The organism is Janthinobacterium sp. SUN026 (genome assembly GCF_030397625.1).
In the GTDB taxonomy this organism is placed as follows: Bacteria; Pseudomonadota; Gammaproteobacteria; order Burkholderiales; family Burkholderiaceae_D; genus Janthinobacterium; species Janthinobacterium kumbetense.
The window spans coordinates 1,472,047-1,527,561 of sequence record NZ_JAPQNU010000001.1; the positions used below are offsets into that span (position 1 = coordinate 1,472,047).

General features: G+C 63.8%; 55 protein-coding genes and 1 riboswitch (1 of these 56 only partly in view). Of the genes, 34 read left to right on the forward strand and 21 right to left on the reverse strand.

The window, feature by feature from the left end; translation table 11 throughout:
• Positions 1-120 precede the first annotated feature (120 nt).
• Together OX459_RS06705 and fliD are read left to right on the forward strand one after the other, a co-directional pair.
• Complete coding sequence (locus OX459_RS06705) at positions 121-441, forward strand: PilZ domain-containing protein (RefSeq protein WP_289897244.1); 321 nt, start codon at positions 121-123, stop codon at positions 439-441.
• Positions 442-670: 229 nt separating this feature from the next.
• Positions 671-2,056 (forward strand): flagellar filament capping protein FliD, encoded by a 1,386-nt coding sequence (fliD, locus tag OX459_RS06710; protein WP_289904280.1) that lies wholly within the window; start codon positions 671-673, stop codon positions 2,054-2,056.
• A gap of 112 nt (positions 2,057-2,168) precedes the next feature.
• On the opposite strand, the gene OX459_RS06715 is transcribed toward fliD, so the two are convergent.
• Positions 2,169-2,969, reverse strand: a complete 801-nt coding sequence (locus tag OX459_RS06715) for a helix-turn-helix transcriptional regulator (RefSeq protein ID WP_180278731.1) — start codon at positions 2,967-2,969, stop codon at positions 2,169-2,171.
• Between the two features lie 100 nt (positions 2,970-3,069).
• Between OX459_RS06715 and OX459_RS06720 the strand changes: the two genes are divergently transcribed.
• The 3 genes from OX459_RS06720 to OX459_RS06730 all read left to right on the forward strand — a co-directional run bounded on the left by OX459_RS06720 (position 3,070) and on the right by OX459_RS06730 (position 5,630).
• A complete protein-coding gene (locus OX459_RS06720) occupies positions 3,070-4,305 on the forward strand; it encodes an MFS transporter (RefSeq protein ID WP_289904281.1) in 1,236 nt (411 codons plus the stop codon).
• Positions 4,306-4,337: 32 nt separating this feature from the next.
• Positions 4,338-4,832 (forward strand): ribonuclease E activity regulator RraA, encoded by a 495-nt coding sequence (gene rraA / locus OX459_RS06725; RefSeq protein WP_035820358.1) that lies wholly within the window; start codon positions 4,338-4,340, stop codon positions 4,830-4,832.
• A 156-nt stretch (positions 4,833-4,988) separates the two neighbouring features.
• Complete coding sequence (locus OX459_RS06730; protein WP_251351617.1) at positions 4,989-5,630, forward strand: choice-of-anchor C family protein; 642 nt, start codon at positions 4,989-4,991, stop codon at positions 5,628-5,630.
• A 58-nt stretch (positions 5,631-5,688) separates the two neighbouring features.
• On the opposite strand, the gene OX459_RS06735 is transcribed toward OX459_RS06730, so the two are convergent.
• Positions 5,689-6,078 carry a MerR family transcriptional regulator gene (locus OX459_RS06735; RefSeq protein WP_099667219.1) on the reverse strand — a complete coding sequence of 130 codons (390 nt, stop codon included), beginning with the start codon at positions 6,076-6,078 and terminating at the stop codon, positions 5,689-5,691.
• Positions 6,079-6,160: 82 nt separating this feature from the next.
• On the opposite strand from OX459_RS06735, the gene OX459_RS06740 reads away from it, so the two are divergent.
• The 7 genes from OX459_RS06740 to OX459_RS06770 all read left to right on the forward strand — a co-directional run bounded on the left by OX459_RS06740 (position 6,161) and on the right by OX459_RS06770 (position 13,440).
• Positions 6,161-6,598, forward strand: coding sequence for a hypothetical protein (locus OX459_RS06740; RefSeq protein ID WP_289904282.1), 438 nt, complete (start codon positions 6,161-6,163; stop codon positions 6,596-6,598).
• A 102-nt stretch (positions 6,599-6,700) separates the two neighbouring features.
• Positions 6,701-8,518, forward strand: a complete 1,818-nt coding sequence (locus OX459_RS06745; RefSeq protein ID WP_289904284.1) for a DUF4153 domain-containing protein — start codon at positions 6,701-6,703, stop codon at positions 8,516-8,518.
• Between the two features lie 327 nt (positions 8,519-8,845).
• Positions 8,846-10,177, forward strand: a complete 1,332-nt coding sequence (locus OX459_RS06750) for a S41 family peptidase (RefSeq protein ID WP_289904285.1) — start codon at positions 8,846-8,848, stop codon at positions 10,175-10,177.
• Positions 10,170-10,655 (forward strand): MarR family winged helix-turn-helix transcriptional regulator, encoded by a 486-nt coding sequence (locus tag OX459_RS06755; RefSeq protein WP_251351612.1) that lies wholly within the window; start codon positions 10,170-10,172, stop codon positions 10,653-10,655. Before OX459_RS06750 ends, OX459_RS06755 begins: the two co-directional genes overlap by 8 nt.
• Positions 10,656-10,832: 177 nt before the next feature.
• Positions 10,833-11,417 (forward strand): LysE family translocator, encoded by a 585-nt coding sequence (locus OX459_RS06760; RefSeq protein WP_289904286.1) that lies wholly within the window; start codon positions 10,833-10,835, stop codon positions 11,415-11,417.
• A 10-nt stretch (positions 11,418-11,427) separates the two neighbouring features.
• Positions 11,428-12,894, forward strand: a complete 1,467-nt coding sequence (locus tag OX459_RS06765; protein ID WP_289904287.1) for a PLP-dependent aminotransferase family protein — start codon at positions 11,428-11,430, stop codon at positions 12,892-12,894.
• 147 nt (positions 12,895-13,041) lie between these two features.
• Positions 13,042-13,440, forward strand: a complete 399-nt coding sequence (locus OX459_RS06770; protein WP_289904288.1) for a VOC family protein — start codon at positions 13,042-13,044, stop codon at positions 13,438-13,440.
• Positions 13,441-13,467: 27 nt separating this feature from the next.
• On the opposite strand, the gene motA is transcribed toward OX459_RS06770, so the two are convergent.
• Together motA and OX459_RS06780 are read right to left on the reverse strand one after the other, a co-directional pair.
• Positions 13,468-14,331, reverse strand: a complete 864-nt coding sequence (gene motA / locus OX459_RS06775; RefSeq protein ID WP_077406831.1) for a flagellar motor stator protein MotA — start codon at positions 14,329-14,331, stop codon at positions 13,468-13,470.
• Positions 14,332-14,334: 3 nt separating this feature from the next.
• Complete coding sequence (locus OX459_RS06780) at positions 14,335-15,294, reverse strand: LysR family transcriptional regulator (protein ID WP_289904290.1); 960 nt, start codon at positions 15,292-15,294, stop codon at positions 14,335-14,337.
• A gap of 97 nt (positions 15,295-15,391) precedes the next feature.
• Here OX459_RS06780 and OX459_RS06785 point away from each other — a divergent pair, with 97 nt between their 5' ends.
• Complete coding sequence (locus OX459_RS06785) at positions 15,392-16,561, forward strand: mandelate racemase/muconate lactonizing enzyme family protein (RefSeq protein WP_289904291.1); 1,170 nt, start codon at positions 15,392-15,394, stop codon at positions 16,559-16,561.
• A gap of 2 nt (positions 16,562-16,563) precedes the next feature.
• Here the strand turns inward: OX459_RS06785 and OX459_RS06790 are convergent, their stop codons facing one another.
• Entirely contained in the window at positions 16,564-17,268 is a 705-nt protein-coding gene (locus tag OX459_RS06790) for a hypothetical protein (protein WP_289904292.1), read from the reverse strand.
• 183 nt (positions 17,269-17,451) lie between these two features.
• Between OX459_RS06790 and OX459_RS06795 the strand changes: the two genes are divergently transcribed.
• The 8 genes from OX459_RS06795 to OX459_RS06830 all read left to right on the forward strand — a co-directional run bounded on the left by OX459_RS06795 (position 17,452) and on the right by OX459_RS06830 (position 25,373).
• On the forward strand, positions 17,452-18,510 hold the full coding sequence (locus OX459_RS06795; protein WP_289904294.1) for a DUF4105 domain-containing protein: 1,059 nt from the start codon (positions 17,452-17,454) through the stop codon (positions 18,508-18,510).
• Positions 18,511-18,595: 85 nt separating this feature from the next.
• Entirely contained in the window at positions 18,596-19,858 is a 1,263-nt protein-coding gene (locus OX459_RS06800) for a DEAD/DEAH box helicase (RefSeq protein ID WP_289904295.1), read from the forward strand.
• An 81-nt stretch (positions 19,859-19,939) separates the two neighbouring features.
• Positions 19,940-20,404 (forward strand): hypothetical protein, encoded by a 465-nt coding sequence (locus OX459_RS06805; RefSeq protein WP_289904298.1) that lies wholly within the window; start codon positions 19,940-19,942, stop codon positions 20,402-20,404.
• A gap of 173 nt (positions 20,405-20,577) precedes the next feature.
• Positions 20,578-21,402, forward strand: a complete 825-nt coding sequence (locus OX459_RS06810) for a response regulator (protein WP_289904299.1) — start codon at positions 20,578-20,580, stop codon at positions 21,400-21,402.
• On the forward strand, positions 21,399-21,731 hold the full coding sequence (locus tag OX459_RS06815; protein WP_289904301.1) for a hypothetical protein: 333 nt from the start codon (positions 21,399-21,401) through the stop codon (positions 21,729-21,731). Before OX459_RS06810 ends, OX459_RS06815 begins: the two co-directional genes overlap by 4 nt.
• Complete coding sequence (locus OX459_RS06820) at positions 21,728-22,567, forward strand: HDOD domain-containing protein (RefSeq protein WP_289904303.1); 840 nt, start codon at positions 21,728-21,730, stop codon at positions 22,565-22,567. The genes OX459_RS06815 and OX459_RS06820 overlap by 4 nt, the downstream gene beginning before the upstream one ends.
• A gap of 14 nt (positions 22,568-22,581) precedes the next feature.
• Positions 22,582-24,045 carry an ATP-binding protein gene (locus OX459_RS06825; protein ID WP_289904306.1) on the forward strand — a complete coding sequence of 488 codons (1,464 nt, stop codon included), beginning with the start codon at positions 22,582-22,584 and terminating at the stop codon, positions 24,043-24,045.
• Positions 24,046-24,059: 14 nt separating this feature from the next.
• Positions 24,060-25,373, forward strand: coding sequence for an HD domain-containing phosphohydrolase (locus OX459_RS06830; protein WP_289904308.1), 1,314 nt, complete (start codon positions 24,060-24,062; stop codon positions 25,371-25,373).
• Here OX459_RS06830 and OX459_RS06835 read toward each other — a convergent pair.
• The 6 genes from OX459_RS06835 to OX459_RS06860 all read right to left on the reverse strand — a co-directional run bounded on the left by OX459_RS06835 (position 25,370) and on the right by OX459_RS06860 (position 30,723).
• Complete coding sequence (locus OX459_RS06835; protein ID WP_289904827.1) at positions 25,370-26,695, reverse strand: ATP-binding protein; 1,326 nt, start codon at positions 26,693-26,695, stop codon at positions 25,370-25,372. The genes OX459_RS06830 and OX459_RS06835 overlap by 4 nt on opposite strands.
• An 87-nt stretch (positions 26,696-26,782) precedes the next feature.
• On the reverse strand, positions 26,783-27,454 hold the full coding sequence (locus OX459_RS06840) for a hypothetical protein (protein ID WP_289904310.1): 672 nt from the start codon (positions 27,452-27,454) through the stop codon (positions 26,783-26,785).
• Positions 27,451-28,476: an MlaD family protein gene (locus OX459_RS06845; protein ID WP_289904312.1), complete on the reverse strand. Its 1,026-nt coding sequence runs from the start codon at positions 28,474-28,476 to the stop codon at positions 27,451-27,453. Before OX459_RS06845 ends, OX459_RS06840 begins: the two co-directional genes overlap by 4 nt.
• A 56-nt stretch (positions 28,477-28,532) precedes the next feature.
• On the reverse strand, positions 28,533-29,348 hold the full coding sequence (locus tag OX459_RS06850; protein WP_251351640.1) for an ABC transporter permease: 816 nt from the start codon (positions 29,346-29,348) through the stop codon (positions 28,533-28,535).
• Between the two features lie 51 nt (positions 29,349-29,399).
• Positions 29,400-29,723, reverse strand: coding sequence for a hypothetical protein (locus tag OX459_RS06855; RefSeq protein WP_289904313.1), 324 nt, complete (start codon positions 29,721-29,723; stop codon positions 29,400-29,402).
• Between the two features lie 124 nt (positions 29,724-29,847).
• Positions 29,848-30,723: a LysR family transcriptional regulator gene (locus tag OX459_RS06860; protein ID WP_289904314.1), complete on the reverse strand. Its 876-nt coding sequence runs from the start codon at positions 30,721-30,723 to the stop codon at positions 29,848-29,850.
• Positions 30,724-30,857: 134 nt separating this feature from the next.
• Here OX459_RS06860 and OX459_RS06865 point away from each other — a divergent pair, with 134 nt between their 5' ends.
• A complete protein-coding gene (locus tag OX459_RS06865; protein WP_289904315.1) occupies positions 30,858-32,228 on the forward strand; it encodes an MFS transporter in 1,371 nt (456 codons plus the stop codon).
• Between the two features lie 16 nt (positions 32,229-32,244).
• Here the strand turns inward: OX459_RS06865 and ribB are convergent, their stop codons facing one another.
• Complete coding sequence (gene ribB, locus OX459_RS06870) at positions 32,245-32,892, reverse strand: 3,4-dihydroxy-2-butanone-4-phosphate synthase (protein WP_099667243.1); 648 nt, start codon at positions 32,890-32,892, stop codon at positions 32,245-32,247.
• Between the two features lie 94 nt (positions 32,893-32,986).
• A riboswitch (FMN riboswitch) is annotated at positions 32,987-33,137 on the reverse strand.
• Positions 33,138-33,320: 183 nt separating this feature from the next.
• Here ribB and OX459_RS06875 point away from each other — a divergent pair.
• The 5 genes from OX459_RS06875 (at position 33,321) to OX459_RS06895 (ending at position 40,241) form a co-directional block, all read left to right on the forward strand.
• Positions 33,321-36,164, forward strand: coding sequence for an insulinase family protein (locus OX459_RS06875; protein WP_289904317.1), 2,844 nt, complete (start codon positions 33,321-33,323; stop codon positions 36,162-36,164).
• A 94-nt stretch (positions 36,165-36,258) separates the two neighbouring features.
• Positions 36,259-36,456, forward strand: a complete 198-nt coding sequence (locus tag OX459_RS06880; RefSeq protein ID WP_010399555.1) for a hypothetical protein — start codon at positions 36,259-36,261, stop codon at positions 36,454-36,456.
• Between the two features lie 144 nt (positions 36,457-36,600).
• Positions 36,601-38,184, forward strand: coding sequence for a methyl-accepting chemotaxis protein (locus tag OX459_RS06885; protein ID WP_289904318.1), 1,584 nt, complete (start codon positions 36,601-36,603; stop codon positions 38,182-38,184).
• A gap of 86 nt (positions 38,185-38,270) precedes the next feature.
• Positions 38,271-39,140 carry a ThiF family adenylyltransferase gene (locus OX459_RS06890; RefSeq protein WP_099667246.1) on the forward strand — a complete coding sequence of 290 codons (870 nt, stop codon included), beginning with the start codon at positions 38,271-38,273 and terminating at the stop codon, positions 39,138-39,140.
• On the forward strand, positions 39,141-40,241 hold the full coding sequence (locus OX459_RS06895) for a nitroreductase family protein (RefSeq protein ID WP_289904321.1): 1,101 nt from the start codon (positions 39,141-39,143) through the stop codon (positions 40,239-40,241). It begins immediately after the preceding gene.
• Between the two features lie 18 nt (positions 40,242-40,259).
• Here the strand turns inward: OX459_RS06895 and OX459_RS06900 are convergent, their stop codons facing one another.
• The 3 genes from OX459_RS06900 to OX459_RS06910 all read right to left on the reverse strand — a co-directional run bounded on the left by OX459_RS06900 (position 40,260) and on the right by OX459_RS06910 (position 43,758).
• Positions 40,260-41,252: an EDSAP-1 family PEP-CTERM protein gene (locus OX459_RS06900; protein ID WP_289904322.1), complete on the reverse strand. Its 993-nt coding sequence runs from the start codon at positions 41,250-41,252 to the stop codon at positions 40,260-40,262.
• Positions 41,253-41,359: 107 nt separating this feature from the next.
• Entirely contained in the window at positions 41,360-42,337 is a 978-nt protein-coding gene (locus OX459_RS06905) for an EDSAP-1 family PEP-CTERM protein (protein WP_289904323.1), read from the reverse strand.
• A gap of 188 nt (positions 42,338-42,525) precedes the next feature.
• The gene (locus OX459_RS06910) at positions 42,526-43,758 is read right to left on the reverse strand and encodes a glycosyltransferase (RefSeq protein WP_289904324.1); all 1,233 of its coding nucleotides are present in this window, start codon (positions 43,756-43,758) and stop codon (positions 42,526-42,528) included.
• A 135-nt stretch (positions 43,759-43,893) separates the two neighbouring features.
• Here OX459_RS06910 and OX459_RS06915 point away from each other — a divergent pair, with 135 nt between their 5' ends.
• The 4 genes from OX459_RS06915 to OX459_RS06930 all read left to right on the forward strand — a co-directional run bounded on the left by OX459_RS06915 (position 43,894) and on the right by OX459_RS06930 (position 45,479).
• Positions 43,894-44,067, forward strand: coding sequence for a hypothetical protein (locus tag OX459_RS06915; RefSeq protein ID WP_289904325.1), 174 nt, complete (start codon positions 43,894-43,896; stop codon positions 44,065-44,067).
• Positions 44,068-44,299: 232 nt separating this feature from the next.
• Positions 44,300-44,437, forward strand: coding sequence for a hypothetical protein (locus OX459_RS06920; protein WP_180979422.1), 138 nt, complete (start codon positions 44,300-44,302; stop codon positions 44,435-44,437).
• A 129-nt stretch (positions 44,438-44,566) separates the two neighbouring features.
• Complete coding sequence (locus tag OX459_RS06925) at positions 44,567-44,935, forward strand: hypothetical protein (protein WP_289904326.1); 369 nt, start codon at positions 44,567-44,569, stop codon at positions 44,933-44,935.
• 85 nt (positions 44,936-45,020) lie between these two features.
• Positions 45,021-45,479 carry an acyl-CoA thioesterase gene (locus OX459_RS06930; protein ID WP_071326331.1) on the forward strand — a complete coding sequence of 153 codons (459 nt, stop codon included), beginning with the start codon at positions 45,021-45,023 and terminating at the stop codon, positions 45,477-45,479.
• An 85-nt stretch (positions 45,480-45,564) separates the two neighbouring features.
• Here the strand turns inward: OX459_RS06930 and OX459_RS06935 are convergent, their stop codons facing one another.
• The 5 genes from OX459_RS06935 to OX459_RS06955 form a co-directional block, all read right to left on the reverse strand.
• On the reverse strand, positions 45,565-46,971 hold the full coding sequence (locus tag OX459_RS06935; RefSeq protein WP_071322891.1) for a DEAD/DEAH box helicase: 1,407 nt from the start codon (positions 46,969-46,971) through the stop codon (positions 45,565-45,567).
• Positions 46,972-47,354: 383 nt separating this feature from the next.
• Entirely contained in the window at positions 47,355-47,876 is a 522-nt protein-coding gene (locus OX459_RS06940) for an AlpA family phage regulatory protein (protein WP_289904327.1), read from the reverse strand.
• A 5-nt stretch (positions 47,877-47,881) separates the two neighbouring features.
• On the reverse strand, positions 47,882-48,160 hold the full coding sequence (locus OX459_RS06945; protein ID WP_289904328.1) for a hypothetical protein: 279 nt from the start codon (positions 48,158-48,160) through the stop codon (positions 47,882-47,884).
• A gap of 72 nt (positions 48,161-48,232) precedes the next feature.
• Complete coding sequence (fabI, locus tag OX459_RS06950) at positions 48,233-49,021, reverse strand: enoyl-ACP reductase FabI (protein ID WP_099667252.1); 789 nt, start codon at positions 49,019-49,021, stop codon at positions 48,233-48,235.
• 103 nt (positions 49,022-49,124) lie between these two features.
• Entirely contained in the window at positions 49,125-50,534 is a 1,410-nt protein-coding gene (locus OX459_RS06955) for a transglycosylase SLT domain-containing protein (protein ID WP_289904334.1), read from the reverse strand.
• Positions 50,535-50,872: 338 nt separating this feature from the next.
• On the opposite strand from OX459_RS06955, the gene OX459_RS06960 reads away from it, so the two are divergent.
• Entirely contained in the window at positions 50,873-51,445 is a 573-nt protein-coding gene (locus OX459_RS06960) for a DUF1415 domain-containing protein (protein ID WP_289904335.1), read from the forward strand.
• Positions 51,445-51,639 carry a DUF1289 domain-containing protein gene (locus OX459_RS06965; protein ID WP_034779267.1) on the forward strand — a complete coding sequence of 65 codons (195 nt, stop codon included), beginning with the start codon at positions 51,445-51,447 and terminating at the stop codon, positions 51,637-51,639. Before OX459_RS06960 ends, OX459_RS06965 begins: the two co-directional genes overlap by 1 nt.
• Before the next feature lie 66 nt (positions 51,640-51,705).
• Here the strand turns inward: OX459_RS06965 and OX459_RS06970 are convergent, their stop codons facing one another.
• On the reverse strand, positions 51,706-52,212 hold the full coding sequence (locus OX459_RS06970; RefSeq protein WP_034779265.1) for a DUF1993 domain-containing protein: 507 nt from the start codon (positions 52,210-52,212) through the stop codon (positions 51,706-51,708).
• 259 nt (positions 52,213-52,471) lie between these two features.
• Here OX459_RS06970 and OX459_RS06975 point away from each other — a divergent pair, with 259 nt between their 5' ends.
• On the forward strand, positions 52,472-55,515 hold the 5' portion of the coding sequence (locus OX459_RS06975; RefSeq protein ID WP_289904336.1) for an EAL domain-containing protein. The gene runs 94 nt beyond the window's last position; 3,044 of the gene's 3,138 nt are visible here — the first part of the coding sequence; the start codon lies at positions 52,472-52,474; the stop codon falls past the right edge of the window.

Below are 55,515 nucleotides of genomic sequence, written 5' to 3' on the forward strand. Positions count from 1 at the left end.
GTTTAAATGCCAAGCTTGAGACAAGTCAAACAAAATTTCCGTTTAGAACTATAATATTTGTCCGATGGATGCGCCTCGCGCATCCGCATCGACAATGCATAGATAGAGAAGCGGAATACAGTGTCAGTTGAGCAAAGGCAGGGCGCACGCAAGATATTGCGTGCCAAGGCAATGTTGGTAATGGATGGCGCGGGCCCCGTGGCGGCGCGCACCCTCGACGTGGGGCCGGGCGGCATGTCGGCCGTCATCGCGGAACCGGTGCCGACAGGCAAGAAGGGCAAGGTGCTGTTCGAATTGTTTTACGATGGCGCGGCGCACATCATCGAGGCGCGCGTGGCCGTCTCGCACTGCATTTTCAGCAGTGCCGGTTTCAAGGTGGGACTCACTTTCCAGCAGCTGGACATGGCCGTCAGCAGCGCCATTTCGAAATTCATGCGCTGAGGCACGCCCGAAGATAAACGGCAAGTGATTGCGCTAAAATGGTGCATATGGGTTTGCAGTCAGGAAAAACCTGTTCTGTTCGCTGTTTTGATATTCCGGTAATACTGCATAATTATCAACCAGAAGAGGGACCTTGCCGCGCCATGCGCGCCTGCCGTCCGTTTCCAGCGCAGCACGGTCAGGACCTGAACCGTGTGCCATGACCTTACACCCGACGGGAACGCCTACCATGTTTAATTCGACCATCAACAGCAGGGCCTACACCAACAACACGCAACAGACGACGCAGGGCAATATCTCGGCCGATGTGTATGCGAAGGTGGAGCGCCAGATGCAGTCGCAAAACACGGGCGTCGTCAAGCTCAACGCCAGCCTGGCGCGCGACCAGGCCAAGTTCTCCGGCCTGGGCCAGCTGCAATCGGCGCTGGCGAAATTCCAGACCGTGGCCAAGAACATGGCCGGCAGCGGCCTGGCCACGTCGGCCACGTCCAGCAGCAAGGATGTGCTGAGCGCCACCACTACCGACAAGGCGGTCAGCGGCACCCATGAAATGAACGTCAAGCAACTGGCGCAGGGACAGACCTTGCTCAGCGGCGCGCAGAAATCATCGAGCGCGGCCATCGGCACGGGTGCGCCCGCGCTGGTCAAGATCGAAGTGGGCTCGGCCGACGGCAAGCAATTTACACCCGGCAGCGGCAAGATCATTGCGGTGACCATCGACAGCAGCAACAATAGCCTCGACGGCATCGCCGCCGCGCTCAAGCAGCAGGGCATCGACGCCAGCGTGGTCAAGGGCCCCGATGGCTACTCGCTGGCCCTGAACGGCAAGAGCGGCGCCGACAGCAGCATGCGTATCAGCGTGTCCGGCGACGCGGCCGTCAGCAATCTGCTCAGCTATGCGCCCGGCGCCGGCAAGGGCATGCAGCAGACGGCCGCCGCGCAGGATGCGCTGCTGACCGTCGACGGCAAGGAAATCAAGAGCGCCACGAATACCCTGACGACGGCTGTCGAGGGCGCCACCATCGAATTGAAGAAAAAAGGCACGACCGACCTCGTCATCGCCAAGGACAGCAGCCAGATCGCCAGCAACGTGGCCAGTTTCGTCACGGCCTACAATGAACTCAACAGCAAGCTGCAGAGCCTGCAGCAGGGCGACTTGAAGTCCGACACGGCCCTGGGGCAAGTGCGCTCGCAGATGGAGCAAGTGCTGCGCACGGCCAGCACGGGCGTGCCTTCCTCGGTCTTGGGCAGCGCCGGCGTGACCCTGGGCAAGAGCGGCGAGCTGGTGCTCGACGATAAAAAGCTCAAGGCCGCCATCGCGGCCGATCCGGACGCCGTCAGCAAGATGTTCACGAATAACGGCAAGGGTGTGGCGGACCAGTTCGCCAGCAAGATCGGCGAGCTGACGGGTGAAACGAGCATCATCCGCAAGGAAGTGCAGACGGTCGGCAAAGACATCACGACGCTCACCAACAAGAAAGCCGTGCTGGCCAAGGCGCTGACGGCCCAGGCGCAGGCGTTGGTGAAAGCGTATTCCGCGCAGGAGCAGATGGGAACGAATTCGGCCTTGCCGGGTTATACCGGCAAGAATTCGCTCTTTGACTTCATGGCTTGAGAGCGCACCGCTAAAGCGCCCATGGCGGCGTTGCATCGCCTTGCCGTACCAGCGTACTGCCTGCGGCGCTGCGCCTTGCCCTGAGCGCTGTATCGGCGCGCTTTCCAGTTGGCTAGATTCTGTCGCCCTGGGCAAAGAAGGCTGACGGCGAACTGCCGAAAGTCTTCTTGAACATGGCGGAAAAGGCCGACTGGCTGGCGTAGCCCAGTTCTTCGGCCACTTGCGACAGCGGCACGCCGCGCGCGATCAGGGGCGCCGCGTGCGCCAGGCGCACTTGCTGGCGCCACTGGCCAAAACTCATGCCCAATTCCCGTTCGAACAGCCGCGCCAGGGTACGCTCCGAGGCGCCGACCTGCTGCGCCCAGTGTTCCAGGGTCTGGTTCAAGCCCGGTTTCTCGATCAGGCTGTCGCACAGGCTTTTCAGGCGCTTGTCGCCAGGTAAGGGCACGCGGATGGGGCGCGTGGCCGAGCGTTTCAATTCATCGAGGATCAGTTCGGCCAGCAGCGCCTCGCGCGCCGGTTCCTGCCCCGGATCCAGCTGTTCCAGCGCCATGATCAGCTGGCGCAGCAAATTCGATACTTCCAGCACCTTGCAGTCGTGGCCCGCAAAGGGCGCGCGCGCGGCATGGATGCACAGGGGGCGCAAGCGGGTTTTTTCCAGTATCGTGACGGCATGCTCCACGTTGGGCGCGATCCAGATGGCGCGCATGGGCGGCAGCACCCAGCTGCTGTTGTTGGCGGTGATGCGCAGCACGCCTTCGAGCGCCATCGTGACCTGGCCCCATGGGTGGCTGTGCGGCAATAAAAATTCATCGGGTTGCAGGTCGCGCGCGATCATGGTCACGGGAATGGTGGCGCTGGGCGCTTCCCGTGGCGGACACATGCGGGTATGGTGGAGGATAGGTACACCCATCAGCTTGGCCTTAATTCGATAAATTATGTCGTTCTGTCGGAAAACAGACGATGGTATTTTGCATACACTTGAGCTTCACCAGTATAAGACAGGGTATGACATGATAACAACTAACTCGGCATCCGGACTTCCCACCTTGCGCGGCGATGCCCGCGTCATCGCCCTGGTGGGGCTGGCGCATGGCGTGTCGCACTTTTATCACCTGATTCTCGCGGCCCTGTTCGTCTGGCTGAAACCCGCCTTCGACCTGTCGTATGCGGAACTGGGCTTGCTGATGACGGTATTCTTCATCATCTCGGGCGTGGGGCAGGCGCTGGCCGGCTTTGTCGTCGACCGTTTCGGCGCCCGTGCCGTGCTGTTTTCCGGCATTTTCTTGCTGGGCGTATCGGCGCTGGCCCTGTCCACCGCCCACAGCTATGCGGCGCTGATGCTGGGCGCCATGCTGGCCGGCATGGGCAACAGCGTGTTCCATCCGGCCGACTACACGATCCTCAACCAGCGCGTGTCGGCGGCCCGCGTGGCCTACGGCTTTTCTGTGCATGGCATCAGCGGCAATATCGGCTGGGCCCTGGCGCCCCTGTTCATGACGTATGTCGCCACCAACTACGACTGGCGGGTGGCCTTGCAATGCGCGGCCGTGCTGCCGTTCGGCGTGCTGCTGATCCTGTTCCTGAACCGCCACGCCATCCGCCCCGAACCCGTGAAACAGGCCGCGCCGGGCCAGGCCGCCGCCGGCGAAGGCACGCTGGACTTCCTGCGCCTGCCGGCAGTGTGGATGTGCTTTGCCTTCTTCTTCATTACCGCCATCGCCCTGGGCGGCATCCAGAGCTTTGCCAGCGTGGCCCTCGTCAAGCTGTACGGCATGAGCCTGGCGCTGGCCACGAGCGCCTACACGGCCTATATGCTGGCCTCGGCCGTGGGCATGCTGGCCGGCGGCGTGGTGGGCGCGCGCAGCAAGCAGCCGGACCGCAACGTGGCGATCGCCTTTGCCGCCGCCGCGTTGCTGGCCGTGCTGCTGGGCATGGCCGTCGTGCCGGCCTGGGGCGCGGTGGTGCTGATGGGCGCCATCGGCCTGATGTCGGGTGTGGCAGGGCCGTCGCGCGACCTGATGATACGCGCGGCGGCGCCGAAGAATGCCACCGGGCGCGTGTATGGCGTCGTGTATTCGGGTCTCGACAGCGGCCTGGCCGTGGGCCCTCTGTTCTTTGGCGCGCTGATGGATGGCGACCATCCGGCCATGCTGTTCGTCTTCATCGGCCTGTTCCAGGCGCTGGCGATCGCCACGGCCGTGGGCGTGGGCGGCAAAACACGTGCCGCGGCGCTGCAAAAGGCATAGAATCGTTGCCATCTGCCACGAAAGGAATCCCCATGACCTTTGCCACCACCGACCTGTGCGACGACTATGCAGCCATGCTGGACGACGGCACCCTGGCCGTGCTGCCGCCCGTGTACCGGGCCTTCGGCCAGCGCGTGCGCTTCAGCGGCCCCGCCACCACCTTGCACGTGTTCGAAGACAACGCCCTCGTGCGCAGCACCCTGGAAACGCCGGGCCAGGGCCATGTGCTGGTGATCGACGGCGGCGGCAGCCTGCGCCGCGCGCTGGTGGGCGGCCAGCTGGGCGTGTTGGCCGAAAGCAACGGCTGGGCCGGCATCGTCGTCGATGGCTGCATCCGCGACAGCGAGGAAATCAATGTCTGCCAGATCGGCGTGCGCGCCCTGGCCACGCATCCGCGCAAGAGCAACAAGACGGGCGCCGGCCAGCGCGACGTGCGCGTGCAGATCAGCGGCGTGGCCGTGCATCCGGGCGACTGGATCTACGCCGATGCGGATGGCATCCTGGTGGCGCGGCAAGAGCTTGATTGAGGTGTCGCCCTCCGGAGGAAGGGGGACGGGCGCCTGAAGACGTTGCAAATTGCTCACATTAAATATATTTTTGCAAAGTTCTTGGATTTTCATCCTGGCTGAGATATGATTTCACTTAAGGTAACTTTAATGCCAATAAGGCAAGGAAATCAACTCATGAAAATCGCCACCATCGCAGCCGTTGTCGCCCTGTTTGCTGCCGGCACTGCCAGCGCCAGCCCCGTCAACCTGATCACGAATGGCAATTTTGAAACAGTTGCTTCCGGCTATACCTTCGACAGCGGCTTTAAAGTCGTCAACAGCGGTTCGTCGGCCATCACGGGCTGGACCGTGGGCGCCAGTTCCGTCGACCTGATCCGCAATGCGTATAACGCCATCAACGGCTACAGCGTCGATTTGCTGGGTACGCCAGGTCCGGGTTTCCTGTCGCAAAATTTCAGCGTCGTTGCCGGCCAGACCTACAGCCTGACTTTTGACATGGCGCGCAATTCCGGCGGCCCCGCAGGCCAGGGCGTGAGCGTCAATTTCGGTGGCGTGGTGGGGGATTTCTACTCGACGGCCGCCGCCTCGAATACCTTGTACAGCAATACCCTGAGTTTCACGGCCGCTTCCACGGGCCTGGCGACCCTGTCGTTTGCCAGCGCCGCCAAGGCCGGTACGCCGTTCGACAATTACTCGGGCGCCGTGATCGACAATGTTTCCGTGATGGCCGCCGTGCCGGAACCGGAAACCTACGCCATGCTGCTGGCCGGCCTGGGCCTGATGGGTTTCCTGCGCCGCCGCAAGGCCGCCAAGTAATTCCAGCCTTGCGCCACGTCAAAACCGCCTGCGGCCATGCCCAGGCGGTTTTTGTTTTTCAGGGAGCTGGTGCTGCATCGGCATCTCCCCGCAACGGACAGGCGGCCGCCTGCGGCTCCATCCGTCGCGCCAGTTCGCCGCGCAACTGCGTCAAGCCGGCGATGCGCGCATCGATGTCGGCCAGCTTGCGCGCCAGCGCCGCGCGCAGCAGGTCCGCCATGGCCGGATCGCCTGCGCCGGCCAGCAGCGGCATGTCGGCCTCGATTTCCGCCAGCGTAAAACCCAGCTGCTGCGCCGTGCGCAGGTAGCGCAGCCAGTCCGCCGCTTCGGGCGGGTAGTCGCGGTAGCCATTCGCGCCGCGCCGCGCGCGCAGCAAGCCCCGCTTTTCATAGAAGCGCAGGGTATCGCGGCTCAAGCCCGTCGCCTGCGCCATCTCGCCGATCTGCATGGAAATATTCCTTCATAAAATGCTTGACCATGGAGTGTACTCCAGCCTTGAGAATGGATGCTTTCCATACACAGGAGTTGCCATGTTGTCCGTTTCCGCCTTCCGCCGCGTGGTGCGCGCCAGCGCCATTTACGATGTGCTCATGATTGCCCCGTTTACCACGCCGTGGACGTTTTTGCTGCTGCGCGAGCACTTGAACGCCATCAACCTGGCCCTGGGCGGCGCGCCACTGCCAGTGTTCGAACCCTTGCATTTGCTCATCAGCAGCTTGCTGGGCAGCGTGGTGATGGTCTGGTCGGTGCTGCGCATGCTCGATCCGCAGCCGCGCTTCGGCCGCTATGACGCGGTGGCCCGCTACCTGTTTTCCACCTGGATGGCGTGGGCCTTACTCATGACGGGCCAGCCCCTGCTGTGGCTATTCCTCGTGCCGGAGCTGGCCTGGGGCCTCGCGCAAAGCTTGCCGGTGCGCCGCAGCGAGGGTGGGCCGGAAGGGCGCGCGCGCGAATCGCTGTTGAGATGACGATAACGAAATGCAATAATGGCCGTGCTCGCAGTGCAACAATGACTGCAATGAACGACTATTAAGGGAATGACTATGCAGCAGGATGCCGCAGGAAAAAACATGGCGTTGCTCGATCCGGTGGTGGCGCCGCGCATCGCGGTGACGCGCCTGGTGACGGGCCTGCTGCAAGGATTGCTGCTGTACTGGCTGTACAGCACGGCGCAAGACAAGGTGTGGCCCGCCACGGAAGCCTACCTGCTGGGTCCGTTGATGCTGATCAGCTTGCTGCTGCCCATCCTGCTGGTGTCCAGCCTGGGCCACATGTCGCTCAAGCGCATCGCCCTGTGGATGGCGGGCGCGGCCATCGTGCTGGCCGTGCTGGCCTGGCACGACGTGGCGCGTGGCGCCGAGCACGTGATTTGGGGCAACTACAAGCCGGGCGCGCCGCTGCGCGTGATTTCAGCCCAGCTGTTCGGTTTTTGCGTCGTGGGGTTTTATATCGCCCACGCGCTGGTGCTGGCCAGCGCCCAGGATGGCCGGCGCATCGCCCGCTACCCGACCTACTTTGAAATCGCCTGGAAGCTGGGCATTCAGTTGCTGTTTTCCCTGCTGTTCGTGCTGGGTCTGTGGCTGGTGCTGTGGCTGGGCGGGCAACTGTTCCTGCTGATCAAGCTCAGTTTCCTGAAAAAGCTGCTGGGCCAGGCCTGGTTCGTGATTCCCGTCATCTGCTTCGCGTTTTCATTTGCCATTCACATCACCGACGTGCGCCCATCCATCGTGCGCGGCATCCGCACCTTGCTGCTGGTGCTGCTGTCGTGGCTGATGCCGATCGCCGCCGTGCTCGTCTCCGGTTTCCTGCTGACCTTGCCTTTCATCGGCTTCGAGCGCCTGTGGGCCACGCGCCATGCGGCGTCCGTGCTGCTGGGCATGGCCGGCGTGCTGGTGGTGCTGATCAATGCCGCCTTCCAGAACGGCGAAGTGGGCCATGGCGTGGCGCGCGGCATCCGCCTGGGCACGCGCCTGGCCTGCCTGCTGCTGCCGTGGGTGGTGGGCATCGCCATCTATGCATTGACCTTGCGCGTGATGTCGCACGGCTGGACGTCCGACCGCCTGATCGCTGCCGCCTGCCTGCTGGTCGCCACCTGCTACGCGGCCGGCTATGCCTGGGCGGCCAGCAAGTATGGCGACTGGCTGCACCTGATCGCCAACGTCAACGTGGCCACCGCCTTTGTGACCCTGCTGGTGCTGTTTGCCCTGTTTTCGCCGCTGGCCGACCCGGCGCGCATTTCCGTGGCCAGCCAGATGGCGCGCCTGGACAGCGGCAAGGTGGGCGTGGACAAGTTCGATTTCGAATACCTGCGCTTCCAGGGCGCCCGCTATGGCCAGGCGGCCCTGCAGGAATTGACGAAACGCACGACGGGCCCGGATGCGGCCATCGTGCGGGCGCGCGCCGACGCCATGCTCAAGCGCCAGAATCGCCTCGACGAGACGGGCGCGCTGAGCGACGTGTCGATCAACCTGACCCTGCGTCCGGCGACGGCGAAGCTGCCGGACAGTTTCCTGCGCCAGGACTGGACGCAAGTGGGCCCCGCCTGGCGCCTGCCCGCCTGCTTGAAGCGGGCAGGGCCGCAGTGCGACGCCTACCTGCTCGATTTCGATGGCGACGGTAAGCAGGACGTGTTGCTGATCAGCAATGATCCGCGCGCCTCGTCGGTGTTGCTGGCGGAAAAAGAAGACGGCAGCTGGACGGCGCGCGGGCAAATCCCCACCGATGCCCTGCGCTGCAAGCCCCTGCGCGAGAAGCTGCAAGCGGGCCAGTTCCAGCTGGTGACGCCGAAGGTACGCGAGCTGGAAGTGGATGGCCAGCGCGTGCCGATGACCTTGTATACGCCGGAGGACGAGGTCAGCTGCCCGGATGAAACGGCGCCGGCGCCGTAGATGGCAGGAGGAGGGCGCGCAGCGGGGCTTGCAGCGGGGCGCGCAGCACGGGACCGAACCGCCAGCTTGCCCTGAAGGCAGCAATGTCGTGCACTGCATCATTCCGACGGTCCCGTATCGGCGGAAGTTGCGAATGACGATAGCCGGCCGGAGGCTGCCACTGAAGCGTTGAATCTGACAGCGCTGGCCGAAGCCCCCTTCTGGCGAGAGCAGATCGGACGGAAGCGGAGGTTGTTTATTTTCCTCATCGAGGTGATTTGATTTTTCTGCAATATGTTGCGCAATATATTGTATGATTGGATTTCACCGAGGGGAGGGAACATCAGAATGCGTTATCACTTATGTCTGCTTCAAGCGCTGTCGGCGCTGTCCATCCTGTGCGCACCGGGCGCTTTTGCCGGGGAGCCTGGCCTTTCGCGCAATGAAAAGAGCGAGATCATCGCCTCCCTCAATAGCACCTTGAATGCAAACTACGCGTTTCCGGACATCGCCAGAAAAATTGCGCCGGTGCTTCAGGAGCATCTGACCAAGGGCGATTATGACTCGGCGACGACGCAGGCAGAGTTTGCGGGCAAGCTGACGGACGACCTCGTCAAAGTCAGCGGCGACCTGCATTTCTTCGTGGGCGCCGACCCAGCATGGATAGCGGAATTCAAGGCAAAGGCCGACCCGACGCTCAAGGCCAAGATACGCAAAGAAGAATTGAGCAGGCTGGAGGAGACCAATTTCGGTTTCGACGAGGTCGCTCGCCTGAAGGGAAATATCGGCTATCTACGCTTCAGCTATTTTGCCGATCCGGAACTTGCCCATGATACGGCGGCGTCCGTTATGCGCTTCGTCGGCAATACGGACGCCCTCATCATCGATTTGCGCTATAACAATGGCGGGCATCTGGAAATGGCGCAGTTTCTGGCGAGCTATTTCTTCTCCAGCGAGAAAGACCAGCTGCTCTTCGACTATTACTATAATGAGGATGGCAAACGTATCCAGCGCGGGCAATGGGTGCTGCCGGGCCTGCCGGGCAAGCGCATGGTGGACAAGCCCGTGTATATCCTGACCGGCTCCACGTCGTTTTCCTCCGCAGAATGGTTTTCCTATGCGATGAAGAAGCTCGGGCGAGCGACCCTGATCGGGGAGCGCACCGCCGGTGGTGCGCATCCGGTGGCACGCAAGCCGCTCAACGACGATTTTTTCGTGCAAGTGCCGATCGGCCAGATCCAGGATCCCGTGGAGCATGGCGATTTCGAAGGAACCGGCGTGCAACCCGATATCCCAAGCCCGTCCATCCGCGCGCTGCCTCTGGCGCACAAGCTGGCGCTTGAACATCTGGCGAAGACCGATGAGGCCAGGCGAACCGAACTTGCCTGGCTGCTCCCCAGCTTGACGGCAGCGATCGAGCGCCCGCATGTCGATGCCGGGCTGTTGACGCAAGCCGCCGGAAAATATGACGGCCGCCAGCTTGTCCTGGACAAGGGTGCACTCTACATTATCTGGCGCGACCGGTTTCGCGTCGCGCTGGAGCCGATCGGTCCCGACCTGTTCGCGGTGGAAGGCGTGTCGGATTTTCGATACCGCTTGAATGTTTCGCGCGGGAAAGTGACGGCGCTGGAACGCGTGAACCAGGACGGCAGCATCCAGAGGTACAAGCGCCTTGACTGAGAAGACACCTCACCCGGCCGCGATCGATGACGCCGTGTTTCTCGGCCGCGCCGTCGAACGGCTGAGCGTCCTGATCGCTGAGCAATCCAAGAGCGTCTTCGACACGATGGGGATCGTCATCCCGGTGCGTTCGTGTTCGCTGATGACTGTTCTGGCGACGCTCGGCACGGCCTCCGCCTCGGACCTGGCGCGCGAACTCGGACATTCGCACCAGCTGGTCATGCAAAAGATACCCAAGCTGCTCCGCCTGGGCCTGATACAGCATCGGAACGATGACAATGATGCCCGGCGACGGATATTCATGCCCACTGATGAGGGTTTGTCGCAGCTGGCGAAATTCGGGCAGTGCACGGTGCTGATACGGGCGGCCTATGCCGGCTTGTTTGCCGAGGTGGGGGACGTCAGGCAATTCGTGGATCGGGCCGCCGATGCCCTCCACGCGAAGCCGCTGGACAAACGCATCGATTCCCCGGGCTGACGGAGACGGTTCCGCTTCAGGCCACGAGCAGAGCTTTCCGCATGCTTGTCCGGGCGGGGGGCCGCTGTAGCAGTCGTTCGACTGATACAGCATGTGCTTGTATGCGTCGCCTTGTGCCTTGTCCCTGGCGTGCCGCGCTTCTAGACTGGGGCCTTCTCCACGCTGCGACTGCCTGCCATGACCGAACTCTTGCCCCTGATGAGCTATTGCTTTGTGATGTCCGCCACGCCCGGGCCGAACAACGTCATGCTGGCCACCACCGGCGCCAATTTCGGCTATCGCGGTGCGCTGCCGGTGATTCTCGGCATCCAGGCCGGCATCTTCGTGCAGACCGTGCTCATGTGCGTGGGGCTGGGCAGCGTGTTCGTCGCGTATCCGATGGCGCAGCAGGTGCTGCGGATCGCGGGCGCGCTGTACCTGATATTCCTGGCCTGGAAGCTGGCCGGCGCCTCGGTGGCGGGAAGCAGCGCGCCGAAGGCCGTGTCGTTTGCGCAGGCGGCGCTGTTTCAGGCGCTGAACCCCAAGAGCTGGCTCAAGGCGGTCACCATGGCGTCCGTCTTCATGCCTGCGCAGGGCAACATGCTCGCCAGCGCGCTGCTGGTGTCCGCGACCGGCACCGTGGTGGGCACGCCGTGCAACGCCATGTGGGCGCTGTTCGGCGTCTCGATCCGCAGCGTGCTGAAAGCGCCCCGCAACCAGCGCATATTCAATCTGGCGATGGGGGCCGTCCTGCTGGTCCTCGCCGTGCTGTTTTTGCGCTAGACTGCCACCCATGTTCGCCATCGACCGCTCCTCGCCCATCGCCCTGTTCCAGCAGATCGAGGCCGCATTGCGCCAGCAGATCGCGCAACGCGTCCTGCCCGGCGGGACCAGGCTGCCGTCGATCCGCCAGCTTGCCACGCAGCTCGCGGTGAGCACCAACACCGTGGTGGTGGCGTATGACAGGCTGGTGGCCGCAGGCGTCATCGATACGCACGGCACGACGGGCTTCTTCGTCTGCACGCCAGCTGACGCCGGCAGCGCCATTCCCGACGAGGTGGCGCTGGAAGCAGGCCAGGAGCAGGAGCCGGTCTGGCTGAGCCAGCAAGTGAACGACCAGCGTCCGGGCGTGATATTGGCCAGCAGCGGAGCCTTGCCGCCCACCTGGCTGCAGGATGCGCTGCCGGCGGCCGCCGTGCAGCGTGGCCTGGCGCGCAGCGCGGCCGGCATGGCCTCGCGCTGTCCGCCGCAAGGGCTGGCCGAACTGCGCGAGCAGATCGCGCTGCTGTTGCGCGGCATCGGCGTCGCCGCGGACGCCAGCCACATCCTCACCACGTTCGGCGGCACCCATGCAATCGATCTGATCTGCCGCACGTTTTTGCAGCCCGGCGATACGGTGCTGGTGGAAGACCCCGGATATTTCCTGATGTTCGGCAGGCTGCGCCAGGACGGCGTGCGCCTGGTGCCCATCAGGCGCCGCCCCGATGGCCTCGACCTGGACGAGCTGGAAGCGGCCTGCCGCGCGCACCGTCCGCGCCTGCTGTTTGTGCAGACGGCCTTGCACAACCCCACCGGGTGGAGCAGCAGCGCCGCCAACCTGCACAAGGTGCTGATCATGGCGCAGCAGCATGGCTTCCTGATCGCCGAAGACGACGTGCACGGCCATTTTCAGCCCGGCCACAGCACGCGGCTGGCATCGCTGTCCGGACTGGACGGTGTGATCTACTACTCCAGCCTGTGCAAGGCGCTGAGCCCGGCCCTGCGCATGGGCTACCTGGCCGCGGCGCCCGCCTTGCTCAAGCTGCTGATGCGCACCAAGATCCACGCCATCATGACTTTGCCTGCGCTGAACGAATACGTTTTGCTGGAAGTGCTCAAGGCCGGCAACCTGCGCAAGCACCTGGAGCGGCTGCAACGCAAGATCATGGTGGCGCGCAACGCCAGCACGCGGCAATTGAGCGCGGCCGGCGTGCTGTTCGAGCAACCCGGCGACGCCGGCATTTTCCTGTGGGGCAGCATGCCCGAAGGGCTGGACGTGGACTTGCTGGTGCAGGACGCCTACCGCAACAAGATCCTGCTGATGCGCGGCGCCGCGTTCTCGGCCAACGACACGCCCGACCAGCACATCCGCTTCAACGTCGCCTTCAGCCAGCATCCCCGCGTGAGCGCCTACCTTGAAGAACGCCTGCGCGCGGTGGCTGGCGCACGCTCAAGCCTGGCCCGCGCCAGCGGCGCCGCCAGCCTCGGCGGCAAGTCCTGAGCATGGTCTGCGCCTTTCCTTGTCATTTGTTGATATTCTGGAGGGGTTCTTTTTTTGCCAGCGTGTCAATTTGGTATGCCGCCACCCGTCGCCGGGACGGCGCACCGGTTGCCCATTCCACTTTCACCAGGGAAACAAGGAAGCGCCATGAACAAACAGATCATCCTCAACCTGCCCGTGAAGGACCTGGAGAAATCCAGGGCCTTCTTTTCCGCCCTCGGCTTTACCTTCAATTCCCGCTTCAGCGGCGAAAACGCGGCCTTCATGAACATCGTCGACGACACCATCCAGGCCATGCTGACGACCGAAGCCTTTTTCCAGTCCCTGATCGGCAAGCCGGTGGCGAAGGCAAAAGAGGCCAATGAAGTGGTCATTTGCCTCAGTTGCGAAAGCCGGGAAGAGGTGGACAGCCTGATCGCCAGGGCCAAGGCCGCCGGTGGCCGCATACCGCATCCGCCGGAAGACCATGGCTTCATGTACGACCAGGGTTTCGAGGATATCGATGGCCACCTGTGGAACCTGGTCTGGACGGCGCCGGAAGCTTGACGCGCCGAGCAAGCGGAACAGGCCGTATCAGTTTTTCGTACGCACCTGGCGCACGTGGTTTTCCAGTTCGCTGAACGAGGGGCGTTCCGTGGCGGAAATGACCTTGCGGCCGAATTCCACGGCCAGCGCCGGCGCATAGCCGTTCAGGCTGGCCAGCAAGGTCACTTTCACGCACTGGTACATCTTTGCCGTTTCATGGTGCTTGCGGCGCAGCAAGCTGGCCAGCGGCGCGATGAAGCCGTAGGCCAGCAGGATGCCGATGAAGGTGCCCACCAGCGCCTGCGCGATCAGCACGCCCAGCTCGGCCGGCGGCAAGCCGACGGACGCCATCGTGTGCACGACGCCCATCACGGCGGCCACGATGCCGAAGGCGGGCATGGCGTCGGCCAGCTGCGAAATCGTCTGGATCGGCATTTCCGCATCTTCATGGTGCGTCTCGATCTCGTTATCCATCAGGTTTTCGATCTGATAAGCATCCATATTGCCCGACACCATCAGGCGCAGATAATCGGTAATGAATTCCAGGATGTGCTCGTCACCGAGCGTGTACGGGTATTTCACGAAGATGGGGCTGCGGTACGGGTCGTCGATATCGTCCTCGACCGACATCAAGCCTTCCTTGCGGATCTTGCTGAGGATTTCATACATCAGCCCCATCAGTTCCATATAGCGCGCCTTCGTGTATTGCGAGCCGTGGAACAGGGTGGGGATGGCCGCGAACGTGGCGCGGATGGCCTTGGCGTCGTTGCCGACAAAGAAGGTGCCCAGCGCCGCGCCGCCGATCATCAGCAGTTCCAGCGGCTGGAACAGGGCCGCCAAATGGCCGCCCTGCATGGCGAAGCCGCCGAAGACGGAAAACAGCACGACGAGAAATCCGAGTATGACTAGCAAAACCTACTCCTTCATAATATTGCCATATCGCAATATTGTAGTGTAACCCGATTTGCCTGCGGTAGCCGCGTCCGGCTGCAGCTGCTGGATGAGAAAATTGATAAAAGCGCGCACTTTGGCGGGCAATTGGTGGCGGCTCGGATAATAGGCGTACAGGTCGGCCGGCGCCAGCGCGTAATCGTCCAGCACCACGCGCAGGCGGCCGCTGTCGAGGTAGCGGGCCAGGTCCCATTCCGAGCGCAGCAGGATGCCGTGCCCGTCCAGGGCCCAGCCCAGCACCACGTCGCCATCGTTGCTGGCCACCGTGCCGCGCACCTTCACCGTGTGGGTGGCGCGCCCTTTGCTCAAACGCCAGATGCCGTAGGCGTCATCGTTTTGCCGGTGCACGATGCAGCGGTGCTGCGCCAGCTCGTCCGGGGTGCGCGGCGTGCCGTGTGCCTGCAGGTAGGCGGGCGAGGCGCACAGGAAGCGCCGGTTCGACATGATCTTGCGCGCCGACAAACGCGTGTCGGGCAAGTCGCCGAAGCGGATGCCCAGGTCGTACGCCTGCTCGACCAGGTTGATGGGGCTGTCCGTCAGCTGCAGCTGCACTTCCAGCTGCGGGTGGCGCAGGGCGAATTGCGACAGCAGGGGCGCGATCACCGTGCGGCCGAAACCCAAGGTGGCATTCACGCGCAGCAAGCCTTTCGGTTCTGCGCTGCCGCTGGCCAGCGACTCTTCCATGGCGCGGATATCGTCGAGGATTTGCCGCGCCTGCTGCAGATAACTTTCGCCGTCGCCCGTCAGGCTGATGCGCCGCGTGCTGCGGTTCAGCAAACGCACGCCCAGGCGCTGCTCCATCAGCACCAGCCGTTTGCTGACGGCGGGCGGCGTGATGCCCAGCTCGCGCGCCGTGGCCGACAGGCTGCCCAGCTTGGCCAGCAGCACAAAGAAGGCCATTTCCGTGGTGGCGTCGCTTTTCATTATTAACTTCAAGTGAAGAATGGTTTAAATTACTATCGATTATACGATTACGTATCGCGGTTAAGCTGGCGTCACCATTCAAATACAGGAGACCCGCATGAAAATCGTCGAGATCCGCGAAAAGACCATCCCCATCTCTTCCCCCATCCGCAACGCCTACATCGATTTCACGAAGATGACCCTGAGCCTGGTGGCCGTCGTCACGGATGTGATGCGCGACGGCAAGCCCGTCGTCGGCTACGGCTTCAATTCGAATGGCCGCTACGGCCAGGGCATGCTGATGCGCGAGCGCTTCATCCCCCGCATCCTCGATGCCGATCCGGCCAGCCTCGTGACGGATGACGGCGCCAACCTCGACCCGCACAAGGTGTGGGATTGCATGTACACCAATGAAAAGCCGGGCGGCCACGGCGAGCGCTCGGTAGCCATCGGCACCATCGACATGGCCATCTGGGACGCCGTGGCGAAGATCGAGAACAAGCCCCTGTTCCAGCTGCTGGCCGAACGCCACGGCACGGGGGTGCCGGACAAACAAGTGTTCGTGTATGCGGCCGGCGGCTATTACTACCCGGGCCAGAGCCTGTCCGCCCTGCAGGACGAGATGCGCAGCTATATCGACCGCGGCTACACCGTGGTGAAGAAGAAGATCGGCGGCGCTTCGCTGGACGAGGATTTGCGCCGCATCGACGCCATCATGGACGTGCTGCAGGATGGGCAAAAGCTGTGCGTGGATGCCAACGGCCGCTTCGACCTCGACACGTCGATCGCTTACGCCAAGGCGCTGCGCCAGTACGACCTGTTCTGGTACGAAGAGGCGGGCGATCCGCTCGACTTCGAGCTGCAAGCGGCCTTGCGCAGCTATTACGACAAGCCGATGGCGACGGGCGAGAACCTGTTTTCCATGCAGGATGCGCGCAACCTGATCCGCTACGGCGGCATGCGCGCCGACCGCGACTGGCTGCAGTTCGACTGCGCCCTCAGCTACGGCCTGGTGGAATACCTGCGCACCCTGGACATGTTGCACCAGCACGGCTGGTCGCGCAGCCGCTGCATCCCGCACGGCGGCCACCAGATGTCCCTGAATATCGCGGCGGGCCTGGGCCTGGGCGGCAATGAATCGTATCCCGATTTATTCCAGCCGTTCGGCGGCTTCCCCGACGGCGTCAGAGTGGAAAACGGCCACATCACCATGCCGGACCTGGTCGGCATCGGCTTCGAGGGCAAGGCGAACCTGTATGCGGAAATGCGCGCGCTGAACGGGCAATAGGCTCAGGCCGGCGCCTGGCGTTTCACCTGCGCGGCGGGGCTGCTCTTTTCCCAGCGGAACAGCCACATGATGATCAGCTTGGTCGTGGCGCTGACGCAGGCCAGCAGCAGCAAGGGCCAGCCCGTTTCCAGCCCCATGACGCAGGCGAAGAAGATGGTGCTGGCATCCATGGCGAGGATGAACTGGCTCATTTTCAGGGACACGGCGCCCGTCTTGCCCGAGCGCCAGATCAAACGGATCTGGTGCGCGTAGCCCTGCGCCAGCAGCACGGTGACGGCGACGAGCAGGCCTTGCGAGATCACGCGCTTTTCATCGCTGAAGGTGCGGCCGAAGGCCAGTCCCGCCATGCCCGCGCACAGCAGCAGCGCGCAGGCCAGCAGCGCATTGCGCGATGTCAAGCTGCGGCGGTCGCGGTGGATTTCATACAGGATGGCCAGCGCGATCAGCGAGGCGACCAGGCGGGGCCAGACGATGTAGTGGTTGAACGGCGCGATCGAGTAGCCGTACACAAAGAACGCGCAATACGCGAGGAAGCTGACGGTGAACTGGTTGATGGACAGGATGTCGGTCGTCTTGCCGGCGCCGATGCCGGCATCGCGCTTGCGCTGCCAGATTTTTTGCAGCTGCGACCACAGGCCGTACAGGCTGACGACGATGAAGAGGGAATTGAGACTGCCGGCAAGGGCGTACAGGGAAGGGGGCTGCAAGGTATCTCCTGGGAAGGCCAAGGCGCCGCTGCCGTGACAGGCCGCCTTGTCTATACATTTTATTTTGGCAATATGCTCTCATGAAATAAATTAGCAGGCAAGCAATGATTGCGCCGTCGGGGCCTGTTGCCGCGGCACTTGCCTGAACGTACCTGTTCCTGCGCTTGGCCCTATAATTGCGGCATGACTTTCTTATCACATCGTGCCCGCTCCGTGCTGGGCAGTATCGGCAAAATGGCCGTTTCCCTGATTCTCCTGTTGACCGCACTGTGGGGCGCGCTGGCGCTGTGGTACCAGTTGTCCGGCGGCACGGCCGCGCAAGCCATCGGCGCGCTGCTGTGGGGCGCGCTGGGCGTGGCCAGCATCGCGCTGTGGTGGACGCGCGGCGATGCGCGCGTGCTGCTGCCGTATGCGGCCGGTTTTCTCCTGCTGCTCCTGTGGTGGAGCCTCATCACGCCGAAACAGCAGCGCGTGTGGGCCGACGACGTGGCGCGCAACGTGACGGGCACGATCAAGGGCAGCACCGTCACGCTGGACAATGTGCGCAATTTCGACTGGCGCAGCGATGACGACTACACGGTCAAGTGGGAACAGCGCAGCTACGACCTCGACGAGCTGCGCACGGTGGACACGGCGCTGTCGTACTGGACGGGGCCGTACATCGCGCATACCCTGATTTCGTTCGGCTTTGCGGACGGGCGCTTTTTGACGTTTTCCATCGAAATCCGCAAGGAAAAGGGCGAGAGCTTTTCCGCCATCGGCGGCTTTTTCAAGCATTTCGAGATGAGCCTGATCGCCGCCGACGAGCGCGACATCCTGCGCGTGCGCACGAATGCGCGGGGCGAGGACATGCATCTGTACCGCGTGATGATGCCCAAGGCGGCCATGCGCTCGCTGTTCCTCGCCTACCTGGACGAGGCGCAAGCGCTGAAGAACCAGCCGCAGTTCTACAACACCCTGACGGCCAACTGCACCACCATCGTCTTCGAGATGGTGCGCCGCATCGTGCCGGGCCTGCCGCTCGACTATCGGCTGATGGCTTCGGGCTACCTGGACCGCTACCTGTTCGACGTCAAGGGCCTGGTGCCCGGCCAGACCTTCCAGCAGCTGCGCGATGGCGGCCACGTCACGGCGCGCGCGCGGGCGGCCAACGACGACGCGGACTTTTCGCATGCGATCCGCCGCGGCATGCCGGGCTACGATGAAACGGGCCACCCGAAGCTGCAAATGCCCAGGCAGTAAGCGCCTGCTTTATACTGTCGCTATTCCGACCGGCCGCACATTGCGGCCGGTCTCACTTCATGACTAAATAATAAGAAGGCCCGCTATGCCATTTTCCTCACTGGGTCTGATTCCCGCCCTGGTCCGCGCCGTCGACAAGGCCGGCTATGCCGCGCCGACGGCCATCCAGGCGGCCGCCATTCCCGCCATCCTGCGCGGCAGCGACGTGCTGGGCGCGGCGCAGACGGGTTCCGGCAAGACGGCCGCCTATGCGCTGCCGCTGCTGCAGGCGCTGATGGCGCCCGTTTCCGGCCCGCGCCAGGTGCGCGCGCTGATCCTCGTGCCCACGCGCGAGCTGGCGGCGCAGGTGGGGCAGACGGTGCACGCGCTGGCCAAGCCGCTGCCGATCAAACTGAAGATTTCCGTGCTGTTCGGCGGCGTGTCGATCAATCCGCAGATGATGGACTTGCGCGGCGGCGCCGATATCGTCGTCGCCACGCCGGGCCGCCTGCTGGACCTGGTGCGCCAGAATGCCGTCAAACTGGGCGGCGTGTCGCTGTTCGTCCTGGATGAAGCCGACCGTTTGCTCGACATGGGTTTCAGCGAGGAAATCAACGCCATCCTGGCGCTGCTGCCCAAGCAGCGGCAAAACCTGTTCTTCTCCGCCACCTTCCCCGACAACGTGCAGGCGCTGGCCGACGGCCTGCTCAGCGAACCCGTGCGCATCGAAGTGGCGTCCGAACCGCAGGACAAGCCGGACATCGTGCAGCGCGCCATCACGGTGGACGTGCCGCGCCGCACGCAGCTGCTGCGCTACCTGATCCTGCAGCAGCAGTGGGAGCGCGTGCTGGTGTTCGTCGCCACCAAGTACGCGGCCGAACACGTGGCCGACAAGCTGCAGCGCGCGGGCCTGCACGTGGGCGCCTTCCACGGCGAATTCAGCCAGGGCACGCGCAGCCAGCTGCTGGCCGACTTCAAGGCGTGCCGCTTGCAGGTACTGGTGGCCACCGACGTGGCCGCGCGCGGCATCGACATCGCCGGCTTGCCGGCCGTCGTCAACTATGACTTGCCCCGTTCGGCCGTCGACTACACGCACCGCATCGGCCGCACGGGCCGCGCCGGCGAAAGCGGCACGGCCATCAGTTTCGTGACGGCCGATACGGAAGCGCATTTCCGTTTGATCGAAAACCGCAACGACTTGCGCATCGTGCGCGAAGTGGTGGCCGGTTTCGAGCCGACGGAACTGCCGACGCCCGTGAATCCCGTCACCGATACGGTCAACGGCGGCGTAAAAGGCGCGCGCAAGAGCAAGAAGGACAAATTGCGCGAAGCGGCGGCCCTGGCGGCAAAGGCGGCCGAGGGCAATTAAATCCACCTTATGTGCGCTAGCCGCTTGAACGGCCACGTTTCCCGGACTAAGATTGTGTTTCTATAAAGCAAGGGGACGTGCATGCACAGGATCATGATCAAACGGGCGGCCGCTGCCGCCTGCCTCGCGGCGCTGGCCGCTTGCGCCGGCATGGGCGGCAACCATGGCACGTCCGGCATGCAGATGCCGGGCAAGGCGTCGGCCGATGCCGCCGTGGCCGCCACCTGGTACAACCCGCCCAGCGAATTTCCCGGCATTTGCCTGACCCAGTTCAAGGATGGCAGCCTGCGTTTCGACGGCGGTTTCGCCTTCTTCAATCCGGGTCGCTGGGCCTATGATGCGGCCACGTCCGAACTGCGTTTGCAGCTGGCGCCGACCCCATCGCTGGAACTGGCGCACGCGCAAACGGTGCTGCACCAGAACCTGCTGAGGGTCGAGGCGGCCAGGAACACGCTGGTGTACGCCGTGAAAGCCGATACGCAAGCCATCGGCCTGGGCGGCTTTGTGTTTTACCGCGACACGCCGTGTCCGGCACGGCGCGGATAAGTGCCGGATAAATGCCGGATAAGTGCCATAGAGGAATATTTAGTCGTATAATTTCAAGGCAGGCTGGCTGCCGCGCAAGACTCTCCTGCGCGGCAAATCCCCCCTCCAGGCAAGCTCCGATATCGCCGCGGCGATGAGAGGATGGTCCGATGGATGTGCACGATGAGCATGGTATGCCAGGGACTGTGGCGGCGGACGCCGTGGCGCCGCCGCGCACCTTGCTGCTGGTCGATGACGAGCCGAATATCCTCGCTTCCCTGAAGCGCCTGCTGCGGCGCGACGGTTACCATATTTTGACGGCCGCCAGCGGCCAGGAAGGGCTGGAAGTGCTGGCCAGCCATGCCGTCGACGTCATCGTGTCGGACCAGCGCATGCCCGGCATGCTGGGCGCCGACTTCCTGCGCAAGGCCAAGCTGCTGTGCCCACAGACCATCCGCATCATGCTGTCGGGCTATACCGAATTGCAGGCCGTCACGGACGCCGTCAACGAGGGCGCCATCTTCAAGTTTCTTACCAAGCCCTGGGAAGACCATCAGCTGCGCGAGCATATCGCCGAAGCGTTTCGCCTGAAGGGCATCGACGACGACAATGTGCGCCTGAATGCGCAGTTGCGCGACGTCAATCAGGCGCTGGCCGCGGCCAATGCCGCCATGCAGGCGCTGGTGTGCCAGCAGCAGCACCAGATCAGCCGCGATGAAGTCAGCCTGGGCATCGCGCGCGAAGTGCTGCAATTCCTGCCGCTGCCCGTGATCGGGCTCGACGAGGACGGCATGATCGCCTTCATCAACGGGGCGGCCGCCAGCCTGTTCGAACGGGGCGCGGCCTTGCTGGGCAACGAGGCGGCGATCGTCTTGCCGCAGCTGTTCGACGGGCAGGGCACGCCCCGCCTGGCCGCCATCGATGGCCAGCCGTATGTCGTGGCCGTCCATCCGATGGGCTTGCATTCGCGCTCGCGCGGCAGCCTGGTCACCCTGAGTCGTCATGGAGTGGGTACATGAGTACATGCGGACGCGAGATTTCCATGGAGCAGGCGCAGGAAGGCATGGTGCTGGCGCAAGCCTTGAACGACGCCAGCGGTGCCGTGCTGCTGGCCCAGGGCGCCACGCTGACGGCGGCGAACCTGACGGCCTTGCGCAGGCGCAATGTGGAGCGCTGCCACGTCGTCATGGACGAGGAGCCGGACCCCGCCGCGCAGGCGCATGCCGAGCAGGAACGGGCGCGCCGCCTGGAACGGCTGGCCGTGCTGTTCCGCGCCACGCCGCCCGACTCCGCAGGGGCGGAACTGCTGGCGCTGCTGCAGCGCTACCGGCAAGGGGGCGCGGCATGACACGCCTCAGTTTTGAACACATCATCCGCCAGATACAGGAACTGCCCTCGCTGCCGGTGGTGGTGCTGGAACTGCTGTCGAGTATGGACCAGGACGACACGGACGTGCATGTGCTGGCGCAAAAGATCGAACTGGACCAGGCCCTGGCGGCAAAGACCTTGCGCATTGCCAACTCCTCGTTCTACGGCATGCAATCGAAGGTCACCAGCATTCCGCAAGCCGTTTCCGTGCTGGGCTTTCACAGCATCCGCACCGTCGTCACGGCCTGCGCCCTGACGGGCAGCTTCGCGCCCGTCAGCGGCGGCTTCGATTTCCAGGCGTTCTGGCGCCACTCGCTGGCCACGGCCATCGCCGCGCGCCTGCTGGCGCCGCACTTGCGCGTCAATCCGGAAACGGCGTTCACGGCGGGACTGCTGCACGACCTGGGCACCCTGGTGCTGGTGACGCGCTTCCCGGCCGAGCACGCGCTCGTGCGCAACCACCGCCAGGCGCAGGATTGCCAGATGGCCGAGGCGGAACTGGCCGTCATCGGCATCGATCACGCGCAGGTGGGCAGCGCCCTGGCTGCTTACTGGAAGTTTCCCGCCGCGATACAACAGGCGGTGGCCGACCATCACGCCATCGACCGCCTGGACGCGGGCGGCTTGCCGCTGGCCGTGCACCTGGCCAATGCCGTCGCCCTGGCGCTCGACCTGGCCGGCGTCGACGATGCGCTGGTGCCGCCCCTGTCGCCCACGGGCTGGCGCAGCGTCGCCCTGGACGAGCCGACCTGGCTGGCGCTGCTGCGGCAAACGGAACACACCTTCGATGAAATGTCGCGGATCATGCTGGCATGAACAGGACAGAGGCCATGGACACAGAAGCAGGGCAGGCACTGCCGGCCAAGCCGGAACGTCGCAAGACCGATTCCATCGCACTGTCGGCGTTTTTCGACGGCCATCCCGTGGCCACGTTCGCCATCGACACGGACCACGTGATTACGCACTGGAACAGCGCCTGCGAACAGTTGACGGGCTTCACGGCCGCCGAGATGGTCGGCACGCGCGACCACTGGAAGGCGTTTTATCCGCAGCCGCGCGCCTGCCTGGCCGACTTGCTGGTGGCCGACGATATCGCATTCGGCGAAAATGAACTCTATCTTGGCAAGCTGAAGCGCTCTTCCGTGATCCCCGGCGCCTTTGAGGCCGAGGATTTCTTTGCCGATATCGGCCCCGACGGCCATTGGCTGCATTTCACGGCGGCGCCCCTGCGCGACCGCCAGGGCTGCCTGGTGGGCGCCATCGAAACCCTGCGCGACGTGAGCGAGCGGCGTCTGGCGGAACTGGCGCTGCGCAAGGCGCACGACAACCTGGAACATCTGGTGGCCAAGCGCACGGCCCAGCTGGCTGCAATGAACGAGCGCCTGGCCGACGATATCCGCCAGCGCCAGATCGCCGATCTGGAGTTGCGCGAGCGCAACCTGGCTCTGACGGAATTGAACAGCAAGCTGTCGCTGGCCCAGCAAAAGTTGCTTCAGTCGGAAAAGCTGGCGTCGATCGGCCAGCTGGCCGCCGGCGTGGCGCACGAGATCAACAATCCCATCGGCTATGTGTTTTCCAACGTCGGCACGCTGGAAGGCTACCTGGACGACCTGTTTTCCATGCTGGACGCCTATGAGGAAGCCGAGCCGGCCGTCGCCGACCCCGTGGTGGCGGCGCGCCTGCGGGCGCTGCGCGAACAGATCGACCTGGACTTCCTGCGCACCGACATACCGATGCTGATGGGCGAGTCGAAGGAAGGCATTGCGCGCGTGCGCCGCATCGTGCAGGACTTGAAGGATTTTTCGCGCACGGACGCGCACCAGGAGTGGGTCTGGGCCGACTTGCGCCAGGGCATCGATACCACGCTCAATATCGTGAATAACGAGGTCAAGTACAAGGCCGACGTGGTGCGCGAATATGCCGACATTCCCGATATCGAATGCCAGCCTTCCGAACTGAACCAGGTGATCATGAACCTGGTCGTCAACGGGGCCCACGCCATGGGCGAGGCGCGCGGACGCATCACCCTGCGCACGGGCAGCGACAACGCGGCGGAAGTGTGGATCGAGGTCGAGGACACGGGCGGCGGCATCGCGCCCGAACACCTGTCGCGCATCTTCGACCCCTTCTTCACCACCAAGGCCGTCGGCAAGGGCACGGGGCTGGGCCTGTCGCTGGCCTACACGACGGTGCAGAAACACCATGGCCGCATCGACGTGCGCAGCGTCATCGGCCGCGGCACCACCTTCCGCATCACCTTGCCCGTGCGCCAGGCGCAGGCCGTCGCACCATGACCGAACAGGACAGCATGAGCACCAGTACCAGCACCGCGCCGCCCACCATCCTGTGCGTCGACGACGAACCGAATATCCTGTCGTCGCTGCGCCGTCTGTTCCGTCCGCACGGCTACCGCGTGCTGACGGCCGAGAGCGGCGCGGCCGGCCTGGCCCTGCTCGAGAGCGAGACGGTGGACCTGGTCATCTCCGACATGCGCATGCCGCACATGGATGGCGCGCAATTCCTGGCCCAGGTGCGCCGGCGCTGGCCCGGCACCATGCGCTTGCTGCTGACCGGCTATGCCGACATCCAGTCCATCCTCGACGCCATCAACCAGGGCGAGATATACCGCTACGTGACCAAGCCGTGGGACGAGAACGATATCGTGCTGGTGGTGCGCCACGCGCTGGAACGGCGCGCGCTGGAAGAGGAAAAACGGCGCCTGGAAGCGTTGACGGCCAGCCAGAACGTGGAATTGCAGGCGCTCAACGCCAGCCTGGAAGCGAAGGTGGCCACGCGCACGCAGCAGCTGAAACTGTCGCACGACGAGGTGCAGGCGGCCAACGAGCGCCTGAAGGCCACGTTCGTGACGACCATCAAGGTGTTTTCCAACCTGATCGAGATGCGCGGCGGCAAGCTGGCCGGCCATGCGCGGCGGGTGGCGGAGCTGTCGCGCAAGCTGGCGCAGGCGCTGGGCCTGGAAGGGCAGGAGGCGCGCGACGTGTTCATCGCGGCACTGCTCAAGGATATCGGCAAGCTCAGCTTGAGCGACGATGTGCTGGAATTGCCGGCCAGCGCCTGGACGGGCGATCAGCTGGCCGCGTTCCGCAAGCATCCGCTGCGCGCCGAACAGCTGCTGATGGCGCTGGAGGAATTGCGCGCCGTTTCCGTGATCCTGCGCTCGCAGCTCGAGCGCTTCGACGGCGGCGGCTTTCCCGATGGCCTGGTGGGCCTTGCCATTCCGCTGGGCGCGCGCATCCTGGCGCTGGCGTCCGATTACGACGGCTTGCAGATCGGCGCCATGGTGCAGCGCAGCCTGCGCGCCGACGAGGCCCGCAGCCTGATCTACGACAGCGTCGGCAAGCGCTACGACCCGGCCGTGGTAGCCGCTTTCCGCGGCATCATGGAAGAGACGGAACCGCCGGCGCGCGACCTGACGGTGCTGTCGGGCCAGCTGGAGCCGGGAATGGTGCTGTCGCGCGACCTGATCAGCCGCGACGGCCTGATGCTGCTGGCGGCAGAACACGTGCTGACGGCCCGCGTGATCAGCCAGCTGCTCGACTTCGAAAGCAAGAATGGCGGGCGCCTGAGCATCCGCGTGTACGCGCCGCCGAAAGACGCCTAGGCGTTCGCGGCGCCCGGCGGCTGCAGCGGCAGGTGCACGGTAAAGCGCGTGCCGCGGCCCACTTCCGAGGCCACGTCGATGCGTCCGCCGTGCTTGTTGACGATGCCGTACGACAGCGACAGGCCCAGGCCCGTGCCGCTGCCCACGGCCTTGGTGGTGAAGAACGGCTCGAAGATGCGGTTCAGGTGCTCGGGCGCGATGCCGGCGCCCGTGTCGCCGATCTCCACCCATACCCAGTCGTCCGCGTGGCCGGTGCGGATGCTGATCACGCCGTCGCTGCCGATGGCCTGGCCCGCGTTGACGAGCAGGTTCATGAAGACCTGGTTCAGCTGCGAGGCCAGGCACAGTATCGGCGGCAGCTCGCCGTAGTGTTTCTCGATGCGCGCCTTGTATTTCAATTCGTTGGCGACGATGTTCAGGGTGCTGTCCAGGCCCGCATGCAGGCTGGCCACTTGCCAATCCGTCTCGCCCACGTGGGAAAAATCCTTCAGCGCCTGCACGATGTCGCGCACGCGTTTGAGGCCATCCATCGATTCGCGCACCAGGTCGCCGATGTCGTCCTGCAGGAAGGCCAGGTCGGCCTGCGCGCGCACCTGGGCCACCCTGTCGGCCAGGGCCGGGCCGTCGAGCGGCTCGCCCATTGCCGCCTCATACCGGGCGATGACGTCGAACAGGGTGCCGACGTAGCCTTGCAGCGAACTCATGTTCGAATTGACGAAGCCGATCGGGTTATTGATTTCATGCGCGATGCCGGCCGCCAGCTGGCCGATGGACGCCATCTTTTCCGATTGCAGCAGCTGGTCGTGTGCTTCCTGCAACTTGCTGATCAGTAGTTGCTGCTCTTCGCCGCGCGCCTGCAGCATTGCTTCCATGCGCTTGCGTTCCGTGATATCCGTCAGCGAGCCGATCACCTCGAATGGCACGCCGTGCTCGTCGCGCACGAGGCGCAGGCTGTCGTGCATCCACAGATAGCTGCCGTCGCGCACGCGAAAACGGTATTCATAGGCGCGCGCGCCTTCGACGAAGATCTGCGCCAGGCTGGAAAAGATGCCGGGGGCGTCGTCGGGGTGGATGTGGTCGAACCAGAAATTGGGGTCGGCCACCATTTCCTCGGGCTGGTAGCCCAGCACGTTCAAGGCATTGTTGCTGACAAAAGTCATCTTGAAGTCGCCGCTGGGCACGGTGCAATAGATGATGGAGGGGGTATTGTCGAGCAGGTATTGCAGGCGCACGGCCGTGGCGGCCGAGGCGTCATCGCCAGGCGCCGACCCGGCATGCCGGCCGGTATCGGGAGTGGAAAGGTCGAAATCCTCGAACTGCATCGTCACACCTCGCTGCCTGCACGGCCTTGATGTCATCCCCGCTCGATTATGCCTGATTCTGCCTGCCCTGGGCCGCCAGCGGCGCGCTCAGGGGGCCAGCGGCTGTTCGACGATCGCCATGCGCCGCGCGATGCGCTGCGCCGCCTGCGTATCGCCCGCCTGTTCGGCGCGCAGGCGCTGCACGCCCAGCCACGCCAGCAGCGGACGCCGCCAGCCCTGGTCCGAGGCGGTGGCGACGGCCGTATCGAGCAGCTCCGGCGTGGCGCGGCTGGCGCGCAGCAGCACGCCGGCCGCCACCAGCTGCGACAGCGGGTCCTTGATGGCGGCCACGGCGCTGGCGGCGGCCGTGTCCGAGCCGGCGCCGGCGGCCGCCCGCTGCGCTTCCGGCAGCAGGGCGACGTCGGCCGTTTGCGCCTTGCCGGCCAGCCAGGCCGCATACGCGCGGTCGGCGGCCGTCGCGTCGGCTTGCAGGGCGTCAAAGCCGGCGCAGTCCTCGAAGGCCAGGCTGGCCACGCGCGTGGCGCAGCGCAGCAGTTCGATGCGCGCCACCAGTTCGAGCTTGCCCGTGCCGGCCACCTGGCTGCGGGCGCGCCGGAATTCCGTCTGTTCGACGAGGGCGTTGCCACTCAGGTAAGCCGCTTGAAACCGTTCGACGGAACTTTGCGCATTCATTTTCCAGTCCGGCACGGGCGGGCCGCTGGAGCAGGCGGCCAGTGTTGTCATGGCCAGGGCAGACAGGAGGATATTGATATTTATCATGGCAGTTTGATCTCCGGATTGCGCTTGAATGGCCATTTGCGGTTGATTTCATTGACCAGCTGCTCGACCTTGCGCAGATTGCTTTCCACGTCCGCGCGCAGCGGGCCCAGGTCGGCCGTGGCCGCCTTGGCGTTGGCGCCCACGGCTTGCGCCTCGACCAGCACGGCATCGACTTTTTTCAGGCTGTTGCGCGTGTCGGCCAGCAGGGCGTTCAGCTGCACGATGGTTGCCTGCGCATCCGTCATCACGCCCTTGTCGCCGAAGACGCGCGTATCGGCATTGGCCACCAGGCCATCCGTGCGGCGCGCCAGCTGGTCGGCCGTGACCAGCAGGGCGTTGGCCCGCTCGATCAGCAGGCGCGACTGCTTGTCGTCGCCCGTCAGCAAGCCCATGGCGCCGCCCGGACCGCTCAGCTTGCCCGTCACGGCCTGCACGTTGCGCATGGTGCCGTCGAGCGCGGAATCGCTGCCCGTCAGGTTGCCCAGGTTGTTCAGCAAGTCCTTGGCGGCGGCCAGCAGGCGGGGGATTTCCGCCGCCATATCGCCCACCAGCAAGTCGCGCGTGGCGTCGTCGGGCAGCGGCGGGTCCGTCAGGATGCCGCTGTAGGCGCGCAACTTGGCGCCGCCCACGATGCCCCGTTCCAGGGTGAAGATGGAGCTGGTGCGCAGCCAGTGCGCATCTTTGCGCGGTACGTCGATGATGACGCGCGCGCGCCCGTCCGGCGCCAGCTCGATGCGCTGCACGCGGCCGATGGGAAAGCCGGAAAAGGTCAGGTCGGCGCCCACGCCGACGCCGTCCGAATCGTCGGCCGTCAGCACCAGCGTCTGCGTCGCTTCGAAGGCGCCGCGCGCATACATCAGGTAGACGACGGAGCCGACCACCAGCACGAACATGAAGATAAGCAAAATGGCCGCCTTCAGTTCCGCGTGGCGCACGGGCGGCGGGGCGGGCAGGACGGCATCTTGCGCGACACCGGCGGGCGCCGTCACGTCGACCTGGTCGGGATTTTGGGGTTGGCTCATGGCTTCTGGCTCTCGTTTGGGTGGTTCGGGGATGGCTGGCGGCGGCGGGCGGGGCATCAGTAGTAATTGCCCATCAGCGAAGCCACTTCGACCAGCAGGATGACGGAAAACAGGCGCAGCATTTCAGACAGGCCATGCGCGGCCCACAGGCGGTTGCGCCGGCCGTGCGGCTCGTCCGGATAGTAGGAGGAGGCCAGCGGGATCAGGGCCACGGCAAAGCTGAAGAAGATGACCTTGAGCATCAGGATCAGGGCCACGGCCGGATTGAAGATCTGTCCCACGACGCGCGTATAACCCTGCAGCGCCCACGGCGTAAAACCGTAGATGGTGAGGTAGGCGAGGATCAGCGAAGTGACGCAGCTGACGATGGCCAGCATCCACACGGCAAAGATGCCGGACATGACGCGTGGAAAGTATTCGCGGCGCAGCAGGTCGACGCCCTGGCGCTGCATGGTATCGAGCATGCCGGAAGAGCGCATTTGCGCAAACGCAATGCCGTCGGGCAAGGTCAGGCGCAGCGCGACGAACAGGGCGGCCGTCAGCGGGATCAGTTCCAGCACCAGCACGCGCACCACCATTTCCAGCGCATAGCGCGACAGGCCATAGCTTTGCGCGCTGACGACGACGATGCGGATGAGCACGAGGCTGACGAGCGCGCAGGCGACGCTGAACCACACGAGGTTCGGCGCCGTGTTCGTCACGAGGCGGTGCGCGAGGATGGGGCGGTTGTCGCGGTTATAGCTCGAGGGCGACAGGGCCAGCGAAAACACGAGGATGGCGAAATGCAGCATGCGCCACCAGCTGACCAGCCAGGCCATGGTGGCCCGGTGCAAACGGCGCAGGCTGATGATGAGGGAGACGGATAGGGTCATCATGGCATCTTAACATCAGCCCGGCCCGGCAAGCACGGCTAGCGTGCGCGGCTATCCGAACAGGGCGAAGCCGGCCATCACGACCATCAGCACGGCGATGTATTGCATCGGAATCCAGAACAGGGTGTGGCGCTTGCGCAAGATGACTCTTTCCTGCGTGGCCGGGTCGATCAGTTCGCGTCCTGGCGCGTTGTTCAGGCGCACGCCCGCATACCAGCTGGCGGCGGCTGCCAGCAGGAAGGCCAGGGCCAGGGTCCACGTGTGGCTCTTCGTGTATTCCTCGCCCAGGGTGGCGCCAAACAGCGCTTGCGCGGCCAGTACGACGATAAAACAGATCAGGGGGGCGAGTATGCCGAAGCCTTGCCAGATAAGCATAAAAATTCTCCAGTGGATTGAGGGAACCCGCGGCGGCGTGGCGGTGGCTGTGCCCGGCGGGGCTGCGGATTTTATCAGACTTATCAAAAAGAAAGTTTCTTCTCGGCACTATTGTGCGCGGCTGTCATGCGGTGCTGGCGGTGGCCACGCTGGCGATGATGGCATCGGCCGCCGCGCGCACGCGGGCAGAGCGGTTCAGGTCGGCATGCATGACGAGCCACACGTCGTAGCTTTCCGCCCGCTCGGGCCAGATGCGCACGAGCAGCGGGTCGATATCGCCCAGGTGGGTGGCCAGTTCGGCCACGCCCAGGCCCGCGCGCGTGGCTTCCTGCAGCATCGCCGCCGAGTTCACTTCCATGGCCACCCGGGCGTTGGCGACGGATTCGCCGGCCAGTTTTTCCGCGTGACGGGGCGCCACGGAATGGTGGTAGATGACGATGTCGTGTCCGGCCAGCGCCGTGCCGCGCACGGGTTCGCCCCGCTGCGCCAGGTAGCTTTTTGAGGCATACAGGCCCAGGCTGCGCTTGACCAGGTGGCGCGAGATCAGGTCCGGGTCGGTGGGGCGCACGGCGCGCACGGCCAGGTCCGCTTCGCGCCGCGTCAGGCTGGCCAGCTGCGGCGCCACGTGCAGCACGATGCGGATGTCCGGGTGCGCCGCGTGCAGCCGCTGCATGGCGCGGATGACGAAATGGCTGGCCATGGTGTCCGTGGTGGCCACGCGCACCAGGCCGGACAGGCGGTTGTCGACGCCCTGCATCTCGCGTTGCAGCTTGTCGGCCGCCCGTTCCATCGCTTCGGCCGCGTTCAAGGCCAGCTCGCCGGCCGGCGTGGGCACGTAGCCGGACGGCGTGCGCAGGAACAGGGTGGCGCCCAGCGAGCTTTCCAGCGCGGCCAGGCGGCGCCCGCACGTGGCCTGGTCGATGCGCAGCAGGGCGGCTGCGCCGCGCAGGGTGCCGGCCCGGCCGATGGCGAGAAAGATGCGCGCGTTATCCCAGTCCATAAGCCCAGTCCATGGTTTGTTTTCCTGTCGTTATCGTGATGCATTTTTGCATCATGGTGCTGATTTTATGCCTGTTTACTGCATTCTTCAACACTCGCATAATGACTGCCCCCCCGTCCCTGCAAGGAAATACCATGCCTGCCCCTACACCGCGCCGCGCCAGCGGCTTGATCCTGCTGACCCTGGCCTTCGGCTTCGTCATGGCCATGCTCGACGTCACGGCCGTCAACGTGGCGCTGTCCGATATCGCGCTGGACCTGGCCATACCGCTGACGGGCCTGGTGTGGGTGGTCGACGGCTACACCTTGACGTTTGCCGCGCTGCTGCTGGCCGGCGGCGCGCTGGCCGACCGCTACGGGCCGAAAGCCGTGTACCAGGGCGGCCTGGGCGTCTTCATTCTCGGTTCGGTGCTGTGCGGCGCCGCGCCCGACGGGCATTTTTTGACGGCCGCGCGCCTGCTGCAGGGCGCGGGCGCGGCCCTGTTCATGCCCAGTTCGCTCAGCCTGCTGACGCACAGCTTTGAAGACGAGCGCGAACGCACGCGCATGCTGGGCGCCTGGTCGGCGCTGGTGGGCGTGGCCGGCGCGTCCGGCCCCCTGATCGGCGGCATCCTCGTGCACCAGTTCGGCTGGCGCAGCGTGTTCTGGGTCAATGTGCCGCTGGGCGTGCTGGCCATCGTCATGGCGCAGCTGTTGCTGGCCGCGCCGGCGCGCCAGCCGCGCGATCTATCGCTGTTCAGCCATGCGCTGGGCGTGGCGGCGCTGGCGGGCCTGAGTTTCGTGCTGATCGAAGGTCCCGTGCTGGGCTGGCTGTCGCCGGGCGTGCTGGCGGCGGGGGCCTTGACGGTACTGTCCGCCGGGCAATTGCTGCGGCGCGAATGCAGCGGCAGCCACCCGCTGTTGCCGCGTGCACTGTTTCACAGCAGCAGCTTTGGCGCGGCCAATGGCGTGGGTTTCCTGATCAATTTCTGCGTGTTCGGCCAGCTGTTCTTGTTGAGCCTGTTTCTGCAGCAGTCGGGCGGCGCCGATGCCTTGCAGTCGGGCTTGCGCCTGCTGCCCATGATGGCGGCCTATACGCTGGGAAACTTTATGGCGGGAAGTATTGCGGCGCGTCATGGCACGCGCTTGCCCATGCTGCTAGGCTTGCTGGTAGGCGCTGGCATGGCCTTGCTGCTGATGGCCTTGCGTCCCGGCACGCCATATTTCCTGCTGGCGCTGGGCACGGCCGTGATGAATGTGGCCATCGGCATCGCCATTCCCGCCATGACGGCCACCGTGATGCGGGTGGCCGGCAAGCAGCATGCGAACAGCGCGGCGGCGGCCCTGAATGCGAACCGGCAAATCGGCGCGCTGGTGGGCGTGGCCCTGATCGGCAGCATCCTGCACATGGTGCCGGACTGGTCGCTGCGCCTGCCGCTGGCCTACGCGACGATCACCGTCGCGTATGGCCTGGCGGCGGGCCTCGTCTACCGCCACGTGCATTTGCCGAAGGCCGTGGCCGCCTGAAGATTGGCTTGACGGATTATTGCCCGCGCGTGCTGCGCCACTCCACCAGTTCTTCGATGGTCAGGATCGGCATGCCGTGCAGTTCGGCGAAGCGCTCGATATCGTCGCCGCGCATCATGGTGCCGTCCGGGTTCATCAGTTCGCACAGCACGGCGGCCGGGTTCAGGCCCGCCATGCGCGACAGGTCGACGGAGCCTTCCGTGTGGCCACGGCGCTCGAGCACGCCACCGGGCGCGGCGCGCAGGGGGAAGACGTGGCCAGGGCGCACCAGGTCGGCGGGCTTGGCGTTCGGCGCGATGGCGGCGCGGATGGTGGTCACGCGGTCGGCGGCCGACACGCCCGTCGTGACGCCGTCGCGCGCCTCGATGGAGACCGTGAACGGCGTGCCGTAGCGGCTGCCGTTGTCGGACGACATGGGCGGCAATTCCAGCGCGCTGACGACGTCCGTCGGCAGGCACAGGCAGACGATGCCGCTGCATTCGCGGATCAGCAGGGCCATGGTTTCGTTCGTCAATTTCTCGGCCGACAGGATCAAATCGGCTTCGTTTTCACGGTCGAAATCGTCGAGCAGGATGACGGGAATGCCGGCGCGCATGGCGGCCAGGGCGGATTGGATGCGACCTTCCAGGTCGTTGGAAAGCAGGGTATAGCTGTTGACTAACATGGTGAAACGCTCCTCGCATAGGCGAAAAACGCTGCAGGGCAAGCGAATAGACGCAACTGGCCGCATCGCCGTGGCGATGGGACATCACACTACTGCACATCTTCTTTCATCCGGACTATACCGTCGGCTCTGGAGTCACACCAGATCTGCTGACCTCGCCAAGCGGTGCCTGGAAAGCGCTCGCGGGCTTGACCGTTGCCGGTCTTACCGCCGGTGGGGAATCGCACCCCGCCCCGAAGACGTCGTTGTGCCGGTCCACATGACCGGCGGCAACACTTTAGCACAATTGAAAAAATATGGCAGGGCACTGTTGAGTTTGTCATTCGACAAAGTTGCCCGGGGAAAGCCGTTTTTCCTAAGCTGTTTTTAATGGCGGAAACAGGATTTCAGTGTAAGGTATGCCTACTGAATCTTACCGTTGAGAATACATGAAGCTGAGTAAATTACGCCTGATCTCGGGCGCCGTCTTGCTGGCGTGCGCCTGCATGGCCCAGGCAGAAATCCGTTTGAGCGATCCCTTGCCGCTGGCACCAGAAGTGACCGTCGGAAAATTGCCGAACGGCTTGACCTATTACATCAAGAAAAATGCCCGTCCCGCGCAAAAAGTGGAATTGCGCCTGGTGGTGAAAGCCGGTTCCATCCTGGAAGATGATGACCAGCAAGGCCTGGCCCACTTCACGGAACACATGGCCTTCAATGGCTCCACGCATTTCAAGCGCAATGAGCTAATTTCCTATTTGCAATCGATCGGCGTGAAGTTCGGCGCCGACTTGAACGCCTACACGAGTTTCGATGAAACCGTGTACGTGCTGCCGATTCCGACGAACAAGAAAGAAAACCTGGAAAAGGGTTTTCTCGTGCTGGAAGACTGGGCGCATGGCTTGAAATTCAATCCGGCCGACATCAACAGCGAGCGCGGCATCGTGCTGGAAGAGGCGCGCCTGGGCAAGGGCGCCAGCGACCGCATGAACAAGGTCCTGTATCCGAAGCTGCTGAACGGTTCGCGCTATGCGGAACGCATGCCGATCGGCAAGGAATCCGTCTTGAAAACGTTCAAGCCGGAAGCCATCAAGCGTTTCTACAAGGATTGGTACCGTCCCGACCTGATGGCCGTCGTGGTGGTCGGCGACGTGGAGCCGAAACAGGCTGAAAAGCTGATCCAGCAGCATTTCGGCAAGCTGAAGAACCCGGCGAAACCGCGTCCGCGCCTGTATGCGGAAGTGCCGCAGCGGGCGCAAACGGAAGCGCTGGTGATCACGGACAAGGAAGCGCCGGACGACGCGGTCTTCATCCGCTACCCGATCCGCGCCGCGCAGGAACCCGTCACGATTGCCGATTACCGCCGCCAGATGATCGAAAACCTGTATGGGCAGATGCTCAGCGCGCGCATGCAGGAATTGACGCAGCAGGCGAACCCGCCGTTCATCCAGGGCGGCAGCAGCATGGGCAAGCTGGTGCGCGGCTATGAATCGTTCAGCGCGTATGCCTTGCTGGGCAAGGGCGGCGTGCAGCCGGCCGTCGATGCGCTGGTGCAGGAAGATGAGCGGGCGCGCCGCTTCGGTTTCAGCCAGGATGAGCTGGACCGCGCGCGCAAGAACATGCTGCGCAATTACGAGCGCGCGTACAGCGAACGCGACAAGTCCGATTCGAGCGGTTTCGTGGCCGAGTATTCGCGCAACTTCCTGGAGCAGGAAGCCATCCCCGGCATCGCCAATGAATTGCTGTATGCGCAGGAACTCTTGCCGCAGGTAACTTTGCAGGAAATCAACGAGACGGTGGCCAAGGTGATTCCCGACCAGCAAAAGAAACTGGTGGTCTTCATGGGCGCCGAGCCGAAAGCGGGCGATGCGGCCTCGGTGGTGCCGACGCAGCAGCAATTGCTCGACGCCGTGGCGAAAGCCGAGCAGCAAACCATCGAGCCGCGCACGGAAAAAGTGCTCGCCAGCAAGCTGATGGATGGCCCGCCGGCCGGCGGCAGCATCGTCGCGGAAAAGTTGAACAGCGCCATCGGCGTGACGGAACTGACCCTGGGCAATGGCGTGCGCGTGCTGCTCAAACCGACGGACTTCAAGAATGACCAGGTGCTGATGGGCTCGACCCGCTTCGGCGGCCAGTCGCTGTTCGGCGACGCCGACATCTACAACGCCCGCTACGCCAGCGCCGTGGTCGGCAGCATGGGCTTGAAAGACCTGGCGCCGCTGGACTTGCAAAAAGTGCTGGCCGGCAAGACGGTCAACGTGGGCGCTTCGCTGGGCGAGCTGAGCGAAGGCTTCGGCGGCTCGGCCAGCAGCGCCGACGTGGAAGCCATGCTGCAATTGGTGTATTTGTATTTCCACGACGTGCGCAAGGATGCGGGCCTGTACCAATCCTTCATCGGCAAGCAGCAGGACCTGGCGAAAAACAGCATGGCGCAGCCGGAAGCCGTGTTTTACGACGCCATCCAGCACGCCATGTATGGCGACAACCCGCGCGTCGATGGCGTGCCGCGCGTGGCCGATTTCGACAAGGTGGGCCTGGACCGCTCGCTGGACATCTTCCGCCAGCGCTTTTCCAGCGCGCGCGACATGACCTTCATCTTCACGGGCAGCTTCGAGCTCGACAAGATCAAGCCGCTGATCGCCAGCTACCTGGGCACCTTGCCCGTGGCCGAGGTGCCGCACGCCTACCGCGACGTGGGCATGCGCCCGGTGACGGGCGTGGTCAAGAAGGATATCTACATGGGCAGCGAGCCGAAGAGCACGATTTCCATCACCTTCAATGGCGACGTGGCGTATTCGGACGAGCAAAAGCTGACCCTGCAGGCGCTGGGCGAGGTGCTGAACCTGAAAGTCATCGAAGTGCTGCGCGAAAAGATGAGCATGATCTATGGCGGCGGCTTCGAGACGTCCATGGGCCAGCATCCGTATGGCCATTATTCCGTGGCCCTGAACTTGCCGACGGGACCGGAAAACGTGGACAAGGTGATCGCCGCCGCGTTTGCCGAAATCAACAAGATGAAGACGGACGGCCCGTCCGCGGCGGACCTGGAAAAGGTCAAGCTGAACTGGATCACGCGCCAGCAGAAATCCTTGCGGGAAAATAATTACTGGATGAACCAATTGATGGGTTCGGTAACGCAGGGCCGCGATCCCGCGTACCTGCTGCGCTACGAGCAGCGCGTGCGTGCCCTCACGCCGCAAGCCGTCAAACTGGCGGCGCAGCGCTACCTGGACATGCACAATTATGTACAGGTAGTACTGTATCCGGAACGCAAAAATGTTGCAGCCAAGTAAGCTTCATTGTTGAACTGCGGGAGCGGCAAGGTGGCGAAGCTGTTAAACTGCCGCTGATGGATGTGATCGCAATTTAACAAGCAAGGACTGTACGATGGCTAAGAAAGAAGAACTCGATCCGGAAACCCTGGAATTGATCAACTGGTGTATCGAGGTCGAAGGCTTCCTCGTGGCCGGCGGCGCCACCGTGGCGCAGGCGCAGGACCATATCGAAGAGCAGGTCGAGTGGTTCACCGACCAGTTCTACGACGGCTTGACGCCGGAAGAGGCAGCCAAGGAAGCCTTGGCCTGACCTGTCAGTCAGACTTCAGCAAGACATATGCGGGCGGTGCCTGCCGGGCATCAGCCTGGTAGCGCCGCCCGCTTTGCTTTTCTGAAAAGATTTCCACATGGAAATTGTTTATAATTCCACATTTTATTCTTTACCCAGGCTCCCATGACTCTCCGTTCGCGCATTCTCCTCCTGTGTTTCAGTACCTTGCTGGGCATCGTCCTCATTGCTTCCTTCTCCCTGTATTCGCTGCGCCAGACCATGATGGCGGAAAGGGTCGAGCAATTGACGGTGCTGGTGGAATTGGCCAATGCCTCGGTGGAAAAGGCGTATGCGCTGGAACAGTCGGGCAAGCTCACGCGTGAGCAGGCCCAGCAGCAGGCCAAGCTGGCCATCGGCAGCTTCGTCAAGGACGAGATGTATTATTTCGTGCGCGATTTCAGCACGGACTTGCTGTACGTACACCCCAATCCTGCGCGCATCGGCACGCCGCAAAAGAACATGAAGCAGTCGGGCGACCGCTACCGCGTGGCCCTCGCCACCAGCCGCATCGGCCTGGTGCAGGCGGATGGCACGCGTCCCGGCGTGAAGGATCCGGTGGCAAAAATGTATGCCGTGGTGAAATTTGCGCCATGGGATTGGCTGATCGGCACGGGCACGTATATCGATGACATCAACCACAAGTTCTGGGCCCAGGCGGGCGTGCTGCTGGCCATCGGCGGCGCGCTGATGCTGGTGGTGGGCGCCCTGGCGGCCCTGATGCTGCGCCGCATCCTGGGCCAGCTCGGTGGCGAACCCGACTATGCAGCGGCCATCGTGGCGCAAATCGCCCAGGGCGACCTGACGACGCAGATCGATACGCGTCCCGGCGATACATCCAGTCTGTTGATGGCGATCAAGGCCATGCGCGATAACCTGGCGCACCTGGTGAGCCAGGTGCGCAACGATGCGGAATCCATTTCCACGGCATCGGGCGAGATCGCTTCCGGCAACCACGACCTGTCGGCGCGCACGGAGCAGCAGGCGGGCTCGCTGGAAGAAACGGCGTCGACCATGGAAGAAATGACCTCGACCGTGCGCCAGAATGCGGACAATGCGCGCCAGGCCAACCAGCTGGCCATTTCTGCCTCGCAAGTGGCGAGCCAGGCGGGCGGCGTGGTGAGCCAGGTGGTCGACACCATGGGCGCCATCAATGCCTCGTCGAAGAAGATCGGCGACATCATCGCCGTCATCGACGGCATCGCTTTCCAGACGAATATCCTGGCCCTGAATGCGGCCGTGGAAGCGGCGCGCGCGGGCGAACAGGGCCGTGGCTTCGCCGTCGTCGCCAGCGAAGTGCGCAACCTGGCGCAGCGCTCGGCCGCGGCCGCCAAGGAAATCAAGCAGCTGATCGACAGTTCCGCCGAGCAAGTGGGCGCCGGTGAAAAACTGGTGGCGCTGGCGGGCGAGACGATGGAAAAAGTTGTTTCCAGCGTGCAGCATGTGACCGATATCGTGGCCGAGATTTCCTCGGCCAGCGCCGAGCAAAGCGCCGGCATCGAACAGATCAACCAGGCCATCGTCGAGATGGACAACATGACGCAGCAAAATTCGGCCCTCGTCGAGCAGGCGTCGGCGGCGGCGCAGGCGATGAACGAGCAGGCGGCCGGGCTGGCGCAGATCGTCAGCGTGTTCAAGGTGGGCGCAGCGGCGCCGACGGCGGCAGCGCTACAGCGCAGCGTGCCTGCGGCGCGGCGCCTGACGCGCTAAGCGCTTTTTTCTGTCATTGGGGAACTTAACCTCGGCTCACCTGTCCAACTTTCTTCGTCCGCAAGGGATGCACAGAAGAGGTGAGCATGACAGACGGTTTTTCGTATCACGCGGCGTTCGCCCGCAACCTGGGCTGGGTCACGCAAGCGGAGCAGGACAGCTTGCGCGGCAAGCGCGTGGCCATCGCCGGCATGGGCGGCGTGGGCGGCGTGCACTTGCTGACCCTGGCCCGGCTGGGCATCGGCGCCTTTCACATCGCCGATTTCGACACCTTCGATATCGCCAATTTCAACCGCCAGGCGGGCGCCATGGTGTCCACCCTGGGCCAGCCCAAGGTGGCGGTCTTGGCGCAGATGGCGCGCGATATCAATCCCGAACTTGATATTAAACAATTCCCAGACGGCATACACGACAGCAACCTGGCCGAGTTCTTCGCCGGTGTCGACCTGTATGTGGACGGCCTGGATTTCTTCGCCTTTCCCGCGCGCCAGGCCACCTTCGCCACTTGCGCCCGCCTGGGCATCCCCGCCATCACGGCCGCGCCGCTGGGCATGGGCACGGCCGTGCTCAGCTTCCTGCCGGGCGGCATGACGTTCGAAGAGTATTTTGGCTGGGGCGACTTGCCCGAGGAAGAAAAAGCCCTGCGCTTTCTCGTCGGGCTGGCGCCGGCCGGCTTGCATGCTCGCTACCTGGTCGACCCGTCGGCCATCAACCTGAAGGAGCGGCGCGGGCCGTCGACCATCATGGGTTGCCAGCTGTGCGCGGGCGCGGCCGCCACGGAAGCCTTGAAGATCCTGTTAAAGCGGGGCAAGGTGATGGCGGCGCCGCACGGCATGCATTTCGACGCCTACCGCAACAAGCTCGTGCATACCTGGCGTCCCGGCGGCCACCGTCATCCGCTGCAGCGCCTGACGATGGCCATCATCCAGCGGCGCCGCGCCGCGCAGGGGGCATAAATGGCGCAAGCACCGCAAATCGATCCCGTGCTGGAAAATATCCTCGAGCAGGCGCGCTGGGCGCCCAGCGGCGACAATACGCAGCCGTGGCGCTTTGAAGTCGTGGCGCCGCGCCATGTCGTCGTGCACGGTTTCGATACGCGCAGCCACTGCGTGTACGACCTCGACGGCCATCCCAGCCAGCTGTCGCTGGGTGCCTTGCTCGAAAGCATGGCACTGGCGGCCAGCAGCCATGGCTTGCGCATGGAGGCGCGCCGGCGCCTGTCCATGCCCGACACCCTGCCTACCTTCGATGTGCGCCTGGTCGACAGCCCCGGCATGCCGCCCGATCCGCTGGCGGCCTATTTGCCGCAGCGCAGCGTGCAGCGGCGCCGGCTCAGCACGCGCAGCTTGCGCGCCAGCGAAAAGGCGGCGCTGGCGGCCAGCTTGCCGTCCGGCTATGGCGTGCAGTGGTTCGAAGGCAGGCGCGCGCGCCTCGCTTGCGCGCGGCTCATGTTCGACAATGCGAAGCTGCGCCTGACCATGCCCGAAGCGCACAAGGTGCACCGCGACGTGATCGAGTGGGGCGCGCGCTACAGCACCGACCGCATCCCGGAGCAGGCGCTGGGCGTCGACGCGATGACGGCGCGTTTGATGCGCTGGGTCATGCACAGCTGGCGCCGCGTGGAGTTCTTCAATACCTGGCTGGCGGGCACCGTCGCGCCGCGCCTGCAGATGGACTTGCTGCCGGGCCTGTATTGCGCCGCCCATTTCGCGCTGCTGGCCGAGGCGTCGCCGCGCCACATCGACGATTATGTGGCGGCCGGGCGCGCCATGCAACGCTTCTGGCTGACGGCCACGCAACTGGGCTTGCAATTGCAGCCGGAACTGACGCCGCTGATCTTTGCCCGCTATGTGCGCGAACGGCGCGCCTTTTCGCGCACCGATGGCCTGCAGGAGCTGGCGCAGGAGCTGGCCGTGCGGTGCCAGGCCGTGCTGGGGGCGGCGGCGTTGGATCGGGCCGTGTTTCTCGGGCGCATAGGCGCCGGCCCTGCGGCCAGTGCGCGCTCGCTGCGCCGTCCGCTGCAAGACTTGCTGGTGGCGCCAACGGCGGGGCGGTGAGGCGCGCGTGACGCTCCGTCAGCGCCGCCGCCGAGGCGCGAGGCCAGCCAGCGCCAGCAGGCCGGCCGCCAGCAACGGCAAGGTGCCCGGCAGCGCCATGGGCGTGATGCCTGGCACGTAGGCCAGTTCGGAACTGTTCAGCATGTTCAACACCAGCGTGTAGCTGCCGGCCGCCAGTCTGTCCGTGACGGCGCCGTACTGCCCGCCGCACGCCGTGCCGACGCCCGTGCCCGTGGGCGCGCCGCAGCCGCTGGGATCGTAGGTGAACACGCTGCCGCTGGTGAGCGGCGTTTGCGCGTAGCCCGTGTTGAGGCTGGCCGCATCGGCCAGTTCGGTGCCGCCCAGGATGCCGGAGCCGAGCTTGCCGTCGGGCGCCCAGCTGAAGACGATCTGGCCATGTTCATCGATGATGCTGAACGTCATCGCCATATTCGTTGTGGCCGCCGAGCCCGTGCCGGCCAGCGCGTCCAGGTACAGCTGCATGAAGGGCAGGGCCTGGAAGTCGAAGGCCAGGGTCGCGCCCGGTTGGCCGACGACGAAATTGACGGTCATCGCGGTGCTGGAACCGTTGCGCCCCGAGGCGTCGGCGCTGCCGCCGCCCGTCAGGAAGGTTTCCGCCGCGTTCACGGTATGCGTGCTGGTCGATCCAGGTGGGAAGGGGGGGATTTGCGAGGTGACGATTTGCGCCTCGCCGCGCGCATACGAAGCGTTGCCCATGCCTTGCGGGGTAAAGTCGTTCTCTCCCTTGCTGACGGCGCCGCGTTTCGCCTGCGGCGCGTCGATTGCGTTGCTGCCGCCATTGATGACGCTGCTGCCATTGAGCGTGGCGGTCGTGCGCGACAGGTCGATGTTGCTGAGCAGTGTGACGGAGCCGGAGGGATTGCTGATGACCAGGCCAAAGACGCTGGTGTACGAATAGCCGTAGGCGGCGGCGCCGGCAGTGCCGCTGCTGGCCAGCAATAGCAAGCTCAGCAGGAGCATGGGCAATCGGGTACAAGAAAATGTAGTCATGAAAATCCTCATCTCCTGGTCGGTCGCGTTGTAAGGAAAACCGACAGGCTTGCCACATGAAAAAGGCGAGGAAACTCCCTCGCCTGTGCATCCCCCTGTTGCCTGGTTCAGGCGCTGATTTTGCGGCGGCTGGCATAGCCCAGGCCTGCCAGTCCCAGGCCCAGCAGCGCCAGGGTGCCTGGTTCCGGCGCCTGCTTGACTAGGTCCACGCTCTCCACCGCATTCAAGGTCAAGGTGTAGTTGCCGGCCGCGAGGGCATTGCTGACGGCGTTGAAGTTGCCGCCGCAAGTCGTGCCCACGCCGGTGCCGCCAGGCGTGCCGCAACCGGTGGGGTTATACGTAAACATGTTGCCGCGCGTCAGGAAGTTGGTCGCCAGGCCGGTGTTCAGGTTGGCCGCATCGGCGTTCTCCGTGCCACCGAAGATGCCGGAGCCGACGACGCCATCGGGCGTCCAGTTGAAGACGGTCGCGCCGGTCGAGTTGGTGATGGTGATGGTCATCACCAGGTTGGCCGTCGCGGTGGACAGTTGTCCCACTGTGCTTTGCAGGAAGACTTGCATGAATGGCGAGGAGAAGAAGTCAAAGCTCAGCGTTGCCGTGGGCGAACCGACGACGAAGTTGACGGAAAAGCCCGTGGTCGATCCGTTGCGGCCGGACGCGTCGGCCGTGCCGGCAGGGCCGGCCAGGTGGGCCTCGGCCACGTTTACCGCCTGCGTGGAGGTGGAGCCGGGCGGGAACGAGGGAAACTGCGTGCTGACGATCTGCGCATCGCCGCGCGAGTAGTTGCCCGAGGCGCCCTGTTGCGTGAAATTGTTTTCCCCTTTGGTCACGGCGCCGATGGCGGCGCGGGGCGAGTCGAGCAGGCCGGGACCGCCATTGATGACGCTGACGCCATTCAGGGTGGCTGTGGCGCGCGAGATCGTGGTGCTGTTCAGGGCGGTGATCGAGCCCGTGGCGGCGACGATCTGCAAGCCGAAGATGTTGTTGTAGGCGTAGCCGTAGGCGCCCGCCTGTGCGCTACCGGCGGCGCACAACATGGCCAGTGCGGCCGCGGCCGGAAGCAGTTTCAGTTTCGAGAGTTTCATTGTATTCACCTCGTGGTTGAGTGAGTCTGGAAGTGTTGCCTGAGTCCTGTCTGCAGGTGCTCATGGCCAGACTTAAGCGACTTCCATGCCAACGCATGAGGTTCTTTTGAAATCAAGGACTTGGCGTGCTTTTGTTGACGTGCTGCAGGTGTTGCCGGACTCTCTGTAAGAAAAGCCGACGCCGCCCGTCAAGGCTGGCCGCCTTGCGGCGAAGTTCCCAGCAGGGCGTGCATATGGGGCAGCAAGCGTTGCCCTGGCACATAGTCGCGCATGGCCGTGGCCAGCTGACGCGCTGCCAGCCTGGCCCGGCCATCGTCGAGCATGCGCGTGGCGGCATGGCGCAGGGCGGTTTCCTGGAAGCGGTCGGCGCGCAGCAGCAGGCCGGCGCCGGTCCCCGCGATGCCGTGCATGTTGAGGAACTGGTCGAGGTTGCCGGCGATGCCGATGACGGGCACGCCTGCCGTCAGCGCCTGCTGGCTGGTGGGGCTGCCGCCGTTGCAGATCACCAGGCTGGCGCGCCGGGCCGCCGCGTCGCCCGGCAAGAAGGGCGCGACGTGGGCATTCGGCGGCACGGCATCGACGCGGCCGGTGCCGGCCGTGGCCGCCAATACGGTGACGGGCAGAGGCGCCAGCGCGTGCAGCACGCGCGGCAGCAATTGCCCCTGGCCGGAACTGCCCAGGGTGACGTAGATGATGGGCCGTCCACTGTTCAGTTCCGGGCGCTGCCACCAGTCCGGCAAGTCGAGCGGCGGCGCCCAGATGATGGGGCCCAGGTAGTCGTGCGTGGACGGCATGGCGTGCGGCGGGAACAGTTGCGGAATATCCGCGTACACGGTGCGGTCCGCATCCGTATAGATGCGCCGCAGGTCGCTGCCCAGCGACGGCAGGCCATGGCGGCGGCGCACGCGGTTCAGGGGGACGGCGTGCGAGGCGAAGGCCAGCGGGCGGATCAGGCGGAACAGGGGCGCTGCCAGCCAGATGGGCAGCAGGCTGGTCAGGGGCAGGCTGGGCACCGTGTAGTGCTGGCGCACGTACGGACTCCAGTAGGCATTGCTGACGGTGAGGTAGGGAATGCGCTGCAGGCGCGCGCTGACGGACAGCGACAGGCGGAAGTCGCCGATCACGAGATCGGGCTGCACGGTATTGAGCAGGCGCAAGTCGTCTTCCACATATGCGTGCAGGGTGCTTTCCGTGTAGACGGGCTTGCCGTGCGCCAAGGCCTGCAGGAATTGCAGCGATGAAATACTGTCGATGCGCCAGCGGCGAAAGGGCGCTTGCTTGAAGCAAAAGTCATAGCCATCGGCGCAGGCAAAATGCACCTCATATTTGTCCTCGTCGAGTTCCTGGGCCAGGCTCAGGGGGCGGCCGACGTGGGCCAGGGTCACTGCCTCGGCCATAAAGAGGATTTTCTTGCGCGCCATGGGGATCGCTTGCATTCGCAGGAGAGAGACCTGCCAGGTTGGAGTGGCGCCGCGCCGTTTAGTTCCCGCAGCGGCTTGCCACTGGCGGGCGCCAGGATTCGGCCGCATCGGCTAGAGTGGGGCAAAGGAGGTCACATGCAAACCCAATTCCGTCCTGCCCTGTTGCGTGCGCACAGCACGCCCGAACCCGATATGCCGCCACCGCCGGAAGGCGATCCCGTCACGCCGCCGCCGGAAACGCCGCCCCACATCGAGCCCGTGCCCGTCAAGGAGCCGACGCCGCCGCCACCGCCCGTGAAAATGCAGTGACGGGGCGCGGTGCGTCGCCGTCATGGCGGTTGGGGAGGGGCGCGCCGCGTTTATTTCCGATCGGAAATGGATTGCGCGGTGGCCGCCAGCGCCACGCCATTTAAACAACAAAAACGCCAATAAATGTTGCCGAGTGGATACAAATCAAGCTCTAACTGTCGAGTGTCATGCGGCCGTCACGATTCTGTTCTTATAATGAGACATCATAAAAATTCTTGTACAGGAGACCATCGTGGGCAATTCCTTGCATAACAAAATTTACCTGGGCCGGCGCCCTGTGATCACCAGCAAAAACCTCGTGGCGCTGGCCCTGGCGGGCGCCGTGGCCGGTTGCGGCTTGGCATGGCTGCTGCTGCGCAGCTACAAATAACGGTCGTCACGCCCGTGTTTCCGCCGCCTGGCCGCCTGGCGGGCGGCGGTAGATTCACGTTGCCTGTTGCCGATGCGCAGCGGGGCGCGTACCATGGGGGCCGAACACCTGGCCTTTTATGGAAAAGTAATGAAGAACGAGAAATTAACGACCGATGAATATGACGCGCTGGAGCAAGTTGCACGCGGCATCAAGACCGAGCGCCCCAGCGCTTGCGTTGCCCGCAATGCCAAGCGCCTGTCCGGCCTGAAGCTGCTCAGCTATGCACGCGATGGCCGTTTGTCCATCACCGAGAAAGCACAACAACTGCTGTTCCTGCGCCGCTGCATCATGGGGCTGCGCGCCGTCGCCGCCGATCCGCTGACCAAGCTGGACTCGGACGTGGCTTACTTCCTGGGCAAGAAAGCCCACATCGTGGCGCGCGCCGAGGGCGAGGGCCACGACATTTCCGACAAGGGCCGCGACTCGCTGGCCGATATCGACACCCTGGGCCTGTAAGTCCCGCAACCGGCCCCTGGGGCCGGTTTTCACATCCTCCCCCTTTTTTATTATTTCCCCTTTGGAGAACATTTTGGACAGCGCGATGAACTGGTCGGCCCACGAACTGACGATGACGGTCTTGATGACGCCCGATATGGCCAACTTTTCCGGTAACGTGCACGGCGGCACCATCCTGAAGTACCTCGACAGCGTTGCCTATGCCTGCGCCAGCCGCTATTCGGGCAGCTACGTGGTCACCCTGTCCGTGGACCAGGTGATGTTCCTGCAGCCTATCCACGTGGGTGAGCTGGTGACGTTCCTGGCGTCGATCAATTACACGGGCACGACGTCGATGGAAGTGGGTATCCGCGTGGTGACGGAAAACATCCAGCAGCGCCTGGTGCGCCACGCCAACAGCTGTTATTTCACGATGGTGGCCGTGGATGCGAACCGCAAGCCCGTGGCCGTGCCGCCGCTGGCGCTGGAGACGCCGGAACAGCAGGTGCGCTTCGAGCAGGCCAAGCTGCGCAAGCTGTCGCGCCAGAAAGTGTCGAAGAAATAAAGCGTTGCGGGCATAAAAAAACGGCCACCAGAGCGATCTGGTGGCCGTTTTTCATTGCATGCCTAGAGGCAATGGCAAACCGTGATTAACGGTCGCCGTAGCTGCGGCGTGCGCCGTCGGTGCTGCGCGGGTTCGAACCCTTGTAGCCGCCGCCGGTGCTTGGTGCGCCGTCTTTACGCGGTGCGCCCGGCTTGCTGAACGTGCGTTGGCCTGGCTTCGCGCCGCCACGGTTGTCGCCTGGTTTCCAGCCGCCTGGACGGGCGCTCGAACGTGGTGCCGATGCCGTTTTCTTTGGCTCGAAACCTTCGATGACATTGACCGGGATCAATTGCTTGGTGAAGCGTTCGATGCGCTTGACGTTCATGCCTTCAGCGTGGTTCACCAGCGAGATGGCCAGGCCGTTGCGGCCAGCGCGGCCGGTACGGCCGATGCGGTGGACGTAGTCTTCCGGGAACTTCGGCAGATCGTAGTTGAACACGTGGGTGATCGTTGGCACGTCGATACCGCGGGCGGCAACGTCGGTGGCAACCAGCACTTTGACCTGGCCGCGGCGCATGCCGTCCAGGGTGCGGTTACGCGCGCCCTGATGCATGTCGCCGTGCAAGGCGGCAGCCGAGAAACCGGCGATGTTCAGACGGTCGGCGATGGTGTCGGCGTCACGCTTGGTGGCGGTGAACACAACAGCCTGGTCCAAGGTTTCGTCGCGCAGCAGGTGGTCCAGCAGGCGATTCTTGTGCGACAGGTCGTCGACGAAGTGGACGCGCTGCGTGATGTTTTCATGCTTGTTGCTCGAGCTTGCCACTTGGATGACCAGCGGGTTTTTCGTGATGCGGCGGGCCATGTTGCCGACCACGCCATCCAGCGTTGCCGAGAACAGCATGGTTTGACGGCCTTCCGGCGTCGCTTCGACGATTTTTTCGATGTCGTCGATGAAACCCATGTCCAGCATGCGGTCGGCTTCGTCCAGCACCAGGATTTCCAGTTGCGAGAAGTCGATCTTGCCCGAGTCCATGTGGTCGATCAGACGGCCTGGGGTCGCGACCAGAATCTCAGGATTCTTGGCCAGCAATTGCATTTGTTTAGGGTAAGGCATGCCGCCCAGGATCGACACAGCCTTGATGCGGCGGATGCCGGTGCTGTACTTGTCGGTGTTGGTCGTTACTTGCAGGGCCAGTTCGCGCGTTGGCGTCAGCACCAGCATTTTTGGCTGGGCAGCCTTGAAGCGTGGACGCTCGCCGCGGGCGCGCGATGCTTGCATTTCCTGGTTTGGCGTCTTGCCGGCGGCGCTTTGTTCGGCGCTGGCCAGTTTGTGCAGCGACGGCAGCATGAATGCTGCGGTCTTGCCCGAACCGGTCTGCGACGAGACCAGCAGGTCACGGCCTTCGATCGCGGCTGGAATCGCTTGCGACTGTACCGCGGTTGGCGCGGTGTAGCCCGATTCGGTCAGAGCGGCGAGGATGGACGGATGCAGGCCTAAGGATTCAAATGTCATTCTTTTTCTTTCGTGAAAATCAGCGTTCTTGCAAAAAGCAGAACGCAAAATAGCAACGCCAACCAAAACGAAATGACTCAACTAGAAAGAAATTTCGGCACAAAAGCTTTGCGCCGGGACGGTGTCAGGTGCGACACACAAGGCGGGAGGGCTTTATTAAGCGGCATCCTGTGGATGCGCTAAGGCTTGCGAAGCTGCTAAGTTTGTAGTGCATGTAACTGCGGTGTTGCCATCGCTTCAAGGAAACATATTGCAGCGCACAACGACACTATACCGTATTTGCTGCCGTTTTGCACGGCTTAAATGGGAAGAAACGACAGTCCTACCACGTTTTGCTCATGTTTCCTATGTGAAATCAGTAAGAATACGTAGTTTTCTTCCGTTTAATGGAGCATGGCCATGAGGTCGGCGGGCAGCGGCGGCACCTGTCGCGTTTCCCTGGCCAGGTTGATTTGCCGGGCCGCTTGCGCCACGTCGACCAGGCTGCGTTCCAGCTGGTAAGTCCCCTTGGCTTGCAGCCAAGCCAGCACGTCGGCCAGGTGCCAGATGGTGGCGCTGCCCTCATGCACGGGCGGGGGGAAGCTGTGGCGGTGTTTGTTCATCAGCTTGTGCAGGTTTTGGCGAGACAAGCCCAGCACTTGCGCCACGTCCGTCAGTCCCACGAAGTCGGGGGCGGCCTCGGCCAGCACGGCCCCGGGCACGATGGCTTTCACATCGGCCATGGCGCTCAGCAGTGCTTCGCTGGCATTGCCGGCCTCGCGCGTGAATTCCAGCGCCAGGCGGCCCGCTTGCCCGATGCCGGCCAGGGCATCGTCGCAGCCGCCGCCGCCCAGGCGCTCGGCCAGCGCATCGAGGTCGGTTTCGTTGTCGGGCAGGCGGTATTTGAGAGTAAAGATGTAATCCATGATGGCTACCCCCTGGATTTGCGTTGCATGCAGTCGTGCATCAGCTTATTGAAAGTGCAATTATCGACCACCCGGCGGATCGCCCGCGCATGGTTGCCGGGATTTTTCGGCGTGCTCCAGATGCAGGCGATGCAGAATTCGCCGCAACGGCAGCTGGCATCGTTGTACGGGCAGCAGATCTTGCCCCAGGCATGGCTGCCACCCACTTCCACGCGCCAGCCGTGGTTTTCCGCGTGGCGCAGCGCCGCTTCGATGTCCTTCTTCGGGTGCGGGGAGCGCGCCATGCGATGCCTCCAATGTAGGTCGATATTCTGCGGTTGTCAAGTGACAACCGCAGAATATCGGCCGCCACCGCATTACTCTACTTCGGGATTGACGGCCATCACTTGCGAAAAGCCGCCATCGACGTAGGTAATCTCGCCCGTGATGCCGGAAGCCAGGTCGGACAGCAGGAAGGCGGCCGTGTTGCCCACTTCTTCGATGGTGACGTTGCGCCGCAGTGGGGCGTGTTCGGCCACAAAGCCCAGCAGCTTGCTGAAATCCTTGATGCCGGAAGCGGCCAGGGTCTTGATGGGGCCGGCCGAAATGCCGTTGGCGCGGATGCCGCGCGGGCCCAGCGATTCGGCCAGGTAGCGCACGGAAGCTTCCAGCGACGCCTTGGCCAGGCCCATGGTGTTGTAGTAGGGCACGGCGCGCACGGCGCCCAGGTAGGTCAGGGTCAATACGCAGGCGCCCGGATGCAGCAGGGGCAGGGCGGCCTTGGCCATGGCGGGAAAGCTGTAGGCGGAAATATCGTGCGCGATGCGGAAACTGTCGCGCGACAGGCCGTCGAGGAAGTCGCCGGCGATCGCTTCGCGCGGCGCAAAGCCGATGGCGTGCACGAGGCCATCGAGGTGTTCCCAGTGCTGCGCCAGGTCGCTGAAGACGGCGCTGATCTGTTCATCGCTGGACACGTCGCAGTCGAAGACCAGTTCGCTGCCGAATTCCGCCGCAAATTCCGTGATGCGCTCCTTGAAGCGTTCGCCCACGTAGGTGAAGGCGAGGGTGGCGCCTTCGCGGTGGCAAGCCTTGGCGATGCCGTAGGCGATGGAACGGTTCGACAGCAAGCCCGTGATGAGGATTTTTTTGCCTTGCAAGAAAGCCATGACGACTCCTGTCTGGGTAGGTGGGCGGGTAAGGCGGATGTGCAACCGGCCGCGACAGCAAGGCTGTGGCGGCCGGTGAGGTAGGTCAATACAGCTCAGGCGATCAGTGGCGGGCCTTGGCGCGACTGTTGCCGCCGCCGCGCTGGATGCGCGGTTTCACCAGGGAAATTGGCGCGGCTTGCACCTTGCCTCCCTTGGCGGCGCGGCGCAGTGCCTTGGCGGCCCGTTCCGGACGGTCCGCTTCCAGCAGCATGGTGGCGCTGTCGGCGATTTCCTGGGTGATGTCCTTGTTCATCGTGGCCGAGGTTTTCGGCACGAGGATGGTGGAGCCGGCGCGCAGGCTGGTGCGCTGCGGAATATTGTTGGCCTGGCGCAGCACGTCGGCCGTGGTGCCGAATTTCGACGCCAGGGTTTCGATGCGTTCGCGCGCATTGGTGATCTTGTGCGTCGTCCAGCTCGACAAGGCATGGCCCCATTGCGCCAGGTTGGTGGTGAACTTGGCGGCGTTTTCCTGTGGCAACAGAATCTTGGTCTTTTCGCCGCCGATGATGACGGGGCGGTTAAATTGCGGATTCAAGGCCTTGAATTCATCCATCGACAGTTCGGCCAGCTGGGCGGCGACGGTGATGTCGATGTCGCTGGTCTTGTCGATGGCCGTGAAGTAGGGCTGGTTGTCGACCACGGGCAGGGTCAGGCCGAACTGGGCCGGATTGGCGATGATGTTTTTCACCGCTTGCAGCTTGGGCACGTAGTTGCGCGTTTCGGCCGGCATCAGGTCGGCCAGGCTTTCGAAGTCGGTCGGCTTGCCCAGCGCCTGGTTTTTCTTGATGGCGCGCTGTACCGAGCCTTCGCCCCAGTTGTAGGCGGCCAGGGCCAGTTGCCAGTCGCCAAACATGTCATACAGGCGCTGCAGGTACGTCAGGGCCGCATCGGTCGAGGCCAGCACGCCGCGGCGCTCGTCCTTGAACATGTTTTGCTTGAGGTTGAAATCGCGCCCCGTGGCGGGCACGAATTGCCACATGCCGGCCGCATTGGCGCTGGAGAACGCTTGCGGGTTGAAGGCGGACTCGATGAACGGCAGCAAGGCCAGCTCCGTCGGCATGCCGCGCTTTTCCAGTTCCTGCACCACGTGGAAGATGTAGCGCGAGGCGCGCGCCGTCGTGCGGGCGATGTAGTCGGGGCGGGTGGCGTACCAGTTGACGTGATTGGCCACCAGCTGGTTGTTGATGTCGGGAATCGCATAGCCGCTGCGGATGCGGCCCCAGACGTCGGCTTCGCGCAGCGGATCGGAATTGTCGCTGAGGTTTTTCAGCAGGCGGTCGGTCTTTTGCAGGCGGTTGTCGAGGGTGGGGAGTTTCGCCGTGACCTGGGCGGTCATCGGGATCAGGGCAGGTGCGGCGGCGACTGGCGCGTTATCGCTCTCAACACCGGCTTCGTACGCCTGGCTGAGGGCGGGCGCAAGCGCCAGTGCCAACGCCGCCAGGACGGTAGATTTAAAGGAGTTTTCGTGCATAGTGTTCCATTGTTGTCGTCGGAGAAACATCGGACAGACCCATGATCAAGCAGCGAGTGTACGTATATCCACATGCAGTAGTCAAGAATTATGTCAGCATGATGACAGGAAATAAGCGGCAATAAGTGGGATACGGCTGAGTTTCCATTCGCAAATGCTGTCATTATTGCAAATTTAATTTGCCCAATGCGTGATTCGGCCGCTGTTATAGCATACATGGCGAAGAGGCTGGCGCAAGCTTGGACAGCGCCGGGCATGAGGCTGCGCAAAAGTGCGTACAATTTGGCTTTGGCCGGCCATTCGGCTGCCGGCCGCCATATTGATAGAGAGTTAAGTATATGAACACCCCGACGCGCCACGACGACGACAACGCCGTCATCATCGCCAATACCGTTGCCTGGCTGGAAAAGGCCGTGATCGGCCTGAACCTGTGCCCGTTCGCCAAGGCCGTGCACGTCAAGAAGCAGATCCGCTACGTGGTGTGCGAATCGAGCAATCCGGAAGATTTGCTGGCGCTGCTGATGGACGAGCTGCAAATCCTGGCCGACACGGACCCCGAGCAGATCGACACGACCTTGCTGATCCATCCATATACCCTGAACGATTTCCTCGACTACAACGAGTTCCTCGATGTGGCCGACGCGGCCGTGGAAGACATGCACCTGGCCGGCGAACTGCAAGTGGCCAGTTTCCACCCTGACTATCAGTTTGCCGAGACGTTCGAGGACGACATCAGCAACTACACCAACCGTTCGCCGTACCCGACCCTGCATTTGCTGCGCGAAGACAGCATCGAGCGCGCCGTCGAGGCATTCCCGGAAGCATCGGAAATTTTCGACAAGAATATTGCCACACTGGAAGCGCTGGGCACTGAAGGCTGGGAAAAGCTCGGCTTGCCGAAGGTATCCTGATGGCGGACAAGGAATTGCCGCCGCGTCCCGATACGCCCTGCGTGGCCGTGTGCTCGACAACCTTCGATGAAATCTGCCGCGGCTGCGGCCGCAGCGTGGTGGAAGTGGCCCACTGGGTGTCGATGACGGATGAAGAGAAGGAAGTGGTGTGGGTGCGCATCCTGGCGCAAGGGTATCCGCGCAGGAATACTTAATCTGGCTCAATGTAATACCGGGGTTTGACCTTCAAGATCCGACCCCGGTATTTTTTGGGCTAACGATCAATAACTACCGATGAAATCCTTCTTGCCCACTTCGATGCCATTGTGACGCAGGATGTCGTACGCCGTCGTCGCGTGGAAGAAGAAGTGCGGCAGCGCGTAGTGGAACAGATAGGTCTGGCCCGTGAAGTGCTTGGTCTTTTCGCCGCTGCCGGTGGTGATGGCGCGCGTTTCGCTGCCGTCGATGTCCGCTTGCGGCAGGCTTTCCAGGAAGGCGATGGTTTTCACGATGCGCGCCTTCAGCTCTGCAAAGCTCTGTTCGCTGTCTTCATACGGCGGCACGGCCACGCCGGCCAGGCGCGCGCCGCAGCCCTTGGCGAAGTCGGTGGCGATCTGGATCTGGCGCACGAACGGCAGCATGTCCGGGAACAAGCGGAATTGCAGCAGGGCGTTCGGGTCGATTTTCTTGTCTTGCGCGTGCGTTTCCGCCTTGTCCAGGATGGCGGCCAGGCTGCCCAGGATCTGTTTGAAGACGGGGATCGAAGCGGAGTAGATGGAGAAGGTCATGATGGTTCCTCTAGGTAAAGTGGCGCGATGATAGCAAGCTGCGCGCTTTTCTGCTGGCGCCGGCCTGGCGCGCCGGCATGCGTGTGGTTTTTCAACCCTGTTTATATGACATCAGGTAGCCGCCGGCGCGTGTTTGTTGGTGACTTTTCCCGCTTTTTGCATGCATAATTGCTCCTGATAAAGATTCGTCCCGCCTCGCCACCCGATTCCCCTGTAAAGTCAATGATCGCCCGCCTGATCCCTGTTGCCCTGTCGCCGCATGTTTAATTCACCTTCTCAGCGCCTGCGCGCCAGCCTGCGCGTGCTGTATGGCTCGTCGATCTATGGCGCCTTGCTGCTGGTGGTCTTTGGCGGATTGGTCGTGCCCGCCATCTTCGGCAGCTACGTGCTGGTCGGCGTGCATGAGCGCCAGTCGGCGCGCACCAGCCTGAACGAGGCCTTGCAGCGCAATGCCGACATCCTGGCGCTGGGCATGCAGGAGTCGCTGTGGAACATGAATGCGGAATCGGCCCACTCGCTGGTCGAGTCGGTGATGCGCGACCGCTCCGTGCTGCTGGTGAAGGTGCTGGGGCAGGGCGACACGGAATTCATCCGCCTGCGGGCGCCGCAACGGCCCGTGGGCAATCTGTACCGCGCCGAGCGCGACATTCTCGTGCGCGGCGAACGCATCGGCCACGTCGTCGTCGAAATGGACGATGCGCGCAGCCAGCAGGAGCTGCGCGAAAAGCAGATCTCCTATATTTTCGTGCTGGGTGCGCAGCTGGCCGTGTCGATGGCGCTGATCGTGCTGTTCCTGAACCGCCGCCTGTTGAAACCCCTGCGCCGCCTGACGCGCTTTTCCGACCGCCTGTCGCACGGCGATTTCGACACGCCGCTGGCTTCGCACAGCAATGACGAACTGGGGCGCCTGACGGCCCAGCTCGAGCAAATGCGCGCGGCCATCGGCCAGCTGTTCGAGGACGTGGGCCAGCGCGAAGAGCGCTTCCGCACCATCGTCACGCAGGTGCCGGGCGCCGTCTTCCGCTACCGGCCCGACGGCCCCATCGACTTCGTCAGCGACGCCATCGAGGAAATTTCCGGCTATTCGGCGCGCCAGTTCATGCGCGGCACCACGCATGCCTGGGCCGACCTGATCTGCCCGGAAGACCGCCGCGAGCACCGCCGCGCCGTGCGCCAGGCGGTGGCCGAGGTGCGGCCGTATGCGCTGGAATACCGCATCATCGACGCTTTCGGCATCGAACGCTGGGTGGCCGAGAATGGCCAGCCGCAGGCGGGCGAGCAGGGCGTTATCTGGGTCGACGGCATCATTGCCGACATCAGCCAGCGCAAGCACCACGAGATGCGCATCGAAGCGCTGCTGACGGAGCAGAGCGCGATTCTCGACAACGTGATGTTCGGCGTGATGTTCGTGCGCCACCGCCGCATCATTTCCGTCAATCGCCGCTGTGAAGAGCTGTTCGGCTACGACCATGCCGAGATGACGGGGCGTTCGACGTCCATCGTGTTTGCGAGCGCGTATGACTTCGAGGATGCGGGCGAGCGCCAGTATCCGGCGCTGGCCCAGGGCGGCGATTTCAGCGAGGAGCGCCAGTACAAGCGGCGCGACGGCAGCCTGTTCTGGGCGCTGGTCAGCGGCTGCGCGCTCGATCCGCTGCGCCCCAATGAAGGCAGCATCTGGGTGTATGCCGACATCACGGCGCGCAAGGAAGCCGAGGAAAAGCTGCGCCTGTCGGCCACCGTGCTCGAACATATTGCCGACGGCGTGATGGTGGTCGATGCCAGCGGCATCATCGTCACCGTCAATCCCGCCTTCACGCAGATCACCGGCTATACCGAGGCCGAGGCGGTGGGTCAGCACTCGTCACTGACACGCTCGGCGCGCCACGACGCGGCGTTTTACCAGGCCATGTGGGATGAGCTGAAGGCCAGCGGTTTCTGGCGCGGCGAAATCTGGCACCAGCGCAAGAACGGCGAACTGTACCTGGAGTGGCTGACCATCAGCGCCGTGCGCGACACGCACGCCACCACCACGCATTACGTGGGCGTGTTCAGCGACATCACCCTGATCAAGGAGTCGCAGGAAAAGCTCGACCACATGGCCCACCACGACCCGCTGACGGCGCTGCCGAACCGCCTGCTGTTCCACGACCGCCTGCAGCACGCCTTGCTGCGCGCCGCGCGCGACCAGGAGCAGCTGGCCGTGCTGTTCATCGACCTGGACCGCTTCAAGAACGTCAATGACACCCTGGGCCACCATGTGGGCGACGAATTGCTGCAAAAGGTGGCCGGCCAGCTGGCGGCCCGCCTGCGCGAAGGCGACACCCTGGCGCGTCTGGGTGGCGATGAATTCATCGTCCTGCTCGAACGCGTCGATGGCGAGTACGGTGCGACGCAGGTGGCGGAAAAGCTGATGACCATGTTCGACCAGCCCTTCACGGTGGCCGACCACGAACTGTTCGTCACCTGCAGCGTGGGCATCAGCCTGTATCCGGACGATGCGCTGGACTTGAATATGTTGATCCGCAATGCCGACGTGGCCATGTACCAGGCCAAGGCGCGCGGGCGCAACGGCTACCGCTTCTATGCGCCGTCGATGACGGGCGAAGGCGTCGAACGCCTGCGCCTGGAAACCTTTTTGCGCCGCTCGATCGAGAAAAACGAGATGTTCCTGAATTACCAGCCGCAGGTGGAAATCGACACGGGCCGCCTGGTCGGCGTCGAGGCGCTGGTGCGCTGGAACCATCCGGAACTGGGCCTGGTGCCGCCGGCCCGCTTCATTCCGCTGGCCGAGGACAGCGGTTTCATCAACCAGCTGGGCAAATGGGTGCTCGACGAGGCGTGCCGCCAGATGATGCGCTGGCAGGCGCAGGGCTTGCACGTGCCGAAGATGGCCGTGAATCTGTCGGTAAAACAGTTCGAGCGGGGCAGCATCGCCGGCATGGTGGCCGACATCCTGACGGAAACGGGCCTGGAGCCGCAGCGCCTGCAGCTGGAAGTGACGGAATCGGTGATCATGAACACGGGTGACGCGCTGGGCTTCATCAACGATTTGCACGCCATCGGCGTGGGCCTGGCCATCGACGATTTCGGCACCGGCTATTCCTCGCTCGCGTATCTGAAGCAGCTGCCCGTGCAGACGCTGAAGATCGACCGCTCCTTCATCAAGGATATCTCGACGGACGTCAACGACGAGGCGATCGCGATCGCCATCATCCAGCTGGGCAAGAGCATGCAATTGTCCGTGATCGCCGAAGGCGTGGAGACGGAAGAGCAGGCCGCTTTCCTGCTGCGCCATGGCTGCAA

Bases quoted from the DNA above. Each gene is read 5' to 3' on its own strand.
- OX459_RS06850 (WP_251351640.1), bottom strand. From the start codon at position 29,348: ATGACCCTATCCGTCTCCCTCATCATCAGCCTGCGCCGTTTGCACCGG.
- OX459_RS06935 (WP_071322891.1), bottom strand. From the start codon at position 46,971: ATGACATTTGAATCCTTAGGCCTGCATCCGTCCATCCTCGCCGCTCTG.
- OX459_RS06840 (WP_289904310.1), bottom strand. From the start codon at position 27,454: ATGATAAATATCAATATCCTCCTGTCTGCCCTGGCCATGACAACACTG.
- OX459_RS06960 (WP_289904335.1), top strand. From the start codon at position 50,873: ATGAACACCCCGACGCGCCACGACGACGACAACGCCGTCATCATCGCC.
- OX459_RS06930 (WP_071326331.1), top strand. From the start codon at position 45,021: ATGAACTGGTCGGCCCACGAACTGACGATGACGGTCTTGATGACGCCC.
- OX459_RS06860 (WP_289904314.1), bottom strand. From the start codon at position 30,723: ATGGACTGGGATAACGCGCGCATCTTTCTCGCCATCGGCCGGGCCGGC.
- OX459_RS06955 (WP_289904334.1), bottom strand. From the start codon at position 50,534: ATGCACGAAAACTCCTTTAAATCTACCGTCCTGGCGGCGTTGGCACTG.
- OX459_RS06770 (WP_289904288.1), top strand. From the start codon at position 13,042: ATGAACAAACAGATCATCCTCAACCTGCCCGTGAAGGACCTGGAGAAA.
- OX459_RS06795 (WP_289904294.1), top strand. From the start codon at position 17,452: ATGACTTTCTTATCACATCGTGCCCGCTCCGTGCTGGGCAGTATCGGC.
- OX459_RS06835 (WP_289904827.1), bottom strand. From the start codon at position 26,695: ATGCAGTTCGAGGATTTCGACCTTTCCACTCCCGATACCGGCCGGCAT.
- OX459_RS06740 (WP_289904282.1), top strand. From the start codon at position 6,161: ATGTTGTCCGTTTCCGCCTTCCGCCGCGTGGTGCGCGCCAGCGCCATT.
- OX459_RS06720 (WP_289904281.1), top strand. From the start codon at position 3,070: ATGATAACAACTAACTCGGCATCCGGACTTCCCACCTTGCGCGGCGAT.
- OX459_RS06810 (WP_289904299.1), top strand. From the start codon at position 20,578: ATGCCAGGGACTGTGGCGGCGGACGCCGTGGCGCCGCCGCGCACCTTG.
- OX459_RS06730 (WP_251351617.1), top strand. From the start codon at position 4,989: ATGAAAATCGCCACCATCGCAGCCGTTGTCGCCCTGTTTGCTGCCGGC.
- OX459_RS06945 (WP_289904328.1), bottom strand. From the start codon at position 48,160: ATGGCGCGCTCCCCGCACCCGAAGAAGGACATCGAAGCGGCGCTGCGC.
- OX459_RS06925 (WP_289904326.1), top strand. From the start codon at position 44,567: ATGAAGAACGAGAAATTAACGACCGATGAATATGACGCGCTGGAGCAA.
- OX459_RS06800 (WP_289904295.1), top strand. From the start codon at position 18,596: ATGCCATTTTCCTCACTGGGTCTGATTCCCGCCCTGGTCCGCGCCGTC.
- OX459_RS06905 (WP_289904323.1), bottom strand. From the start codon at position 42,337: ATGAAACTCTCGAAACTGAAACTGCTTCCGGCCGCGGCCGCACTGGCC.
- OX459_RS06965 (WP_034779267.1), top strand. From the start codon at position 51,445: ATGGCGGACAAGGAATTGCCGCCGCGTCCCGATACGCCCTGCGTGGCC.
- OX459_RS06915 (WP_289904325.1), top strand. From the start codon at position 43,894: ATGCAAACCCAATTCCGTCCTGCCCTGTTGCGTGCGCACAGCACGCCC.
- OX459_RS06805 (WP_289904298.1), top strand. From the start codon at position 19,940: ATGCACAGGATCATGATCAAACGGGCGGCCGCTGCCGCCTGCCTCGCG.
- OX459_RS06890 (WP_099667246.1), top strand. From the start codon at position 38,271: ATGACAGACGGTTTTTCGTATCACGCGGCGTTCGCCCGCAACCTGGGC.
- OX459_RS06815 (WP_289904301.1), top strand. From the start codon at position 21,399: ATGAGTACATGCGGACGCGAGATTTCCATGGAGCAGGCGCAGGAAGGC.
- OX459_RS06940 (WP_289904327.1), bottom strand. From the start codon at position 47,876: ATGGATTACATCTTTACTCTCAAATACCGCCTGCCCGACAACGAAACC.
- OX459_RS06830 (WP_289904308.1), top strand. From the start codon at position 24,060: ATGAGCACCAGTACCAGCACCGCGCCGCCCACCATCCTGTGCGTCGAC.
- OX459_RS06900 (WP_289904322.1), bottom strand. From the start codon at position 41,252: ATGACTACATTTTCTTGTACCCGATTGCCCATGCTCCTGCTGAGCTTG.
- OX459_RS06780 (WP_289904290.1), bottom strand. From the start codon at position 15,294: ATGAAAAGCGACGCCACCACGGAAATGGCCTTCTTTGTGCTGCTGGCC.
- OX459_RS06895 (WP_289904321.1), top strand. From the start codon at position 39,141: ATGGCGCAAGCACCGCAAATCGATCCCGTGCTGGAAAATATCCTCGAG.
- OX459_RS06845 (WP_289904312.1), bottom strand. From the start codon at position 28,476: ATGAGCCAACCCCAAAATCCCGACCAGGTCGACGTGACGGCGCCCGCC.
- OX459_RS06785 (WP_289904291.1), top strand. From the start codon at position 15,392: ATGAAAATCGTCGAGATCCGCGAAAAGACCATCCCCATCTCTTCCCCC.
- OX459_RS06880 (WP_010399555.1), top strand. From the start codon at position 36,259: ATGGCTAAGAAAGAAGAACTCGATCCGGAAACCCTGGAATTGATCAAC.
- fliD (WP_289904280.1), top strand. From the start codon at position 671: ATGTTTAATTCGACCATCAACAGCAGGGCCTACACCAACAACACGCAA.
- OX459_RS06735 (WP_099667219.1), bottom strand. From the start codon at position 6,078: ATGCAGATCGGCGAGATGGCGCAGGCGACGGGCTTGAGCCGCGATACC.
- OX459_RS06910 (WP_289904324.1), bottom strand. From the start codon at position 43,758: ATGGCGCGCAAGAAAATCCTCTTTATGGCCGAGGCAGTGACCCTGGCC.
- OX459_RS06885 (WP_289904318.1), top strand. From the start codon at position 36,601: ATGACTCTCCGTTCGCGCATTCTCCTCCTGTGTTTCAGTACCTTGCTG.
- OX459_RS06745 (WP_289904284.1), top strand. From the start codon at position 6,701: ATGGCGTTGCTCGATCCGGTGGTGGCGCCGCGCATCGCGGTGACGCGC.
- OX459_RS06875 (WP_289904317.1), top strand. From the start codon at position 33,321: ATGAAGCTGAGTAAATTACGCCTGATCTCGGGCGCCGTCTTGCTGGCG.
- OX459_RS06765 (WP_289904287.1), top strand. From the start codon at position 11,428: ATGTTCGCCATCGACCGCTCCTCGCCCATCGCCCTGTTCCAGCAGATC.
- OX459_RS06970 (WP_034779265.1), bottom strand. From the start codon at position 52,212: ATGACCTTCTCCATCTACTCCGCTTCGATCCCCGTCTTCAAACAGATC.
- OX459_RS06715 (WP_180278731.1), bottom strand. From the start codon at position 2,969: ATGGGTGTACCTATCCTCCACCATACCCGCATGTGTCCGCCACGGGAA.
- OX459_RS06865 (WP_289904315.1), top strand. From the start codon at position 30,858: ATGCCTGCCCCTACACCGCGCCGCGCCAGCGGCTTGATCCTGCTGACC.
- OX459_RS06825 (WP_289904306.1), top strand. From the start codon at position 22,582: ATGGACACAGAAGCAGGGCAGGCACTGCCGGCCAAGCCGGAACGTCGC.
- OX459_RS06750 (WP_289904285.1), top strand. From the start codon at position 8,846: ATGCGTTATCACTTATGTCTGCTTCAAGCGCTGTCGGCGCTGTCCATC.
- rraA (WP_035820358.1), top strand. From the start codon at position 4,338: ATGACCTTTGCCACCACCGACCTGTGCGACGACTATGCAGCCATGCTG.
- fabI (WP_099667252.1), bottom strand. From the start codon at position 49,021: ATGGCTTTCTTGCAAGGCAAAAAAATCCTCATCACGGGCTTGCTGTCG.
- OX459_RS06760 (WP_289904286.1), top strand. From the start codon at position 10,833: ATGACCGAACTCTTGCCCCTGATGAGCTATTGCTTTGTGATGTCCGCC.
- ribB (WP_099667243.1), bottom strand. From the start codon at position 32,892: ATGTTAGTCAACAGCTATACCCTGCTTTCCAACGACCTGGAAGGTCGC.
- OX459_RS06820 (WP_289904303.1), top strand. From the start codon at position 21,728: ATGACACGCCTCAGTTTTGAACACATCATCCGCCAGATACAGGAACTG.
- OX459_RS06855 (WP_289904313.1), bottom strand. From the start codon at position 29,723: ATGCTTATCTGGCAAGGCTTCGGCATACTCGCCCCCCTGATCTGTTTT.